Below are 57,671 nucleotides of genomic sequence, written 5' to 3' on the forward strand. Positions count from 1 at the left end.
GGAGCCAATATTGAGGCTGCCGTCGCCGGAGCCGGCCTGCAAACGGCCCACCCCGAAATCGTGGTGCGTGGCCTGAATGCCAAGCTTCAGCGCGTGCCGCTCGTTGGGGGTGTAGTCGAGGTCGGAGCGGAGCGAGTAGTCGCGGATGTTGGAGCCCAGGTTAAAGCTGAACTGGTCGAGCTTATTGGAAACCTGATATTGGTAATCGGTGAACGAGGCCGTGGTATTCAGGTACAGCCGCGGGTTGAACACGTGGTTCCAGCGCGCCGCCGCCACCGAATTGCCCCAGGAAAACCCGAAGTCAAAGCCGCCCTGCGAGTTGAAGCCGAACTTGTCGCGCCCGTAGTAGCCGCTCAGAAACACCTGGTCCTTGGGCCCAAGCGTGTAGTTCGCTTTGGCGTTGAAGTCGTAGAAGTAATAGTCGGGAATGGGGTTGTAGTCGGGGTTGTCTTCGCTCAGGCGGTTTATCTGGCGCGTGAACACATCGAAGTACGTGCGCCGGCCCGAAACCAGAAAGGAGCCCTTGGCCGGCTCCTTGCCCGCGCGCTTGCCCAGCGGCCCTTCCACCGTCAGGCGCGACGAAATCAGGCCTAGGCCGCCGCTGACGCCCAGCTTTTCGCGGTTGCCCTCGCGCATCTTCACGTCAATTACCGACGAAAGCCGGCCACCGTACTGCGCCGGAAAGCCGCCCTTGTACAAATCCACCGACTGCACGGCATCGGGGTTAAACACCGAAAACAGCCCGAACAGGTGACTCGGGTTATACACCAAGGCGTCATCCACCAGCACCAGGTTCTGGTCGGAGGAGCCGCCGCGCACGAACAGGCCGGAGGTACCCTCTCCTCCATTCTGCACGCCGGGCTTTAGTTGCAGAGTTTTGAGGATGTCCACCTCTCCGAACAGGGCGGGCAGCAGCTTGGCCTCGCGGGCCGTGAGGCGCTCCACGCTCATCTGGGGGGTGCGCAGCTTTTCTTCCAGGGTACCGGTGCCCTCAATCACCACTTCGCCCAACTCATTGCCGGCGGAGGCCAGCGGCACACTCAGGCGCTGGTTGCGGGTCAGGTTCACGTCACGGGTTTGCGTGGTGTATCCAATAAAGGAGATGACCAGCTGATGGCGGCCGGCGGGCAGCGTGAGCGAGAAAGCCCCGGCGGCATCGGTGCTGGTGCCCAGCCCCAGGGCCGGCACGGCCACGGTAGCGCCGGGTAGTGGTGCGCCATCGGCTGCGGCCCGAATGGTGCCCGTAAGCGTATGGCGGACCTGCGCCTGCACCGAGTGAGGCAGGCCAGCGCCCAGCGCCCCAAGAAGTAGTAAACCAGTGAACCGGAGCGTCATTCAGAGCGAGTTGCGTGAGCGGTAAAGGTACGTGCCCCGCTCTCAACCGACGGCCCGGCCCGGAAGTTTGCCGCGCCGGCCGCGTTGGCTATCCTTGTACGCCCTGCACTACCTGGCTGATCTGGGCAGCCGAAACCACACCTGCCTGCCGCCACACCGGCTGGCCTTTATGAAACAGAATCAACGTTGGAATACTCTGCACGCGGAACTGCTGAGCGGCAGCCTGGTTACGGTCCACGTCAATCTTGATGACTTTGAGTTTGCCCTGGTGCTGGCTGGCCACCTGCTCCAAAATAGGAGCCATGGTTTTGCAGGGGCCGCACCAGTCGGCATAAAAATCGACGAGAACCGGCATGCCAGGGCTGCTAATGAGTTCGGAAAATGATTTCTTAGGCATGATAACAAGGTAAAAAGCGGCTCGCGCTCCCGATGAAACAGTGAGCTGTATACGTGGGCAATGCGCCGACGGTATGGCAACTTGCTGCGGCCAAAACACAAAAAAGCCCAGTGCTGCAACACTGGGCTTTCGCTTGTGGGTGAGTGTGGGTGAAAAGAGGAGGTTAGTTCTTGCCCACCAAGGTAACATCATTTGCGACTTCAGAAAAGCCAAAGCGCCCGCCAACAACTTTTTTTCCACCAACCTGGCACTCCCAGGTATAGCGGCCGGGCTGGGCTTTGCCTGCTTCGCCCCGCTCAGTTTTGAAGTAGTCAGCTTCGGAGGCTTCGGATGGGAAGACAACATCTATTCCGTTCTGACCTTTGGGGACTTGCTTTGTCAGTGTGTATTCTTTACCGGTATCCTGATTGATAACCAGAAACTTAGCAGTGAAGCCGCCGAGCTGGCCAAACTTGTCCATTACCCCAATCTTGACATAGGCATCCGTAGATACCAGCCAAGTTTGGGCCTGAGCCTGCTTGGGCGAAAAAACTACCAGCGCCAGCAACAGGCCTGCAGTCTGCAGAAGGCGGCGGAGTGAGAGAGCAGGAGTAGAAACGCGCATAGAAGAGTGATAAGAGAGTGAAAAAACTCGTTTTGGGGGAGTTGCAGAGAAGAAGAAAGATGCGGATTTGCTGGTCCGTCACAAGTCCATACAGCTGAGGCGCAATCAAATATAAATGATATCTGTCAGCTCCAACAAAATTTTGGCCTTTATTTTATCAATACAGCAACCGTAGGCCAATTAACTGAATGTTATCAGAAAGTAAAGAGTAGATCAGATAATTGTGCGCAAAAAAATAACTGGGGATACCCGGGCGGAGTGCAACTGTTGCTGGCACGTGCCGTGACTGGCGGAGGAGGTAGCGGGGGCTGCCGGGCAACAGTAGCAGCGCGCCTGAGCAGCAGCCTTGCGTAAACAGTACAGGTAACTACCGGGGCTGCTGCCGGAATGCGGGTAACGGTGCCCGGGCATGTAGCTTTGCATTGCCTTTCTATGCCTCTTTATGCCCGCAAAACACTTCATTCCTTTTCGCCAGCTGCGGCGGCAGCCTGCCATCGTAGTTGACAGTACCAGCCTGGGAGCCAGCCTCACGCTGGCCCACTGGCGCGGGGCTGCCACCCCCGAGCCGTTGCGCGACGACACCAGTGCCGGCTCGGTACTGCGGGCTTTGCACCACCCCGACACGCCCGGCCTGGAAGCCGCTGCCGTGACGGCCAATCATTTTGATATTGATGGTTTTGTGGGCGTATGGGCTTTGCTGAACCCGGAACTGGCCCGGCAGCACGAGCCACTGCTGCGCCTAATAGCCACGCTGGGGGACTTCCGCGAAATTGACTGGCAGAATCCTCTGGCCGACCACGCCCTGCGGGTAGTATGCTGGCTGAATGCCGAGGAAAAAGCCCGATTTTATGAGCCCTTCGGAGCCCCGGCTCGGCGGCGGCGCGAGGAGGAGGCTTCAGTGGAGAAGTTCACCTGGTTTCTGCCGCGCTTCGCGGCAGTGATGACCCAGCCGGAAACAGTTCGCGCCGTCTGGGGGCCGGAATACACGCGGATAAAACAAGGAGTGGCCGTTATGCAGAGTGCAGCTACAACTGTGCGGCAGTACCCGGAGATTGGGTTGACGGTGGTACGCACACCGGGGCCGCTGCCGTATTACGCCTTGTTCAGCCCCAGCATCGGGGCCGATATGGTGTTGAGCCTTTACGACGGCAACCGGTACGAATTCGAGTACAAATACACCACCTGGGTTGACCTGGAAAGCCGCCCTACGCTGCCCCGCCTGGCCCTGGATGCTCTTACAAGACGCCTGAACGAGTTGGAGCTCCCCAGCCGCCGTTGGACTTTTGATGGTATTACGGATACTGGTCCGCTGCTGCGCCTGAGCAGCAAAAGCCTTACCAAAGTGCAGCGCTACGCCGACCCCGACCAACGTCCTATGTATCCTTCTTCTATTTCGGTGGAGCAACTGGAGCAGGAAATAGTGGCGTTTTTTCGGGCGGGTTACGCTGACATCGAGCCCCGGCGTTACTGGAGTTGGGCAGAAATCCGGGAGGCTGGTAAACGTGTTCTACCAACTGAGTAATGTATCAGGCCCCTGATGCTGCCTAGGCAAGCTGATATAGTAGATGCTCTGCTTGCTTAAGCTGTCTTCATATCTCTTCCCCGAAGCCAACCACCCGTAGCGAACTGACGCCCCCGGCTTCTTTGCGCACGTTGATCTGGGTGGTGACGCGCTCTTTCAGGGCCTCGACATGGGAAATGATGCCAATGGTTTTGCCGGTGCCCTGCAGCATTTCCAGGGCCGAGAGGGCAACTTCCAGCGTATCGGGGTCGAGCGTACCGAATCCCTCATCAATGAACAGGGTATCAATCTGGGTGCGGCGGCCGGCCAGCTCCGAGAGGCCCAGGGCCAACGCCAGACTCACCAGAAAACTCTCCCCGCCCGACAGCGAGTTCATGGAGCGGGTAGCCCCGGCCTGATATTCGTCCTGAATCAGCAGGTCGAGGTGCTGCTCGGGGTTGCGCAGAATGCGGTACCGGTCGGTGAAGCGGTGCAGGTGGCGGTTGGCCAGATCCACGAGGCGGGCCAGGGTGAGGCCCTGGGCAAACTCACTGAATTTTTTGCCATCGGCGGAGCCGATAAGTTCGGCCAGCTGCCGCCAGCGCCGGGCTTCCTGCTGCTGCTTTTCCAGCTCCAGCACCAACGCCGCGTGCCGCTGCTGGCCCGCTAGGTGGGTATTTAGGCGCTCCTGCCGCTGCCCCAACTGTTGGTTGAGCGTGGCCACCTGCTGCTGCCCGGTGCTGAGATGGTGGTCGAGGACTTCGAGGGGCTCGGGGGTGAGGGCCCGGGCCTCCTCGTGGGCCAGCTCCTGCCGGGTTTCCTGGTGCGTACGCTCGGCCAGTGCCGTTTCCTGCTCGTGGTGCAGCAACTGCTGCTGGAGTGCGGCGGCTTCCGGCTCGGGCAAAAGCAACGTGGGCAACATGGCTGGGTCAGGGGTGAGGCCGGCATGGCGCAGGTTTTCCGCCAGGGCGGCGTGGCGGGTTTCGTGAGCCATTTGCTGCTGCCTAGCATCCTGTTCGCGCTGTTGGAGCTGGTCGGTAGCTACGGTCAGGGCCGTATCGTGCTGCTGAAATTGCTGGTCGGCCTGTTGCCGGGCCTGATCGGTGCGGCGCATGGCATCCTGCAGCTGCTGCCGCACCTGGGCCACGTCGGATTCGGCCAGTAGCTCCCGGCGTTGCTGCTGCTGGTGCTGAATGGCCTCGTGGTCGGTTTTCAGCTCCGCGAGCCGCTTCGTAAGCCACTGCTGCAACTCGTCGCGGCGTTGAGCGGCGGCTTTGGTCCGCTCTTCGTTCAGGCCCAACTCCCGTTCCAGCTTCTCGGCCTGCTGCTGCCGCTGGCGAAAATCTGCGCCGGCGGCGTCCAGTTCCCGCACCAGCGCCGGTCCGTTTTCGCCCGAAAATTCCAGCCCGAACGATTGCAACAGACTGGTGATGATTTCCCGGATTTTGGGCATCTGCTCCCGAGAGTCCTGGAGGCGCAGAGTGTTGCGCTCCAACTCCGCCCGCAACTGCTGTTGCTGCTGCCGCGCGTTGTGCTGGTCGGCCTCGGCTCTGGTCTGGGTCAGGTGAGCCTGCTGCTGCTGCTGCTCCAGCGTACGAAGCTCCTGCACCAGCGCGCGTATGGTGGCCGGAATGGTCGTTTCTTCTTCCTCGGAAAACCAGCGCAGCACCGGTGTTTCGGTGGGCAGATGTGGCGTAGTATCGGTTTCCAGTAGTCCGCTGATGCTGGCCAGTCGATTAACGCGGCCTTTCAGGGCAACCGTCTGGCGGGTCAGTTCCTGCTCCCGTTCCTGGTCGCGGTGTACCGAGTCGGCACTGATGCCCAGTACGCCGGCCGCGTACGGATGCTCCTGGGCTCCGCACAGCGGACACGGTTCACCGACGGTGAGATGATGCCGCGCCTCTTCGTGGGTGAGAATGAGCTGGTGCGCGTGTGTGAGCCGGCGCGAGTCCTGCAGGGCGGCATCCAGCGCGGCTTCCTCGCGGTGCAGCCGTGCCACATGGTGACTCAACTGCTGCTGCCACTGCCGGCGCGTAGCGGTAGCCGCCGCCAGCTGCCCGGTAATAGCCGCCAGCTGGGCGTGGGTATCGTGCAGTTGTTGGGTGCTGGCCGTTTCTGTAGCGGTAGCCGCTGCCAGCTGCTGCTGGCGGATGGTCAGGCTTTGCTCCAGCTCCGCTACTTCCGTCTGAATGTGCTGCCAGTCCTGGAGGTAGCCTGTGAGTGGGGGCAAGGCCTCGGCAACTCCACCCAGCACGGCCCAGCGCGTGAGCCAGACACGCAGCTCATGCGCCTGCTGCTGCTGAAGCTGCGTCTGGCCGGCGGCTTCGGCGGCCTCCCGGTTCTGCTCCTTCCACTGCGCGTTACGTTCCTGATATTCCTGTTTTCCTGCGTCAAGTCTTTGCTGGGCGGCGGCAATGGCCTGGTCCAGCAGTTCCGCTTCCCGCAGCTTAGGCTCCTGCTGCTGCTGGGCAGCTACGGCCTGCTCATGGGCCAGCCGGGCGGTGGTGCGGGTAGCGTCGGCGGTGGCGCGCTGCGCCGTGAGCTGCGGCAGCTGTTTCTGGAGCCGCGCTACTTCTTGTCGTAGGTGAGCGAACTGCTCCTCGGCCTGACGCAACAGCGCGTATTCGGTGGCAAAGGGAGCCGCCTGCTGATGCAGGGCCAGCCGCTGGCGCAGCGGAATCAGCGGCTCGGCCTGGGCTACCAGCTCCTGCTGCCGTTCCCGGGTAGTCTGTTCCCGCAGCCGCAGCTCCTGCAGGCGCAGCTGCCACTGCCGGGCTTCCCGCCACTGTTCCTGGGCCGCCGTGGCTTGAGCGAGCTGGGTGTTGAGGGTCTGTAGCTCCGCTTCCAGATAGGCGACTTCCTCAGGGGAAAGTAACGTTACGCCCTCCAGGCCCTGGCGCAGCTGCTCTACCAGCTGGGTTTGTTGCTTGGCCTGCTCGAAGGCCGCCCGCGAGATGTCGGAGTATTTGCGGGTGTCGGTAATCTTTTCCAGGAGCTGGGCCCGCTCCCCGGCGGGGGCTTTCAGGAAGCGGGTGAAGTCGCCCTGGGCCAGCAGCACGGAGCGCAGAAACTGCTTGTACTCCAACCCGCTCAGCTCGGCCACTTTCGCGGGAACCTTCGACTTATAGGTTTCGAGGAAGCTCCAGCTTTCGGTGCCATCGGCCGCCACCTGCCGCTCGCTCAGCTCCATTTTAGAGTCCTGAAGCGGGTTTTCTGCCTTGCGGCGGCCCCGGTGCTGCCCCCACTTGCTGCGGAACTGCCGGCCGTTCACCTCAAACTCCACTTCGGCCCAGCTCTCCCCGGTGCCGTGGCTCATCACGTGCTCGGGGCCGCTGGTTTCGTGGCGGGGCACTTGGCCGTAGAGGGCCAGCGTAATGGCGTCGAGAATGGTAGTTTTGCCCGCGCCGGTAGCACCCGTTATGGCAAAGAGCCCGGCATCGGCCAATGGCGAAAGGCTGAAGTCAACGGCATGCTCTCCACGTAAGGAATTGAGGTTGAGAAAACGGACGCGGAGAATTTTCATGCGGACACCAGGGCACCAAAGCGGAAACAAAACGGCCCGGGCCCTGAAAAGTCAGGCGCGGGGCATCTGCAAAGTTAACCACCCCTGCCCGCAATGTTGCGGTATCGGCGACGGTTGTGCGCGCCATCTGCCGCGTGCCGGTGCTTACCGACTCACCAGGTCAAACACCTCCCCATTGGTCAGCTCATACCGGATCAGGCCATCCTGCTTATCCCAGAAAAACGCCTGCAACTGACCGCTACCGTAGATAGTAGCGTTCTGGCCCTGCCGAAAAACGTAGGCGGCCGGGTAGGTTTTGCCGGTGGTGCTGAGGGTGCAGGCCTGCTGCTGCAATTTGGACGTAATCTGACCTTCTTTGGAGGCACTCAGGCATTCCAGGCCGGCCACGCTAAAGGACACATCGGCGGGACGCTCTGGGTTGTTTTTGCGCAGATTCACCACGAAGTCCCGGTTCTTCTCATTGTAAACGGTGCTAGGCCGCAGCACAATCTGGGAGAAAATAGGCTGGTAGCGGCCGGATTCCATCCAGTTACAATCAGTATTGGTGTGCCACTCCTGCGGCTTCAGCACCGTGGCCGTAGCGGTGATGCCCCGGTTGCTGCGGAAAGTAACCTGTTGGCCCTCGGTATAGGAGCCCAGCCATGACCGCTCTTCGGTAAGTAATACTATTTGCTGGCAGGTAATGCAACCGGTAAGTAGTAAAGCAAGGGCAGAAAGCAGCTTTTTCATGCGTAGGGCAGGCTGATGACAAACCCCTATACGCATCACACCCACAGGTGGGCTGACAGGCTGATTGGTAACCAGCCTGTCAGAAAATACCCAGAACCTTTACCTTGCCAACCCTCACATCTTTACCCCCGCGAATGAACCGTCTGCCGCTTGCTACGCTGCTCCTGCTGCTCACCGCAGCCTGCGCGCCGGTGCGCCCCGCTGCTACCGTATCGGTCGTGGCCCCGCCGCCGGTGTCGCCGGAGCTGTACCGCACTATTGCCCGCCTCGACAGTGCCATGTTCGTGGCTTTCAATCAGCACGATGTGGCCACGCTGCAAACGTTCTTCGCCGAAGACCTGGAGTTCTACCACGATAAAGGCGGCCTGGCCAACTTCCAGCAAACCATGCAGGGCTTCCAGCGCCTGTTCGACCAAAACAAAACCACCGGCCTCAACCGCCAGCTCGTGCCCGGTACCCTGGAAGTGTACCCCATCAACAACTACGGGGCCGTGGAAACCTACCAGCACCGCTTCTGCCACGTGGAAAACGGCCGCGACGACTGCGGCACCTTCAAGAACATGATGGTGTGGCGCCTACGCGACGGGCGCTGGCAGGTGACGCGGGTGGTGAGTTATGGGCATTGAGATGATCTGCTCCGCTGTTGCCTAAATCAGGCGATATATTGATAAGCGTGTTAATAGAAAAAGGATGAATAATAAAGCTGGCAATGCGGACTCGTCCGAGTCTTATGTCTACACTATCACTGACTGGTATGATGGAGCAAGAAGAGGTATAGCAGATTTTGAAGGCAAGCCGCATTATTATGAATGTTTGCAGGACTACGACTATGATTATAAGCCTACACCGTATCGACTTAGGCCAATTGATGAAAAAATATTTAGGTTAGAATTAGGGCGTGTTGACAATTAGAGGAGCCAGAGGAAAGTTGCGGCGCATTGAGCAAAGGCAAGGAAAGAGGAAGCGGTTTTATCGTAACGCGTGGCCAAACGGCGGTACTGCTTGAGGCGATTAAAGAAGCGCTCGACCTTGTTGCGGTCCGCGTACAGGTTGCGGTCTAGTGCACGGGCCGTACGCCGGCTGCGTTTGCTGGGCACGATGACCGCCGCTCCCATCCGACTGATTTGGGCAACCAAGGCGTTGGTATCGTACGCTTTATCCGCCAGCACGGCGCCCACCCTCAAGCCGGCCAACAGGTCGGCGGCGATGGTACAATCGGCCTGTTGGCCCGGCGTGAGGGCCAACCGCAACGGGTTGCCCAGCGCGTCTACGACGACGTGGAGCTTGCTGGTAAAGCCGCCGCGGGAACGGCCGAGGGCTTCGGCCGGGGCGCTGCTTTTTTTTGCCCGGCCGCGTGCTGGTGGGCCCGCACGCTGGTCGAGTCGAGCATGGCCCAGTCCAGGTCCGGGTCCTGCACGGCTTCGAACACGCGTTGCCAAACGCCAGTTTGCGCCCAGCGCCGGAAGCGCCGGTACACCGAATTCCACGGCCCGAACCGCTCGGGCAAATCGCGCCACGGTGCTCCGCTGCGGGCAATCCAGAGCACGGCATTGACGAACAGCCGGTTGTCAGCGGCCGAACGGCCCGCGTCCCCGACTTTGCCGGGCAACAACGGCGCTAACCGCGCCCAATCAGCATCTTTGAGTTCGTAACGGCGCATGACCTAAAGGTCGTTGATTGTCCACACACCCTAGAAGATTGGAATATCTGGCTGCGTTACGAGGCGGCTTGGAAAGCTGGTGAAGCAACGCATGAAATGCACCCAGCACTTCCAGAAGATCAGGTAAGACACGAAAAAATTACTCAAATTCTGCTTGAAAAGGGGAGTGAATTTGATACTAATGCTTTAATAGCAATTGGAGCGTTTAAGTATGGAGTTAACACAACCGTTATATGGGCTGTAGTTCCTAGAGAAGACGCTTAACAGTTGATTAGGGGCTAATATCTATCATCGAATTTCTATCTGTCTCCCTACCTTGCCAGCTTCCACGCTCCCAACCGAAGCTGATGAAACTACTGCCGCTTGCCGCGCTGCTCTTAGCGTCCTTCACAACCTTCGCCCAAAAAGCCAAGCCCACCGAAAACCTCGTGCAATACACCAAGCCGCTGGTGGGCACGGCCCGGATGGGGCACACGTATCCGGGGGCCACGGTGCCCTTCGGTATGGTGCAGCTCTCCCCCGATACCGACACGCTGAGTTACGAGCAGAACGGCAAGTACAACCCGCGCGTGTACGAGTACTGCGCCGGCTACCAGTACGCCGACCCTACCATCGTCGGCTTCTCGCACACTCACTTCAGCGGCACCGGCCACTCCGATTTGGGCGACTTTCTGGTGATGCCCACCACCGGCCCGCTCCAACTCAACCCCGGTACCGCCGACCAGCCTGAACGGGGTTTCCGCTCCCGGTTTTCGCACCAGAACGAGGTGGCCGAGCCCGCCTACTACCGCGTCAAGCTCGACGACCACAACATTGTGGCCGAGCTGACGGCCTCCAACCGGGTGGGCATGCACCTGTACACGTTCCCGCAGTCGGAGCAGGCGCACATTATCCTCGACCTCACGGCCGGCATCTACAACTACCCCGACAAGAACGTCTGGACCTTTGTGCGGGTGGAAAACGACTCGCTCGTGACCGGCTACCGCCAAACCCACGGGTGGGCGCGCACTCGCACCGAGTACTTCGCCATGAGCTTCTCGAAGCCGTTCGTGAGCTACGGAAGCCGCAACCTGTCCAAGAAACAAGTGTACCGCGGCTTCTGGGGCCGCTTCGACCAAACCAAGAACTTCCCCGAGCTGGCCGGCGAGCAGCTGCGCTTGTTCTTCGATTTCAAGACCACGGCCGGGGAGCAGGTGAAGGTGAAAATGGCGTTGTCGGGGGTGAGCACCGAGGGGGCGCTGCGCAACATGCGGGCCGAAGTGCCGGGCTGGGACTTCGAGGCGGTGAAGCGGGCCGGGCAGGCGCTGTGGCAGCAGGAGCTAAGCAAAGTGGTTGTTGAGTCGCCGAAGCGGACGGACAAGGAGAACTTCTACACCGCCATGTACCACGCCGCCCTCAGTCCCACCACCTACATGGACGTGGACGGCCAGTACCGCGGCCTCGACCAGAATATTCACAAGGCCGCGGGCTTCACCAACTACACGTCGTTTTCGCTCTGGGACACCTACCGCGCCCTGCACCCGCTCTACAACCTGCTGCAAGCCAAGCGCAACGCCGACATGGTGCAGTCCATGCTGGCCCACTTCGACCAGAGCACGATGCACATGCTGCCCATCTGGAGCCACTACGCCAACGAAAACTGGTGCATGATTGGCTACCACTCGGTGCCCGTAATCGTGGATGCCGTGCTGAAAGGCGTAGTACCCGCCGACCAGGCCCAGCGTGCCCTCAACGCCTGCGTAACCACCGCCCACCAGCAGCGCTACGACGGCATTGGCCTCTACGAGCAGCTCGGCTACGTGCCCGAAGACAAAAGCGGCGCGTCGGTTTCCAAAACGCTGGAATACGCCTACGACGACTGGTGCATTGCGCAACTGGCCCGCAAGCTGGGCAAGACAGACATTGAAGCCGAGTTCAGCAAGCGGGCCCAGAACTGGCAGAACGTGTATGACAGCCGCATCAACTTCATGCGCCCCCGCCTCGCCGATGGCAGCTTCCGCCCGCGCTTCGACGTGCTGAGCACCAACGACCAGGGCTTCATCGAGGGCAACGCCTGGAACTACAGCCTCTACGTGCCCCAGGACCCGGCCGCGCTCATCGCCAAGATGGGCGGCGAGAAGAAGTTTCTGCCCCACCTCGATTCGCTGTTCACCATGCACCTGCCCGACAAGTTCTTCGCCGAAACCGAGGATATCACCCGCGACGGTATCATCGGCAACTACGTGCACGGCAACGAGCCCGCCCACCACGTGGCCTACCTCTACAACTGGACCAGCCAGCCCTACAAAACCCAGGCCCGCGTCCGCATGATTCTGCCCAAAATGTACCGCCCCACCCCCGACGGCCTCGGCGGCAACGACGACTGCGGGCAGATGTCGGCTTGGTACATCTTCTCGGCGCTGGGCTTCTACCCCGTGGCCCCCGGCTCGCCGGAGTACGCCCTCGGCAGCCCCGCCGTGCACGGCGCCACCATCAACCTAGAGAACGGCAACACCTTCCGCATCACCGTCAAAAACCAGAGCGACAAAAACGTCTACGTGAAGGAAGCCCGCCTCAACGGCCAGAAGCTTACGCGGCCGTTTTTGCAGTATGCCGATGTGGTGAAGGGTGGGGAGTTGGTGTTTACGATGGCGGCGCGCCCTTCTTCTTTTAAGTGATTTTGATAATTATATAAAGGCCATGATAACTGACAAAACCAGAATATTAGCAGTGCTGAAAGCTGCTCTTGCTGGTGCCTATTACACAAGATTTACATACTATATAACTGCTTTCGAATGTGAGCTATTCAATGATGAATTGGGCATCAGTGCTCATATAGTGTTTAGCGAGATAGAACTAGCAGACAGGAAAGAATGGAAGAAATGGATAGAAACTTACCCTTTCAATATCGAGAATTACAATGGTCCAGAGGAGCCAACCAGTGTCTTTCTGATGGGATTATTAACTCAAGCGACCATTCAATCAATAGAAGAAGAGAATGAAGGTACTTTGATAATAGGCTTTCGAAACGGTATGCGCGTTAGGCTAATAGGTGAAACTGAAATCGAAGATATATCCTGGAATATTGAATTTAGAAATAGTGAGGATAAGGATATAGGCAACTGCACGTGCTCCTTTAATGAGATGTTTCTGACAATGGGCGAAGAGTTATCAACCAAATTAAGCTTGACTTAACTCCACCATAATCTCTACATCTTCTGCCTTAGAAAAAATACGTTAGCGAAAATGAACGAGCTACAAAACGAAACCCCGAACCAACCATCCACTGCTACCCCCAAGGTGAATGGCATCGGCGGCATATTCTTTTTCTCTGACAATCCGCAGGAGACGAGAAAGTGGTACGCCAACAATCTGGGGCTGGAAGTCAATGACTGGGGCTCGACGTTTGAATCCAGAAACGTGGAGCGGCCCGAGGAAGTAAACTCGCTTCAGTGGAGCCCCTTTCAGAAAGGCAGCGACTATTTTGCGCCTTCGGCCAAGGAGTTTATGATTAACTACCGGGTGCAGAATATTGAAGGCTTGGTGGATAAGCTCAAAGCCAATGGCGTCACGGTTCTGGATGATATTGCGAGCTACGACTACGGTAAGTTCGTGCACATCATGGATGCTGATGGCAACAAGATTGAGCTATGGGAGCCTGCGAGCTAGAATGTAGATAAACAAACAATAGAAACTGCCCGCCCTACGCCAAAACGGGCGCGGGGCGGGCAGCTTGGTACTCCAACGAATACGCTATTCGTTACCAGTGAAGCTGGGGGTGCTGGCGGCTTTGTTCTTGTTGCGGTTGTAGAGGTAGGCTGCGCCGGCGGCCAGCAGAGCTCCGCCCAGCAGTTTGTTGTTGAAGCCACCGAAACGAGGGGCAGTGCCATACGCATCAGAAGAGGAGTTGGTGGCTTTCCGGCCGCCAAACAGGCCCGACAGGAGGCCACCTAGTGTACCGCTCGGGCGGTCAGAACCAAATATGCTCATGATTGACAAGGAAAATGGTGTAGGTGCTGTAACGCAGTTGGAACTTGCATGGTTGGGGTAGAGGTATCTGCGGGCGGCCTCTGCTTCCTTGAACTGCAATAATACGGTCAGGCCTGCGCCAGATACCGCTCCACGGCAGCAATGGTAGCCACCGGAGCATTCAGGTGTGGATAGTGCCCAGTGGTATTCAGAATGTTCAGCGTACTGCCCGCGAGGTGGTCGTGCAGATACTTGCCCACGTATGCGGGAACAATGGAATCATCGGCGCACTGTACTATGAGGGAGGGTACCCGCAGGTGAGGCAGGCAGCTCCGGTAGTCGGACAAGAAAGTGGCGCGGGCAAACTGCCGGGCCACGGCCGGATCGACGCGGGAAAAGATGGCCAGCACCTCATCCACCAGCTCCGGTCGCATGTCGCCGCCCACTAAGTGCGGAACCATCGTATTCGACCACGCCCGGAAGTCGCGGTCCAGGAAACCCAGCAACTCCTCCAGGTCGGTAGCGTCGAATCCCCCCGAATAGTCGCCGTCGTTGACGTAGCACGGGGAAGCGGCCAGCAGCACCAGCCGCTCGAACAGCTCCGGCTCCCGGATGGCGGCCAGCACCCCAATCATCCCGCTGACGGAATGGCCCACGTATACCACCTTTGGTAGCTGCAACGTGCGCAGCAGCGTCAGCAGATCATCGACGTAGCCATCCAGGGTCCGGTAGCGGGTGAAATCGTAGGCGGCAGCATCGGAGTCTCCTGCGCCCACCAAATCGAACAGAACTACCTGATGGCGGGCCGCAAAGGCGGGGGCTACGTATTGCCAGGCGTGCTGATCGGTGCCGAAGCCGTGAGAAAAGACGATGGGGCGCGTGCCGTGCCCATAGGACGAAACACGATGACGACGAACTATATCCATAGTATAGGCTGGGAAAAGAGGAGAAGAACCCACATAGCAATTCTGCGGCCCCTTTTTCGTAATGGGCCATAAGCTCCGTATAAGGCAGAAACTGCACAAGCGCTTCCCAACAAGGTAGATTCGTCTCGTAATGAGACATCCCTTTCCGGCTGTGTAGCCGGGGCCGACGGAGCTAGTTTCCATTGCTTCGTGGTAGTCGTGGCACGTTTTGTTAAAAGCACGCTAGCTTTAGCCCATCATCCGTTCTTTCCACCTGCTCACTCATGAGAATCTCTGTTTTGCTGCCCCTGTTGGCTTTGTCTACTGCGCTTTACGCCCAAACCAAACCCATTAAAGTGGAGGTAAAACAAGCCGGCGGCCGCTACGAGCTGCTGCGCGGCGGACAGCCCTACTTCATCGAGGGCGCAGGCGGCGGGCAGTTTCCGGAGCGCATCAAGGCCTACGGCGGCAACTCTATCCGCACCTGGGGCACCAACGGGGCCGATAAGGTGCTGGCCGACGCCAACCGAAACGGCCTCACCGTGATGCTGGGCCTTGATGTGGCCCGGGAGCGGCACGGCTTCAACTACGACGACCCCGCCGCCGTGGCCGCCCAGTTGCAAAAGGTGCGTGCCGAAGTGCTCAGGTACAAAGACAACCCCGCCGTGCTGTTCTGGGGCATCGGCAACGAGTTGAACCTGGAGTATAAAAACCCCAAAGTGTGGGATGCCGTGGAGCAGATTGCTCGTATGATTCACGAAGTGGACCCCAACCACCCCACCAGCACCGTGCTGGCCGGCCTCAACCAACCGGAAGTCGACTACATCAAGTCCCGCTGCCCCTCGGTGGATATTCTGAGCATCAATACCTATGCCGGGCTGGCAGCCATTCCGCAACAGGTGCGCACCATGGGCTGGACTGGGCCTTATGTGGTGGCCGAATGGGGCCCTACCGGCCACTGGGAAAGTCCCGTGACGCCCTGGAAGGCCTCGGTGGAGGAAACCAGCAGCCAGAAAGCCGCCGTGTACCAGAGCCGCTACGAGGCCTCGGTGGCCAAAGACACCACCCAGTGCCTGGGTACCTACGTGTTTTTGTGGGGCCAGAAGCAGGAGCGCACGCCCACTTGGTACGGCATCTTCACAGAGGATGGCAAGGAGTCGGAAGTGGTGGATGTGATGCAGTACCTCTGGAGCGGCAAATGGCCCGCCAACCGTGCCCCGCATCTGGTTTTGTTCACTCTTGATGGCAAGCAGGCCACCGGCAACGTGTATCTGCAACCCGGCAAAACGTACCCCGTGCAGGCCACCGTCACGGACCCCGACAAAGACCCGCTGACCTACCGCTACGAGCTACTCCCGGAAAGCACCGACCTCAAATCCGGCGGCGACCAGGAAAGCCGCCCTGCCGCCGTTTCGGGCCGGCTGCCGGCCAACGCTAAGGGACAAACCACGCTTACCACTCCTGCCAGGGAAGGGGCCTACCGCCTGTTCATCTACGCCACCGACGGCCACGACAACGTGGCTACGGCCAATATTCCGTTCTACGTGAAGGGGAGATAGAGCTCAGTGCGGCTACAGTCGTTCCAGCAGCTCGTCGAAAGTGCGCAGCAGCTCGGCGCGGCTTTCCTCGGGCTCGGCTTCTAGGCGCTGCTCAAATACTTCGCGCTCCGTGAAATCGTGGAGGCTGCGGGTGAGGGGCTCGTTAGCTTCATTGGTGTCACCGAGGGCGCGGAGCTTCACGAGGCGAAAGTGGCGCCGGGCCAGCACTTCCAGCTGACGGCGGTCCAGCTCCCCGATGACTTTGAGCAGCGCTTCAGCCACTTCCAGCTGGGTAAGCTCGGAGTGAATCTGCACATCGGCCCAGGCAGGTAGGGAGTAGCCGGTATTGTCGTACGTAGTCAGGCCCTGGGTAACCTCTTCCAGGGTGCCATGAAACCGCACCAGCCGGCGCACTGCCGGTACCGGCAGGCTGCGTAGGGCCGTGAGCTTGCCAGCCAGGAAATCCAGCAGCAGCACTTCCTTCGGGTGGTCGATTTCTGAAAACGACAGCGCAATGGGCGAGCCGCTGTAGCGGATATGCTCCCGGGCGCCCACACGCTGGGGCCGGTGTAAATGGCCTAGGGCCACGTAATCGAAGATTTCCGGAAAATGGTCGGCCGTCACCTGGCCCAGGTTACCCACGTGAATGGTACGCTCCGAATCAGAAGGGGTGACGCCGGCGGCGTAGAGGTGGCCGGTAGCCAGCACGGGCAGGCCCAGGTCCTTGAGCTGCCATACCTGCTCTACCTCGGCCACCCGGGCATAGTGGTCGGCAATGCCCTGCTTAATGCGCGCCTCCCGCTCCTCCGCCGATTCGCCGGGCACGGAAAGCCGCACGTCCCGGTCGCGCAGAAACGGAATGGCGCACACCACCAGCCCGGGCTTGCCGTGGACATCATCCAGCACCAGTACCTGTTCCTCGAAGCACTCGGGTACGCAGCCTACCACATGCACCCGCAGGTGGCGCAGGAGCCGGGCCGGGGCATTCAGGGTGGCCGGGGAGTCGTGGTTGCCGCCCACCACCACAATGTCACGGCAGCCCGTTTGGCGCATATTCAGCAGGAAGCTATAGTAAAGTTCCAGGGCCTGATTGGAGGGAGAGCCACTATCGAAAATGTCGCCGGCCACTACCAGCACCTCTACCTGTTGTTCCTGCACCGTCTGTACCAGCCACTCCAGGAAATGGCGGTGCTCCTCGGTGCGCTCATTGCCCTGAATAAACCGCTGGCCCAGGTGCCAGTCGGCGGTGTGTAGTACGCGCATATCTACGAAGATACTGGGTTGGCCTTCAGTTTTGCCGAATAACCGGAACCTAAAACGCGAAGGTTCACGGAGCATTACCTCCGCGAACCTTCGCGTTCAGAATAGTGAAAAACGGGAAGCCGGCTAGTGGACCGGCTGCGGCTGGAATGAGGTGATGGCCTCCCCCAGATCCAGCACCGACACTTCGGGCAAGGCGGCCTGCACGATGCTGCTGCCGGCTGCCGAGCGGTAGCCGCCCGCGCAATGAATGAGAATGGGCTTATCGGTCGGGATTTCGTGGGCCCGTTCGCGCAGCTCGGGCAGCGGAATCAGCAACGCACCCTCAAAAACCGGCTGCTGGGCCTCCGTACGGTTGCGAATATCCACGATGGTAAAGTCGTGTGGCTGCTGGCGTACTTGGTCTACGTCTACAGCAGGAGACATGGCAGTCAGCTCCCGAGGCGTAAGCAATGCGCCTTTAATAGTGCCTTCGTAGCCTATTTTGGCCGTCTTACGGATGACGATATCCAGGGCAATCTGCGAATCGGCAATCAGGTAGAATGGCTCGTCAGGGCCTACTACCGAGCCCAGCCAGGTTTCAAACTTGCCGCCATCCATCAGGTTGATGGCGCCGGGCAGGTGGCCGGCCCGGAACTCGGCCGCCGGCCGCGTATCAATAATCACGACGCCAAGCTCCAGCGGAGTGCCCGGCTGCAGGCGCGGCACCGCCCGCACGCTGTCCTCGAAAGGCAACGCGCCCTGTTTGTTCAGCACCACATCGTGCCCGAAATACTTGGGCATAAAGGGCTGGTCTTCCAGCAGCACCCGGATAAACTCGTCCTCCGACATAGGCTGGAGGGCGTAGTTGGTTTTTACTTCTTTGCCAATAGTGCTATCCAAGTCGAGAGAAGTGGTTTTGCCGCAGAGGGAGCCGGGGCCGTGGGCCGGATACACTTTGGTAGTAGCGGGCAGCGTCATCAGCTTCTGGCGGGTGCTCTGGTACAGTTGGGCGGCCAGTCCCTCGCGGCTGTGTCCACCCACCAGGTCCGATTCGCGCAGGTCAGGGCGGCCTACATCACCCACAAACAGCGTGTCGCCGGTAAATACAGCGCGCGTCTGGCCCAGCTCATCCAGCAACAAAATGCTGATGGAGTCAGGAGAGTGACCAGGCGTGTTGAGAGCGTGCAGCTCCACGGTACCCAGCACAATGCGCTGGTCGTCGTCGAAGGTCTGGTGGGGGTAGCTGGCTTTCACCAACTTGCTTACATAAATGACAGCACCGGTTTCCTGCGCAATTTCCAGGTGGCTGCTGACAAAATCGGCGTGCGGGTGGGTTTCAATAACGGCTACGATTTTGGCGTCGTGCTCGTCGGCGAAATCGTAGTACTGCTGCGGGTCGCGGGCCGGGTCGATGATGGCCACCTGCCGGCCGCTGCGGATGGCATAGCTCGCGTGGGCCAGGCCTTTGTCGTAAAACTGCTGAATCTGTACCGAACCGGTACTACTGGGCAGAGGACTCATGGGGTGTTAGATGTGGTGGATGCCTTTCGGCCGGATCAGGCCAGAGCACGAAGGCATATGGTCAAATATAGGCACCGGGGCCGCCTTATGTTACACACATACCGGATAAAGTAGTGTGCATGACTGGTAATATATTGATTTAAAGTTCTTTGCTGACTTGGAGGGCTGCGTGTGGGTTTACGAAGTCAGCTCGTCATGCCCTTGCGTGCGACAGGTTTTTTGCTGTCGTGAAAAGCCAACTAAAAAAGCCCCGGCCACAACTGGCCGGGGCTTTCCAGATAGCAGAAAGAGAAAGGCTAACTTTTGGCCTTCAGCTTACTGCCACGCTTGTTCTGGTGCTTATCCATTCGATTCTCACGCAGTTGCACGTATTGGGTATACTGGTCGGCAGTCAGTACCTCCTTCAATTGCGCATCCGTCTTTTCCTGGGCGGATTTCAACTCCTGACCCATACCCTGGCGGGTATCAGCAGTGGCGTATCTGCTCCGGAGATTTTGCATTTCCTGGGCTTGAGCTAGAGCAATGGCCCGCACTTTGGGTGTCTGCTCGGCTGAGAGGCTGAGCTGCTTGGTAAGGCGCTGAGTCAGGAAATCGGCCCGTTGCTCGGGCGTCATGTTGGGGCGGTTCTGGGCAGCGCCGTCGGGGCGGGCCATAGGTGTGGCGGCAGTCTGCGCCGAAACGGAGCCGGCAGTCAGGATAACGGCGGTTAAGAGGGCAAGCATCTTTTTCATGGAGAAGGAGTCTGTGTGACAGGGTATGGCCGGTTAGAAGGCCGGATGGAGGCCAAGTTTAATGTTCGGCCCCAAAAACCACCGGCCCACTTCCAGGCAGGCCCTTTCAATCAGTAGAAACGCCTATATTCGGGCCACGGAGCGGCTTGCAGGCTGCTTTTTTTGCCAAATTCACAATCCTCGTCTCACCTTTTTCTCTTTCCTCTCAACAACCTGTATGGCAAATATTTTCGCCAAAAAACCGCTGGCTCAACTGCTGGGCGAAGCTAACTCATCCGGGCACGGCGCGCTAAAGCGCACTCTAGGCGCGGGCAACCTTGTTGCGCTGGGCGTGGGAGCTATTATTGGGGCAGGCCTGTTTGTGCGCACGGCCAACGCTGCCGCACAGGCTTCCGGACCTGGTGTAACGCTGGCTTTCATCCTGGCTGCTTTCGGCTGTGTATTCGCGGGGCTATGCTACGCCGAGTTTGCTGCCATGATTCCCATTGCCGGCTCGGCTTATACCTACGCCTACACTACCATGGGTGAGTTTGTGGCCTGGACTATCGGCTGGGCGCTGATTATGGAGTATGCCTTGGGGGCCGCTACCGTAAGTATTGCCTGGAGCGAGTACCTGAATAAGCTGTTGGAAGTTTTTCACACCAGTATACCATACCATTTAACTCACTCTCCCTTTGAGCATGCCTTGGTTAATGGCGTAGACACGCGCGGCCTTATTAACCTGCCTGCCTTGTTCATCATCGTGATGCTGAGTCTGCTGCTGGTGAAAGGAACACAGGAATCGGCTATGTTCAACGCCGTTATTGTGGTATTGAAAACGGCCATCGTGGTGATTTTCATTGCTGTGGGCTGGCAGTTCATCAACCCCGAAAACCACACGCCTTATCTGATTCCGGCCGATGCGGTAGTGAAAAACGCCGCTGGTGAGGTAGTTCGTACGTATGAAGGGTGGAACAAACACGGTTGGGGAGGTATTCTGGGCGGGGCGGGTATCGTTTTCTTCGCCTTCATTGGTTTTGATGCCGTAAGTACCGCTGCACAGGAAGCCAAAAACCCTAAGCGCGACATGCCTATCGGTATCCTGGGCTCGTTGGCCCTTTGCACAGTCCTTTATATTCTGTTCGGTCACGTACTCACAGGTGTTGCTAACTGGCGCGAGTTTGCCGATCCGGCTATCGGCGGCGAGGCTTCGGTTGCTTACGCTATTAAGGCGCATATGACCGGCTACGGCTGGCTGGCTACGGCCGTCACCGTCGGTATCCTGCTTGGTTTCACCTCAGTAATTTTGGTAATGCTCATGGGGCAGAGCCGGGTGTTCTTTTCCATGGCCAAGGATGGTTTGATGCCCAGAGCCTTCTCTGAGCTACATCCTAAATTCAACACGCCCTACAAATCGAACTTGATGCTGATGGTGTTCGTGGGCCTGTTTGCTGCCTTCGTACCGGGCTCGGTAGCTGGCGACCTTACCTCGTTTGGTACTTTGCTGGCATTCGTGTTGGTAAGCATTGGTGTGTGGGTGATGCGCAAATCCGACCCCGCTCAGCACCGCCCGTTCCGTTCGCCATTGTCTTCGCCCTCCTTTCCGCTGGTTCCCTTCATGGGGGCTGGGGTATGTCTGGCACTGATTGTAGGTCTCGATATCAAAACGCTGGTACTGGCCATCGGCTGGATGCTGCTGGGGTTCATTGTGTACTTTATTTACGGCAAGAGAAACTCCAAGCTCCAGCAGGGCATTGTGGTGGTTCCTACCGAAATGGAGGAACAGGCGTTCATCGAGCCTGACCCCAAGAACGCGTAACGAGCCTAGCTTGTCAACTGAAAGCCCCGCCGGAATAGCTCCGGCGGGGCTTTTTTGTGGGCAGCACGGTGGCGTTTAACCGGCCTTTACTTCGCTTTGCAACTTGAGCACCCGGGCCCCGTCGGCCTGCACAATGAGGTAGGCCGGGTTATCGGGCGTGCCGTGGCGGGTGATTTCGGCACCCTGCAGCTGGCGCGTCACGCTCGTTTTGTGGGTTTCTTCAATTTTGCCGGTCGCCGTGCCCGTGCCGTATTTCCAGGTGACTTTGGTGCCTTTACGCATCATAAAACAAGTAAACGGGTGGGTAGAATACAGGCTTTACTGCTGCCAGGAGGGGGAAGTTGTGAGAAGTATAGAAACCTGATAGCTTACAGGCTGAACCATACGGGCCGGCACTGCCGGTCGCTCTCCGCCGTGCCAATCTCTCGACTCCTGCTCCTGATGCTTTGCTGCGGAGTGGTGCTTTCCGCCCGGGCCCTGCCGGCCGGTTCCCGTGCCGATAGTCTGCAACGGCTGCTCAGTGCTTCCCGTCCCGATACCAGCCGGGTGCAGTTGCTTATTGAAATGGCTTGGGAGCGAACGGACGACAACCCGCTGGTAGGGGTGGAATATGGTCAGCGGGGGCTGCGGCTGGCCCGGCGGCTGCAGTATCCGGTGGGGGAGTGCCGCGCGCTGCTGATGCTGGGCTGGGCTTTTATGCGTACGGGCAACTATACTACAGCTATTCAGACGCAGGTGCAGGCGCGGCGGCTGGCAGAGAGCATCGGCTACGCGGGCGGCATTATCCACGCCGATAATGCGCTGGGGTACGCACACCTGGAACAGGGCAGTCAACGGTTGTCATTGCGCTATTTTCGGAGGGCCATTGCGCTGGCGGAAAAGCAGCACAACGTGGTGTTACTGACGCCCATCCTCGGCAACATCGGGCGGGCGCATCTGGAGCTGGGCCAGCCCGATTCAGCCTGGTACTTTACTTGGCGGGGGTATCAGCTGGACCTGCAACAGCACGATATGCACAGCGAAATTGGCGACCTGTCTATTCTCGGGGACATTGCCGCCCGCCGGCAGCAGCCCAATCAGGCGCAGTATTTTTATCAGCAGACGATTGTGCGGGCAGTAGGCATGCCGGTATCATACGCCACCAGCCGGGCGTATCTGGGACTGGCCCGGCTGGCCCGGGCGCAGCAGCAGCCAGCCGTCGCGCTGCGGTACGCGCAGCAGGCCTTGGCTGCAGGGCAGGCCGGCAGCTACGCTAAAGGCGTATTCGAAGCCAGCGACTATCTGGCCGATCTGTACGCAACGCAGGGCAACAGTACCGACGCCTACCGCTTCCTGCGCGCCGCCGCCGCAACCCGGGATAGTCTGTTCAGTCGGGCGCGGATGAGCCAGGTGCAGGCCCTAAGCTTCAGTGAAGAGCTGCATCAGCAGGAACTGGCCGAACAGGGCGAACGAGCCGCCGCTCAGCGACGACAGAACATGCTGCTGCTGGCACTGGCCGGGCTTGTTGGAACCGCCGGATTTGGCTACTTGCTGATTAGCCGCCGCCATCTGCGCCGGGAGGTAGAGTTTGTGCAGGAACGCCAGCGCCTGGAGCGCCGCTATTCCGAAGATATTCTGGATGCTGAGCAGAAGGAGCGGCGCCGGGTGGGAGCCGACCTGCACGATAGTGTCGGCCAGTTGCTGAGTGCCGCCAAAATGACTCTTTCAGCCCTGCAGCACCAGTTGCGGCTCACGGAAATTGCGCACAAGGATTTGTTTGCGAATACGCTGGAGATGCTGGATGAGGCTGTGCGGGAAGTGCGCAGCATCTCCCACAAACTGGTGCCCAATGCCCTCACGCGTCATGGGCTGGCAAAAGCCGTGGGTAGTCTGCTGGGACGGCTCACATTGGCTCCTTCTTGCCTACAGGCGCGGCTGGAAGTAGCGGGTTTGGAAGAACAACGGTTGGATTCAACGCTGGAAAATATCCTGTTTCGGATGGTGCAGGAACTGGTGCACAATGTTACCAAGCACGCGCAGGCCTCAGAGATAACCGTGCAGCTGCTGGCCACTCCGCAACAGGTCCGAATTGTGGTAGCCGATAATGGCCAGGGCTTCCGGCAGCAGCAGTCTCCGGTAGCTGCAGGTATTGGTCTGCGCAATGTAGAAAGCCGGGTGGCTTATCTGAACGGGCAACTGCAGATTACCTCCGCCCCCGGCCAGGGAACCAGCGTTGTGCTGGATATCCCGTTACGGCCGGTTCCGATGCCGGCGGCAGCAAGTAGCCGGGCGTAGATACGGCCTCCTTTGCTCAAGAGCGGGAGGTGGCAGATTATTGGGTGGCCCATCCCGGCAGGGCCGCTGCCTATGCCTATTTATCTATATTTACTATCGAAGATAATTGTAGTATCTTCCAAATTGCCCCAGCCTGAAAACCGGACTTGGGGTGCCTGTTTCATTGTTAACTGAGAACTATGTCTGAAGTGCTATCCAGTCAGGAAATCATTCCGTTGCTACTGGTAGACGATCATCCGGTGATAGTGGAGGGACTGAAAACCATGCTCCGGCCCGAAACGGATTTGCGTGTGGTAGCCCAAGCCTATAGCGGAGCCGATGCGTTACGCTTACTGCCAGCGCATCCGGAAATCCGGGTAGCCGTCCTCGACCTGAATATGCCCGAAATGACGGGCGTTGAGCTGGCGCGCGCCATTCGCACCACTTGGCCTACCATTCGGGTTCTGATTTTGAGCATGTTCCATGATCATGCCACTGTGGCCGAAGTGCTGGAAGCCGGCGGCTCCGGTTACGTCCTGAAAACAGCCACCCGGGCAGAGTTAAGTACCGCTATCCGCCAGGTAGCGGCCGGCCAGAACTATTTCAGCCAGGACGTAGCCGCCACCCTGTTGCAGAATCTCCAGATTCCGAGTGCCTTGCAAGCGAAACGCACTGCTGAGCTGACCGGGCGGGAACAGGAAATTCTGCAGCTCATTGCCCGCGAATATTCCAACCAGGATATTGCGGCGGCCCTTTTCATCAGTGAGCGAACCGTCGAGACGCATCGGCGTAACCTGTTCACGAAAACCAGCTCTAAATCAGTGGTAGGACTGATTCAATACGCTCTTCGTCACAAGCTGATCCAATAGAAAGTATAGTACCGCCGGTAGTGGCAAGTACCCGGAAATAGTACAGTGAAATTTGCGCTCAGACAATCAGGGTGTTACGTAGTTGTGGCTGGTTAGCCTGTAGCAGAAGAGTCGGGATAAGAGCAGGGGAGAAAAGAACCGTAAAAGGTGGGAGAAGAATGCAGAAAGGCTCTTTCAGCCGGCAGGGCCCTTTGCGCCTATATAGCAGCGCTTTGCCCTGCCTCCTCCGTACTGGTACGGATATAAAAATAAGGGCTGCCACTGATTTACATTATAACAATAAAAAATATACCTTAGCATCGTTCAATCAAATGATAATATCTTTATATTAGATGCTGTCATTTGCGTTCAATGCGTCATCCCAACCTGTTGTTTTTCCTCTTCTAACCCACCTGCGCCCGTGTCTAAACGTCTAACCTCTAACGGAAAAGAGACTATGCCTTCAAAAATTCTCTCCTTCATCTGCCACGTTCCCGGTATGGCTCCCGGTCTGTTTCCATCGGTGCCCACCACTACCAGCACGCACCGGGCCGCTGAGCGCAAGGCGGAAGCCAAGCATGCTGCTGCGGGTGGTCATTTTACGGCCATTTATGAGAATGACCGGTTTGTGCGCTTCAAGTACATCAACAATAACTAGACTGGCTTCGGGGTATTCCCTGGCGAATCGGTAGGCGGCCGGTAACGCGTGGGACGTATTCCAGCAGCTTGCGTACCAAAAGGCGCTGTGCTTTCGTTCGGGAAGCCAGCGCCTTTTGCGTGGCCGCCGGAGCCGGGCCCGGCAATTCGCCTAACTTGCGCCCCGGTCCATCCGTTTTGCGTGCATGATTGATTCGCTGGTTCGCGCTGTGGCGCCGCTCTTAGCTTTAGTAGTTCTTCTGACTCCGGTTGCCAGCCGGGCCCAAACAGCCTTCACCCCCGATGAAAACGCCTGGTATGGCGTAGTAGCTCGCAGTAGTGGCCGCTCCCTCGACGTTACCAATGCTTCAGCAGAGGCTGGTACGGCCACTGTGCAATGGGAATTCACGCACGCCAACAGCCAGCAGTGGCGCTTCGTGCCCGCCGCCAAGGGCAGCGACTTTTACCGCGTTGAGGCCCGCCACAGCGGCAAGTGCCTTACCCTGGAAAAGCCCGACGAAAATGCTCCGCTGGTGCAGCGCCCCTGGACGGGTAGCTTTTACCAGCAATGGAAACTCGTGCCCTCGGGGCCGCTGGGTAGCTTTGTGCTGGTGAGTCGGGGCAACGATAAATGCGCTGCCCTGGCTGCCGCCGATAAGTTCAACGGTACTCCCGTGGTGGGCCAGCGGGTACAGAACCGTGCCACTCAGCAGTGGAAACTGTTCAAACTGCATCTCAATGTAGATTCTAGCCAGCCGGGTTTTGGGATGCCTGAAGCCTTGCTGAGCCTGAACACGCCTACTGGGAACGAGCTACAGCCGGTACTAACCGCCGACGGTAATACGCTCTACTTTAGCCGGACACGGTACAGCGGCAACAAGGAAGGCGTCACCGAATCGGGTGATATTTGGGTGAGTACTTCGGCTAACAACGGCCGCACCTGGAACCCCGCTACTCGCCTCGATGCCCTCAACACTACTCAGAATAATGGGGTAATGGCGGTTATTAACGAGGGCCGCACGCTGCTGGTGCGCGGCGCGTATGAGCGGGACGGCTCTTTCCGGGATGAAGGAATAAGCAAAGTGGACCGTGACGCGACGGGCAAAAATGGGAAGCCGCTGGCAGTGGAAATAGCCAACTATTACTCGGCCGGCCCGGCTACCTCGTTCTTTATGTCGCCCGATGCGCAGATTCTGCTTATGAGCCTAGAGCGCGGCGACTCGCAGGGGGCCAATGACCTGTATGTCAGCCGGCCCACTCCCGACGGTCTCTGGACCGAGCCTTTCAACCTGGGAGCAATAGTTAATTCGCCTGGCTTTGAGTTTGCACCCTGGCTGGCGGCTGATGGCAAAACCCTGTACTTCAGCTCGTATGGGCATGCCGGCTACGGCAGTGCCGATATTTTTGTAACCACGCGGCTGGACGAAACCTGGACCCGCTGGACGGAACCGCGCAACCTGGGCGCACCGCTCAACGGACCCGGCTTCGATGCCTACCTCAGCCTGACGGCCGATGGCAAGCAGGCCTATTATGCTTCATCACGCACTGCCAATGGCCCTGCCGACCTGTTCCGCACGGCTACCGGGGTAGTACCGGTGGCTGATACTACCGCCCAGCCGGCAGAGCCGGTACGGCCGGCTGTAGCTGCCCGGATGCTGCTAACCGGCCGTACGCTGGATGCCAAAACCCGACAGCCGCTGGCTACGGAAGTGAAGGTAAATCGGCTGGATGCGGACCTGGTATTCAATGCTACTACCCGGACAGATGTTGCTGCCGGTAGCTATCAGTTTACGTTGCCACCCGGCCGTTATCGGGTGCAGGCCACCCGCGTAGGATTCCTCACCGCTACCGATACCGTCACTATGACCGGTTCCCGCGCGCTGGAGTTGGCGCTGGTACCGGCAGCCGTGGGTTCAAGCCTGGAGTTGCCTACACTCATCTTTGCGCAGGGAAAATACACGCTGCTTCCCGCTTCCTACACCGAGTTGAACCGCTTGGCCCGCACCTTGCAGGATAACCCCGCTGTGAACATCCGCCTGGAAGGCCACACCGATAACCAGGGACGCGCTGACCTGAACGTGAAGCTGTCGGAGGAGCGGGTAGCCGAAGTGCGGCGCTACCTCGTGACGCGGGGCGTGGCCGAGAAGCGTATCAGCACCGTTGGCTACGGTGGCAGCAAGCCCCGGGCCTCCAACGAGAAAGAGGAAACCCGTAAGCTGAACCGCCGCGTAGAATTCACTATTGTAAAATAGCGGCCGGCGGCGGTTACGCCTTTTCGAACCCTTCAATTTTGCGCGGTATGCACGCTTTGATTCGCCGGGAAGTGGCGTTACCCGATTTGCCCTCGGCTTCCGGAGCAGAAATAGTGGGCGAGACGGCCTACATCATCGGCGACGACTCTCCTTTTTTGTACCAGCTCAATGCTGCCACGCTGGCCGCCGGGCAGCGCACCATGCTGTTTGAAACGGCTCATTTCAGCAGCGGCCGCATTCCGAAGGAGCTGAAGCTGGATCTGGAGTGTCTCACGGCCCTTGCTACGCCTGCCGGCGAAACCAGCCTGCTGGTACTGGGCTCGGGCGCTACGGCCGCCCGCGAACAAGGCTATTGGGTGCCGCTGACCGGGGCGGGGGGGAGCCGGGTGGAAACCGTGTATCCGCTCAGTCTGAGTGGCCTGTACGCGGTGCTGCGGCCGTTGCTGCCGGCCGGTATCGTGCTGAATCTGGAAGCCGCCGCCGCTACGCCCACGGAGCTTCTGCTGTTCCAACGGACGGTGGGGGCCGCCAGTGGCAACCTATTGTTCCGGCTACCGTTGGCAACCACGCTGGCCTATCTGCAGCATCGCACTACCCAGGTGCCAGCCGTGCAGCGGCAGTTTTTTGAGTTGCCGGTTATCGATGGGAAGCCCGCTGGTTTTTCCGGCGCAACGTGGTTTGCCGGGCGGTTATTCGTGACAGCTTCAGTGGAAGATACCCAGGATGCTGTGCTGGATGGGGTGGTGTTAGGTTCATTTGTAGGAGTGCTGGAACTGGGAGCGGCCGGGCAGCAGCAGGTATTGCCCGCAACCCTGGCCCGGTTGGTCTGGTCTGATGGCCGCCCGTACCGGGGCAAGGTGGAAAGCGTAGCGGTGTTCCGGACGCTTGCGGCCAGCCGCTACGAGCTGCTGCTGGTGACAGATGACGATGCCGGGGGCTCTACCGCCGTAACAGTGGAACTGATCTTGTGATAAGCAGGTAAGCGGCTGACAGGAAATAGTTTGTGCGGCAGCTTTCAGGGGAATTAAACAGAAGAGGATACTGTTTTCTAGCATCGGCTTTTCGGAATGGAAAGCACCGTTTTTACGCTACCAGACTACTCGTTATGATTCTGTTTGCCACCCGCTTTTTGTACCCCGTCAGTGCCGTGAAGCTACAGGAGCAGCAGGGCATCCTGCCTGCCGAGTTTCTGCAGACTATCCAGCAGCTGCAACCCTTCCTGGAGAAGGAAAAAGCCTACGGAGAGGTCTGTTCTACCACTGTTACCTCGCCCCGGGGCCGGCTGCTAACCGTTGCCTACCGCAAAACCTATTCGACGGAGCAAGGCTTCGTGGTCGAAATCCTAGATGCGCAGGTAGTACGTCGGCTGGCGCAGGCAGCTTAATCTGCTAACATGCATATGGCACCCGGTAGATGACCGAAGGTCAGGCAAATACCGGGTGCTGACGCGCGTGGTCAGCTGCCACGTCGCCAGATGAAACCATCCAGTACATAGTGGGTAGCCTGCGGAAGAGCCAGCAGAGGCACCAACAGCGCAAGGGCCCAGGAATCGGATATGGCAGGCAGGTGCTGGAACCAGCCGAATACGGCAGCGTGCTCCCGCCATATCAGCCCGTCCCAGATACCTTCTTCCAGCAGAGCCAGTCCAAACAGCACTCCTAGAAACAACGCCACGCCGTTCCGGCCCTGCCACCAGGCGCGCCGTGGGTTGCTGGAGGTGGGCTGACTGGTAGTCCAGATAAGGGCCAAGTATGGAATGCCGTGAGCTACCACGTTGAGCAGGGTAAAAGCTAGGTCGCCGTTGAACAGTATGATGCCCACATACCAGGAGGCTGCGGTACCTAGCAGTAACAGGTTACGCGGCCAGTTGAAATAGGCAGTGTAGTGCCACAGGCTGCCTTCTTTCACCAGATATACCCCCAAAAGACCCGCATACAGTCCCGTAAGTACGGTTCGGCCGCCGGGCCAGTCGTGCTGAACGAAGTCGCCTTCCACAAACCAGTTGAAGTTGCGGGGTCGCGAAAGGTGCCACCAAAGCAGCGGATAGATGGTAGCCGCGTAAATCAGGAGGGTATCCAGCTGCCGGCTGAAGCGCGAGGTTGTTTCGTGGCGGCTGTAGAGGCGCAGGAAACCGTATTGCTGGCGGATAAAGTGGAACACGGCCGCGTAGGCCAGCACCCGCCAGAACCACAGGCTGCCGCCCAGCCCATGCAGCGCCACCCCGGCCGCGTAGCAGCCCAGCGGTACTGCCCATAATACCGTGCGAAACTGCCGGCGGCGGCGGACATCGAAATAGGTGCGAAATAAGGTGCTGTATACGTGCGCAACATCAATGAGCACTACCAGTGCCACCCAGGCCCATACCGGCATCCGGGTTGAAGTGCGGAAAGCCTGGGGCAGGGCCGCTACCACCAGCAGGGCCAGAAATGGCGGCCCTAAAATCCAGAGCCCGTCAAATCCTGCCGACCGGATCCAGGGCTGACGGGAGTTGACAAGCGGCGGAGCAGCAGACGTGGGCATACGGTGAGAGGCAAGCAGCGTGACTACACCCGAAAGTAGCAGTTTCGGGCGGGCTAACGCGTACGCGGCGGTTGAGCAGGCGGCAGGTAGTCAACCGGTAGAAACTCGCCCATTTTCTCAAAACCCCAGTAGCCTTCGGTATACAAAGCCAGCGGGTTGGTGGGCTGGCCGTTGGGTTGCAGTGGCACCTGCGGCTGTTGCAGGTGCAATACCGATACCTGTTTATCGAGGCCCGCAGGCAATGCCTGGCCGGGAGTGGCATTGCGGGCCGTAAAGGCTACGTACGCTGGGTCGGCGGGTTCCTGATCATAGTATACCAGCAACAGGTCGGGGAATTGCAGCAGCACTTCCGGTGCGCCGGGCGGTCGGCGGCTGAAGTCGGGAGTAGCCAACGGAGCGGAAAACAGGTACTCCAGTTGGCGCGGCACGCGTACCAGACGGGCCACTGAATCGTCGAAACGGCCCGGATTGAGAGTCCGGAGGGAAAGGGCTTGGGCCCGCATAAGTACCAGCAGACTATCGGCGCGGGCGCGGGCAGGGTTTGGCACGCGCCGCAACCGCTGCACCCGGAAGCCGGCTTCGGCTACTCGGTTGTCATACACGCTGCGCAGAAAGTGAGGTAACGAGCCTTTGTATGCCTGACTGCGGTTGGCTGCCCAGCGTTGCTGCTGCCGGCCGGAGCGGGCTTTCAGCGGCTCAAAAACCGGCGAGCCATAAAAGGACATCCAGCCTTCGGCGAAATTCAGCCGAAAATCCAGCCCATAGTAGCGGATGCGGTAGCCCAGGGCCTGATTTTCCACCGTCAGGAAATCGGCACACGTAGCCGTCAGCTCGTTCTTTTCCACGTCGTATTCTACGCGTACAGCCTCGGGGTTGCGAATGCGGCATTGCTGGGAGAAGGTAGTGCTGCCCAGAAATGTGCTGGCAAATTTCTGGTAATCCTCGGGCTTATTGGGGTGGGGGCGTACCACCACTTCGCCCAGCGCATTGGCACTCGGCGGCAGCCGGAACGTGAGTTGCTGCGGCTCATTGGCCAAGGTGATAACCTGCCGACGCAGCTCATAGCCTAGATAAGAGGCCACCACTTCATAAGTGCCGGCTGGTACCCGTGCAAAGGAAAATTGTCCGGCAGCGTCGGTAGTGACTCCCAGCGTGGTATTAGCCAGGAACACGGTGCCAAAGGGCAGCGGCTGCCGCGTTACGGAGTCGAGGACGATGCCACTAAGGGCACTTTGCGCCTGTACCTGCGGAGTAGCCAGCAGCAATAACAGCCCCGCGAATAGCCAGTAGCGGGCCTTCCGCGCCAAGGCAATACCTGTTTTACACAGAACTGTAAGTGGAATTACGAACATTTCGTAATAATACGAAATGTTCGTAATTGGGCAAGATAGTCTGCCATTTAGTCTTGTTCGGCCGCTAACAACTCCTGGGCAGCGCGCACACCTTGGTAAAATCCTTCCTCAAATATAGAGAGGCCGCTTAGATCGGTATGGGCGAAGAATAGTTTGTTTTGCCAGGGTCGGGCAGCAGCGGCTCGGGCTGCACCCCACACAAAGCCGGGCGTAGGGGCTATCATACCGTGGCCCCACACCCAGACATCGGCACGCTGCACCAGTGGTGTAATGCCAGGATGAGCAGTTTCCAGCTCAGCCAACGTGCGACGGACCCACTCATCGTAGCTGGTTTGGTAGGCCTGGCGGCGGGTGGCGGTGGGGTCAGCGGCGGGTAGGGGCAGATAATAGGTAATGACTTGCGGCCCGCCAGCTGATTGGCTCAGGCTTTGATGCCACGCACTCACATAGCCTACTGACTCCGTCCCGTACAGCACATTATCCCAGCTGAGCGGCTGGCCGGGACCTTGTGGTAAGCCGGCTACCGTGAGGTTCACCACGGCCCATGGGGCGCGGTGGCACGGTAGCGGCCGCTGGGCCGCCGGGGGCAAACTGGTTATCAGTCGCTCAGTAATGAACAAAGGCGTGGCCATAATAACGCGGCGGGCCGCTACGCGCGTCGTCTGGCGGGTTGTCACGTCGAAGCAGTCTACTGCCAAGCCGGTCGGCGTGTCGTGCAGGGCGTAGGCCACGGTATTGGGGCGAATGGGAGCAGAAGCCTGCCGCCGCAGTTGTTCCACCAGAAAGCCGTTGCCTTCGGGCCAGGTTAATACGTCGGAGGCCGTGGCGTTATGGGCCTGGCCCTTGCGTGATGCAAAGTAGTGCAGACCCGCCCACGCCGATACCTGAGCCGCCGAGGCTCCGTAATCGTCACGGCAGCTATAGTCCAGATACCAGCGAAGGTGAGGACTGGTGAAACGGTGGGCATCGAGCCAGGCGGCAAACGTCTGCACGTCCAGCTTCCGAAACTGCTCATCCTGGGAAGACTCCTGCACCGGAATCCGGAAGGCGTCGCGGCCGTCCTGACCCCGGGCTTGGCGCAGGTCTTCAATTAGTTGAAAAAACCGGGCAATCTGCTCCTTCTCAGCCGGGGGCACCCCCAACTCCGGTACCAACCCGGTTTGCCAGTGCCCGTGCAGAAACAGCCGCTCTTCGGGGTCGTGGCACAGGTGGTAGTCGTTGTAGATGGGCAGTCCGGAGGCGGCATCGAAGCCGGTAATTATGCTTGCTTCCTGCAGGAACCGGAGCAGCGCGTGGTTGCGCACGTCGGGGATGGGCAGGTAGTGAGCCCCCCAGGGATAAGCGGATACCTCGTTGCGGCCGGCCCGGGAGTTGCCGCCGGGCTGCTCATCCAGCTCCACCAGCAGCACCTGCTCTGGTTTCATGCCCTGGCGCTCCAATTCGCGTCGGGCCGTGAGGCCCGCTACACCGCCGCCTATAATCACTACCTCTACTGTTTCGGTGCGGGTAGGAGCGGGCAGCCGGGCCGGGGCGCGTAGCAGATGGCCGGTGGCGTGGTTGGCCCCATGCATACTCCCGCGGATGTGGCTGCGCCCGGTACCCGGCGCGCACGACTCCAGCCCTGCCAGCGGTGCCAGTAATAGCCCTGCACTGCCTAGGGCAGTTTTCTGCAGGAAATGGCGGCGGCTGGACATTGCGTTAGTGGGCTGTGGTTTTTCGTTTGTGTTGATGAGAAGTCTTCTGGGTTTGTCTATTCGCTGCAGCAGGTTGCGGAGCCCGATAGACTATCGACTGCTCACAAAAAAACGAATAACCGAAAGCGGGAAAATCAGTGCACGTACGGCCCCCAGTCGTCCTCGAAGTAACGAACCAGGGCTTGGTTGTTGAGTTGGTTGATGTCGGTGGGAATTTCGCTCATGTCAGGCGGGAAGAAACGCATGTCGCGGATGGTGGCGGGGGTCACGTAGCGCAGGCCGGCGGGCAGGGGGCCGGCATCGGGCCGCCAGTGGGCATTGCGGCCGGCCAGCACAAAGCCCCACTCCCCGAACGAGGGCACGTAACAATGGTAGGGCAGGGTAGTGAAGCCGGCGGCCTGCAGGGTGTGGGCCACGCACCAGAACGAGCGGCGTGCCACGTAGGGTGAGGTACTTTGCACCACCACCCAGCCGCCCGGAGCCAGCCGCTGCTCCAAAGCCCGGTAAAACGCCGCCGAGTAGAGCTTGCCGATGGAGTAGTTGCCCGGGTCGGGGAAGTCCACCACGATGCAGTCGTAGCGGCTGGTATCCTGACGCACCCACTGGTAGGCGTCGCCGTTGATAACCTGGACTTTGGGGTGGAGCAAAGCGCGGTGGTTGAGGGCCAGCAGCATCTCGTTGCGCTGAAACAGCCGCGTCATGCCCGCATCAAGGTCCACCAGCCGGATGCGCTGGAGCTGCGGGTACTTCAGCAACTCGCGCACCGCTAGGCCGTCGCCGCCGCCCAGCACCAGCACCTGCCGGGCCCGGGGCAGGGCCTGCATGGCCGGGTGCACCAGGGCCTCGTGGTAGCGGTACTCATCGAGGGAGCTGAACTGCAGGTTGCCGTTGAGAAACAGCCGCAGCTCCCGCTGATTTTTGGTGAGCACCAGCCGCTGGTAGGTGGTGCTCTTGGAGTAAATCACTTGGTCCTGAAACGCCATGCCCTCGGTGTAGGTCTGGATGCGCTCAGCGTAGCCGAAGCCCACGCCCAGGGCCAGCAAAGACGCCACCAGTGCCCCGGTGAGGCCGCGCCGGAAGGGCCTGGTTTCGGGGAAGCGGTACAGGGCCACGCCGGCCACCACCACGTTCAGCGCCCCGCACAGCAACGACGTACGAATCAGGCCCAGTTGCGGCACCAGCACCAGCGGGAATACCAGGGAGGCCAGCAGCGCCCCGATGTAGTCGAAGGTGAACACGCGGGAAACCAAGTCTTTAAACTCGAAGCGGTTTTCCAGAATCCGCATCAATAGTGGAATTTCCAGCCCCACCAGCACGCCTGTAAGACCCACTAGTGCGTACAGAATCAGCCGGAACGACACCACGTATTCGAACAGCACGAACAGCAGCGGGGCCGAGAAGCCGCCCACCAGCCCCACCAGAATTTCGAGCCGGATAAACCACCGCAGCAGGGAACCGCCCAGGTAGCGCGACAGCCAGGAACCGATGCCCATCGAGAACAGATACGCCCCGATAATGGTGGAAAACTGCATCACCGAGTCGCCGAGCAGATAGGATGCTAGGGTGCCCGCAATCAGCTCGTAGATCAGTCCGCAGGTGGCAATGACAAACACGGAGCCCAGCAGCAGCGCCGAGCGGTAATCCGTCGGGGCGGTGGCCAGCCCGGGAGCTGGCCGCCGCTTCCGGCGCACGGGTACTCTATCCATGAATGGCGGAACTGATAATCAGGGCTACGGCAATCATAAACGCCGCCGCCATAATGGCCAAAGCCGTGTTGTGCTCCTCGATAATCTCCTTCCAGAGCATGCGGGGTGTCAGCTTCTCAATCACCACGAAGCTGATAACCAAAATGATGATGCCCAGCACCGAGTAGATGACGGAGGAAGCAATGAGCTTGAAGTTGAGGTATTCCATATGGGAAGGAGCTAGAAGGGAGGAGGTAAGGAGCTAGGAGTTTTTGGTGGTCAATTGAACGTCATTCCGAGCGGAGCGAGGAATCTCGCGTGCTGACGATTAGTTACCAGCGTAACGTCAGCACGCGACCTGCTTCGGCTTCGCTTCTGCATGACGTTCAACTGGCAACCGACAACTGGCAACTCATAACTCACTTGTGAAAATACGTGGCGCGTCCGCCGGAGCCGTGGGAGCCGCCGGTGCCGTTGAGGTTGGGTTCCTGTTCGTTGTCGTCGCCGAGCAGACGGACACCCGAAAGGCCGGCCCACACGAAACCACCGTAGGTGAGGGCCGCAAACAGGGCGTAAAATCGGATTTTCCAGAGGGAGCGAAGCCAGGTCATAGCAGGTGGCGGGAAATCAGGAGTCGGAGGAAGCGTAGGGACTGAAGTCGCTGTTCTCCCAGCGGCTGCTTTCGTGGAAGGCCCGGCGAGCGTAGAGGATGCCCGGATACAACAACAGTAACACCAGGGCCAGCCCGGCGTTGGTACCGGCTGTAGCGTGGGCTTCCACGGTGGCCCGAAACTGAATGGGAGCAGGGCTGGTGGGCTCGGTGATAGGGTAGAAATTGAGATGGTACGGCCCGGCCGGCACGCTACTCAGCAGCTTCTCGGTGTCGCGGGTGCCTTCGCTCCAGCTTTCCCCCTCCTCCACGCCGGCGTAGTATTCCATGCTGCCGGTGGCGGCAAACTGCTGGCCGGTCTGCTCATTCACCAGCGAGAAAGGCAATTCCACCCAATTATTATTCACATCGGCCCACAGCTTCACGGTAAGGGCCCCGGTGCCGGGCACCGTGAACGAGGGCGACACCAGCACGGTGCGCTCAGCCGGCGTGGCCAGCAGCGGGTTGCCCAACGAATCGGTAACGGGCTGTACAGGCGTAGGCTCGCTCACAAACTCCTTATTGAATACCGGCTCGTTGCCCCAAAGCATCAGGTAGATGTGCGTTGCCACTACCAGCAAAGCCATCAGAAGTGAAAGAGTGCTGAGCTGGGACCAATAGGCTTGGCCCGGGGCGGGCTGGGCGGCCCCCACACCGGTGCGGTACGGCAGCTGCTCCGGGGGCATCCCAAAAGCCTCGGCTACTTCCCTCGGCTCCAGGTGGCGGGCCTTGAACCAATGATTGTGCTTCTTGTTCTGCCGCTCCCGGACCAGCATCAGGGGCGGACTGATGTACTCGGAAATCGTCAGGCTTTCGTCGGCCAGCACGTTCCAGTCGAACTCTCCGGCGGCATACAGAATGTGGGGCGAGTAACGGTTGTAGAGGCGGAAATCGGTTTCTGGTACTTCCACCATGCCGCCTATGCTCACGCGGTACTGCTCCTCAGTTGGTTCAAGCAGCAACCAATGGCCCTGAAATACGGCCAGCTGCCGATAAGTGCCGGTTGCTTCCTCGCGTAGCTGAAATTCTTCCCAGCGGTACGACGCATTTTTGACCTCGCAACGCCACATGTAGCCCGTTACGCGGTAGGTGTTACCCTCCAGCTGGCCGGTGCTGCCCAGTGCCAGCGCGGGTTTCTGGCGTGGTACATCCTTAAACTTGCGCAGCTTCTTGGGCGCGCCGGTTTCGGGGTATTCAAAAAACGTGTTGCACTTCCGGCATCCGAAGAAGGCGCTGTGCACGGCATCGTAGTACGGCACCTCGTGGCCGCAGTCGGGGCATTTCACGGCCGCCGGGGCCACGCTTGGGGGCGCACTCATCGGCGGACTTCGGTTTTGCTCTGCTCCGTTGCCTCGAAGAAAGCCAGCGTGGCGGCGTATAGCTCCCGGGCGCGGTCGGCGTTGTCGCGCCGGAAGTTGGAAAGAAACACGTCGAAGGTGGCCAGCCCATGCTCGGGCCAGGTATGAATGCTTAAGTGCGACTCGGTAAGGGCCACTACGGCCGTAAAGCCGCCGGCCGGAAAGGCGTGGTAGGCTGCACCCACTGCCGTCAGGCCCTGGGCCGCTACCTGGGCTTCAAAAAAGGCCTGGCAGGCCGGCATATCCAGCAGTTGGGGTGCCGGGGCAGTAAACGTGGCCAGAATATGCAGGCCCGGAGCGTACGTAGTCATCGGCAGCAATACCATAACGGCCCCCGATTACCGGGCGGCCTTATCGGCAATACTACGCAGGCCCGGGCCGGTATCAAAACCCACGGCCCGCAACGGAAGCTACGGGGCGCGGGGCTGGGGGGAAGAGGAGGTGGCTTAGTTACGGGCCGCCTGCTTGATTTCCGGCGCGGTTGTCGGATGGGTGCTGGGCTTGACAGTAGGAGCCAAGGACTGAATCCAGTTCCGGATGGCATCCTGCGCTGCTGAGGCGAATACGGGGGATGGTTGGCCGTTAATCAGGGGCCATTCCGTCATTGGGGCCTGAAACAGGTGATTAATCCCATCAAGGCGGCGTACCTGCACCTGTTTGTTGCCTTTAAGTCCTTTTTCGAGTACGCTCAGGTTGGCTGAAGCATTTACCAGCAAGTCTTCGTTCCCGTGCAGCAGCAGCACCGGGCATTGCACCGTTTCCAGCTCCCGCTGCGGATAAAAGCGCAGGTAAGAACGCACCCAGGGGCTGGTAAGCTGGGCTGCTCCGGCTACGTAAGAAGAGTCAGGAAGGCCAGGGGTGGCGGCTTGCAGCAGCTTGGCTACTTCGGCCTGCGCCGCTCGGTCATCGGGGTTCTGGCGTACTATTTCCAGCAGTGGACGTTGCTCTTTGCTGAGAGCGTCCAGCCGTTTTTTCTCCTCCGCCTTCTGGCGCAGATACTGCTGATCGAGGTAAATCTGAATCTGGGCGGCATTGGAACCGCCGGCGCGCATTTTCTCTACCTGCTCCTGTGTAGTAGCTCCGTGGCGCTGATTCTGCCTGATTACACCGTTGAGCAGCGTATCGGCCACAGCGCTGGCGCGGCCCAGGCCGGGCTGCATACTCAGGATATCCGCTCCGGGCAGCCCGGCGGCGGCCAGCGTCACCACGAAAGCCGGCGGCTGGGGCCGGGCGGCCGCCAGCAAGGCTACGTTGCCGCCTTCGCCGTGACCGACAAGGCCCACGAGCTGGATATCAATGAGCGGTTGATTCCGTAGGAACTCCAGGGCCGCCTGCGCATCGCGCACCCGGTCATCGGGACTGGCCAAGGCATCTTTTCCGCCCGACTGCCCCATGCCCCGGTCGTGGCAGCGCAGTACCGCAATGCCCCGGCGGGTCAGGTGGTCGGCCAAGCCACCCAGCAGCTTGTAAGTACCATACTGGCCATCCTGGTTTTGCGGACCCCAGTCAGAAAGCAGCACTACGGCCGGGAAAGGGCCCGAACCGGCCGGAATCGTGAGCGTACCCTGGAGCGTGAGCTTGTCAAGCGGATTCTGAACACTAACCTCCTGCACCCGGTAGGGCGGCGGGAAGCGGAAGCTTTTGGGCGCGCTGGGCGGCGGCGGCACAAATTCCAGCGTGAGCGGCGCACTGAAGCCGGGCTGGCTCCAGGTGCCTTCCAGCCGTTTGCTGTCAGTTGAGCGCACACCTTTAAACCGGCAGCCCACTTCCTCCGCTACAAACGTAATGGTATCGCCGTGCTGCGCCACGGCCGTCGGAATGCGGTTGATCCGTTGGGGTACCACGTTCAGCACGGCAAAGCGGTTGCCATTGGCCAGCTCCGTCACCAGAATCTGAATGGGCAGGCTGCCTCCCGGCACGGTAAGCGGGCCTTTCCATTCGCCTTCCAGCGAGTATTTATTGATGGCCTGAGCTTGGCTCAGGCTTGGCAGCATCAGTAACACCAGCAGCAGTGCCGCCTGAGAGTATTTTCTACAAGTAGTACTAACTCGATCCGAAAGCATACGGCGGAGAAACTGGTGAAACGGGTGCAGACGAAGTGTAAGCGCTAGGCGTAATGCAGGCGAACTTAAGGAAGCAGCACGCGGGAAATGACGTGAACCGTGCCGTTGGTGCATTGCACATCAGGAATAACCATGCTGGCGTCGGCCGTGTTGCTTTTGCCTTTCACCGTCAGTACGCCATCGGTAAAGGCTCCCAGCGTAATTGGGGAACCGCTCAGAGGTGTGATGGTGCTGTTTTCGGGCAGCTCCGGCGTGAATTTGCCGCCGGGTACTACGTGGTTCAGGAGCACGGCCGTAACCGTAGCTTTGGGCAGCCGCCGGATATCGGCCGGCACATTCAGCGGAACGCCCAGCAAGGTGCCCAACTCGCGGAAGGCTTGGTCGGTGGGAGCAAATACAGTAAGCTGCGGGCTGCCCGGCGAAGCCGATAAAGCCCCGGCCAGATCGGCATACAGTACGGCCTCTACCAGAAAGCTCAGTTCGGGTTTGGTAAATACCTGCGCGTCCTTCAGTGCAATGGCTGATTGCACGATGTCGAGGCCTGTAGCCAGCAGCACTTTGTCCACTACGTGCACAGTTCCGTTGGCGGCCGGCACATCGGTAGCCAGAATACGGGAGCCGTTCACGTACCGCACCCCGGCGCGGTCAATGATCCGCCGTGTTACTCCCAGAGCGGAGGCCGAGGTAGAATTCGTGGTGAGGCTGCTGCCGGGCAGGTTGCCATTGGCTACGTGGTACAGCAGGGTGTTGGTCAGGAAAGAAGTTTGCAGTCCGGTCAGGTCAGGTGCCGCGCGAAATCCCAGCCGGGCAAACGCCGCATTATTGGGCGCAAAAACGGTGTAGTTACCACTGGCGTCATTAGGATTTTTATTAGACAATATTCCGGCTACTCCTCCGCGTACTGCTGCGTCTTCTAATAACTGGAAGTCGTCATTAGCCACGGCAATGCCGGCAATAGAGGCATCCGCATCCTGGTCGGTAGAGCAGCCGGTCAGCAGCAGCACGCTAACTGCGAGTAGTTGTAATGTGCTTTGTAATAGGTTTTTCATGGTTATTTTCGCTTTCGTGAACACTTTTTCAGCTACTTTTGCTGAACGGCTCGGGTACTAACGAGAACAAAAGTTCATCGGATTTATCTAATTCGCAAACCGATTTAATATTTGTTTCCGTAGGTCTGACCCGTGCGGCAGGAAAGTATATTCCTGTTTTGGGAATAGTATGATAATTGTGCTTTTCTCATTCGCGTTAACATGTCATAAATCCCGGGCTAACCTCTTTTAATTCGATGAACAACTCCTACTTCTCGCCCATCGTGGCAATTTTATTGCTGAGTGGCGTAGCCACGCAGGCCCAAAGCCTGAGCAGCGGCTTCATGTCGGGCCGCAAGCATGGCTCTGTTTCCGTGTCCGGCACGCAGGAGTGGTACCAGCAGGTGTACCTAGTGCCGGAGAAAATTAATGATGTGCCCATCTTTCGGCGCATTCAGGTGAAGTCGGTGAGCCTGTATGCCAACTATGGCATTACCGATAAAATTGAGGCTGTGGTGAGCCTACCGTACGTGCGGTCGGAAGGGCAGGCCTCTGCGCAAATCCTGCAAAACTCGCCCTACACCAACGTGCGCGAGGGGTTGCAGGACGTTTCGGGTCTACTCAAATTCAAAGGCTACTCTACCGAAGTGGGCAGTAGCATTCTGAGCCTGTTGGGTGTGGTGAGCATGAGTACGCCCCTGAGCAACTACAAATCGGAGCAGGGGCTGGAGTATATTATTGCCATCGGGAACAAGGCCACCAAGGTTTCCACTGCCGGTATTGCGCATCTGCAAACGGCCTCGGGCGTGTTTGTTACGGGCCAGGCCGGGTACAGCCTACGCTCCGGCCGGGTGCCCAATGCCTTTATAGCTGAAACAAAAGTGGGCTACGCCGGCCCCCGCATTTACGTGGATGGTTGGGCCGCCTTTCAGAAATCGTCGAGCAGCGGCACCGACATTCTGCAGCCGGGCTTTGATGGCGACTTCACGGCTACCCGCGTAGACTTTGCCCGAGTGGGCGTGAGTGCTTTCCGGCCGCTGGCCCAGGGCTTCGGGCTGGTGTTGGGGGCAAGTACCTACGTTTCGGGACGCAACGTGGGTAAATCGACGGGCGTAACCGGTGGTCTGGCATACAATTTTTAGTGCCTGCTTCTCAGTCGTAGTGCCCGAAGGCTCCGTCAGCAACTGACGGAGCCTTTTTTCGGTACTGGTGGGGTAGGACCGCAAATCCGGGGCAGGGGCTACCTTCGTGCCGCATTCCCTCCATTTCCCACCGACTCCTTAATAGATAGTATGAGCATTTCCCGACTGGAACACGATTTTCTGGGTGAGCGAGAAATTCCCGCCGACGCGTATTATGGTATCCAGACGCTGCGCGCGCTGGAAAATTTCTACATCACGGGTATTCCGCTGAAGGTAGAGCCGTTGTTTGTGCAGGCGCTGGCGTTGGTGAAGAAAGCCGCTGCCCTGGCCAACCGCGACCTGGGCGTGCTCCAGCCCGCCATTGCCGACGCCATTGCCCAGGCCTGCGACCGGGTAGCGGCCGGGGAGTTCGACGGGCAGTTTCTCACCGATATGATTCAGGGTGGGGCCGGCACGTCGGTGAACATGAACGCCAACGAGGTCATTGCCAACGTGGCCCTCGAAATCATGGGCTACCGGAAGGGCCAGTACGAGTTCTGTCACCCCAATAACCACGTCAACTGCTCGCAAAGCACCAACGATGCCTATCCAACGGCCTTCCGGATTGCGCTCAGCAACAAGCTGGTGGGCTACAGCCGGGTACTGGGCGAGCTGGCGGATGCCTTTGCTGCCAAGGGTGACGAATTCCGGAACGTGCTGAAAATGGGTCGTACCCAGTTGCAGGATGCTGTGCCTATGAGCATGGGCGACGAGTTCCGGGCCTTTGCCACCAATCTGCGCGAAGAGCTGCTGCGTATTGAGGACAGCCGCCGCCTCATCAGTGAAATCAACATGGGCGCCACGGCCATCGGGACCGGGGTAAACGCGCCTCAGGGCTACGCCGACCTCGTAACCAAATACCTGCGCGACGTTACCGGCCTCGACCTGAGCCTGGCTGGCGACCTGATTGAGGCCACCTACGATACGGGCGCCTACGTGCAGCTCTCAGGCGTGTTGAAGCGTACGGCCGTAAAGCTCTCCAAAATCTGCAACGATTTGCGCCTGCTGTCTTCCGGCCCGCGCTGCGGCATCAACGAAATCAACCTGCCGCCCTTGCAACCTGGCTCCAGCATCATGCCCGGCAAGGTAAATCCCGTAGTGCCCGAGGTGGTAAACCAGACGGCCTTCTACGTCATTGGTGCCGACCTGACGGTGACCATGGCTGCCGAAGGCGGACAGCTCCAGCTGAACGTGATGGAGCCGGTCATCAGCTTCGCGCTGTTTACTAGCATCAGCTATATGACCAACGCCTGCCGAACCCTGCGTGAGAAGTGCGTAGTAGGTATTACGGCCAACAAGGAGCACGCCGAAAATCTGGTGCGCAACAGCATTGGTATTGTTACGCAGCTAAATCCGGTGCTGGGCTATGAAACCTCGGCCGAAGTGGCTAAGGAAGCCCTGAAAACCGGCAAGTCAGTCCACGATATTGCCGTAACTGAGCGGCAGCTGCTGTCGCAGGCCAAGTGGGATGAAATCTTCACCTTTGAGAATCTGATCCGACCCAGCTTCGTCCAATAGATAGAGCACAATAATAAAAAAAGGGCCCTGCTCAGTTGAGCAGGGCCCTTTATGTACCCGGAGCCGGGGTCGAACCGGCACATCTTTCGATATCGGTGTTTGAGACCGACGCGTCTACCGATTCCGCCATCCGGGCATTTCTCGCCGTGCCTGTCGGTAGGTCAGGAACGGGTGGCAAACTTAGCCAGACTTTCGCGAATGCGCAAGAGGTAGCGCTTCTTCAAATAATATGTCTGCACCTGTTTTAAGGCCTGGGGACGGGTTTCGGCGGGCAATCCTTCGTAGCCTGCCAGTACTGGCTCAATGCCGGCTTCCAGCGTGGTGGTCAGGGAGTTGACGTCGGCTTCCACACGGCCGACAGCGGCCGGGTCGGGCTCAAATTCCAGCTCCATTAATTGCTCGTTGAGGTCCATAACTTCCATCAAAAAATCGGCGGGAAGCTCTTGTTTTCCTTCTTCCAGCAGCCCATGACGGCCCAATATGTAGGCCATACGCTGGTCTTCGCCGGAGAGTGTGCGGTAAGCATTGGTATTGAGGGTAGCCAGTTGCAGAATTTCCTGTTGCCGTTCGGGGCTCTCGGTGGCGTGAAAATCGGGGTGGTACTCACGACTCAGCGCGTAGTACTGCCGCTTGAGGGCGGCGGTATCGGGCCGGAAGGATTCCGGCAGCTGGTAGAACTCGAAGTAGTCAGGTGTGGTCATCGGCAAGGGGAAATGAGCGTAAGAAGGCCATGGTACGGGGTTAGATCTGGCCCGGGGCCGGCGGCAACACAGCGGGCCGGACTGAAAATGCCACCGGCGGGGCCGCAAACAGAACCTTAGTAGCCGGCCACACTTGGCCAAACAATGCGGACCGGCGGTAAGCGTTCAGGGCATCGGCCGAGTCCCAGTGGCTGTGCGTACAGTACACGTGGGGCTGGTCGGCGTCCTGCCACAGCTCCAGAAACCGGCAGCCGGGCATTGCGCGAATCTGGTCCTCAGACTCCTGAAAAAGCCGTAAAAATTCCGCTACCCGCGCTGGCTCCAGCGTCAGGCGTACAATCCGAATCAGCATCCTTTGGTTTTTGGGTGTTCGTTTTTGGCTGTTGGGTGCTTCCGGCTGAGGTACGGTTTGGGGGTATTTCGAGAATGGATAATAGCCAGAAACCACTAATCACCCCACAAATCGGATATCTACCTGGGAATCGAAATGCAGGCCTAGCAACTCGGACGCATTGCCCTGGTTGATACCAATGCACAGGCGGTCCTGGCTGTTGAAGATGCATACAGCCTCGCCGGGCGCGGCGGCCTGGAAGTGCGCCACTATTTCCCGCACCGTTTCGCGGGCAAAATGGATGGTGAACGGCCGGGTACGGCCCACTACTTCCACGGCCGTGCGGCTGATATCAGTGATGAGGTTACCGTAGTGGTCTACATGCACGACATGGCCGGTGATGCGGTCATCCTGCAGACGCATTTGCCGGTTCAGGAGCTGGTAAGTTTCGGTGGTGGCGGGGCCCAGTTCAGCCAGCGAGCGGCCCTGGGCCAAATGCACGGCGGCCGGGGCCAGCAGGTCGCGGGTGGGAGAGGAGGAAGGCCCGTTACCCGCGCTCAGCACCACCAGTTCATCGGGCTGCCCGTCACAGAGCAGGGGCAAAAGGCCGTTATCGGCCGACACGAAGTAGTGCCCCTGAAAACGGGCGGCATGCCACGCCGCGCGCGGCGAGCCTAAGTCGTTGACGCCGACCAGATGAACCGTGCCAGCCGGAAAATCCTGGTACACGGCGCCCAGCACATGCACGGCGTGCGCAATGTTGAAGGGCTCGATGCCGTGCGTAATATCTAGTACCGGCACTTGGGGAGCCAGCTGCAGAATACGGGCCTTCACGGCCGCTACGTAATGGTCGCGGTAGCCAAAATCGGACAGAAACGTAATCAGGCCCATGACCGGAAATTGGGAGTTATTCGTACTATTGCCAAGCCCCATTCGGGGGCGGCAAAAGTAGGCGTTTTGCCGCGAACCGGCAGCGGCAACGATAAGCTGATTTTTGTTGTTACTGTTAGCAGAGGCCTGCACTGGACCTGTTCAGTGCTAGTTTTCCTTCTCCTTTCGCTCTTAAATTCCCTCAGTTTGGTCGAAAAAATCATCACACTGGAAAATGTGTCCTTGGTTGAATTCCTGGGACCCGATAACCAAAATATCCGCCAGCTGGCGGCTGCCTTCCCGGGCAGTAAAATCGTTTCCCGCGGCAACGAAATCAAGATTCAGGGCCAGACGGCCGTTATCAGCCGCATCAACGAAATCCTGTCGGCACTGCTGGAGCACTACCATCAGTACGGGCAAATCACCGATAAGACCGTAAGTCAGTACCTGTCCTCGGCCGAAGAAGAACACGATGAGGCGCGCATGGCTGCCTCGCCCGACGTAATTCTGTTTGGCGCCAAAGGAGGCGTCATCAAAGCTAAAACGGCTAATCAGCAACGGCTGGTAGATGCCGTGTTGCGCCACGACCTGGTATTTGCGCTGGGGCCGGCCGGTACGGGCAAAACCTATATCTCGGTGGCGCTGGCCGTGCGGGCGCTCAAGAATAAAGAGGTTAAGAAAATCATCATTTCGCGCCCCGTGGTGGAAGCCGGCGAAAGCCTGGGCTTCCTGCCCGGTGACATGAAGGAGAAGGTAGACCCGTATCTGCGCCCGATTTACGATGCGCTGGAGGACATGCTGCCGCCCGAAAAGCTCAAGCTCTACCTCGAAAACAAAACCATCGAAATTGCGCCCTTGGCGTACATGCGCGGCCGGACGCTCAACAATGCCTTCGTGCTGCTGGATGAGGCCCAGAACACCACGCCCAGTCAGCTAAAGATGTTTCTGACCCGTATGGGACCGTACGCCAAGGTGATGGTAAACGGCGACCGAAGCCAGATTGACCTGCCCACCAAGCAGAAATCCGGCCTGATTCAGGCCTTGGATATTCTGCGCGACGTGAAGGAAATCGGGTTCGTGGAAATGTCGGTCGAAGACGTGGTGCGGCACCGGCTGGTGAAGCAGATTGTGCTGGCCTACGACAAGTTCGACGTGGCCGCGCAGCAGGAGGAAGCCAATCAGGCCAACCGGCCCGTGCGTGCTGCCCAGCCCTACCGCCGTCCCGGTGGTCCCGGCTCGGCCGACCTCGACCCGGCCAAACACCCTGATGCTCGCCGCGAGAATGACGGTACGCAGGTGCTGCCCGTCAACCACGAACAGTAGCCAGAGGTGCAGAAAAGAAAGCGGCTGCCTGCACAGGCAGCCGCTTTCTTTTCTGGATTTACCAGCAACATGCAAAAGAGTCTTCTACCAGACTAGTGAATTTCGCCATTGCCGGAGCAGCCGGCATATGTATGAACACATGGAAGTAACCCGCATTACTACGGAGGAGGACCTGACTAATGCCCTGGCTATTCGCCGGACGGTATTCGTGCTGGGCCAGAACGTACCGGCCGACCTCGAAAACGATGCGCATGACCGCACCGACGCCACGCACTACTTGGCCCGGGCCGCCGATGGTCAGCCTTGCGGGGCTGCTCGCTGGCGCGTTACGGAAAATGGGGTGAAACTGGAGCGCTTCGCGGTGCTGGCCGGGTACCGCAACCAGCAAGTGGGGGCTGCGTTACTGGCCGCCGTACTCCGCGACGTACAGGCGGCTCATCCTGCCGCCGAAGTATACCTGAACGCGCAATTGCCCGCCGTGCGTTTTTACGAGCGGCATGCCTTCCGGAAAGCCGGTGCAGCCTTCTGGGAAGCTGGTATTGAACACTATAAAATGGTCTGGCAGCGCTTGTAGCGGTTGCGCAACAGCGGCATGTCGGTGGCGCATAAGCCGGTTCTGTTTTCCTATTATGGGGAGCAGAACCGGCTTTTGCGGTTTGACTTATTTTCTCCATTTTGACTGGGTAATATCTCGCGGTGCCGGCTGCACTATGCGTTGGCCTTATCCTTATCAAGATGGTTATCAAATGGGCTCCGAATGCCTTCATCCGGCTGGTACTACCGCTGATGGCCGGTATCCTGACCTACCTATATATCGGTAGCCAGCTCCCCGATTTTCGGCTGCTGCTAGTAGGCCTGGTATTACTTTTTCTGTTGGTGCAGTTCTGGGCCGCTCGGCGGACTAGCCCGGGTGCTACCGATGCGGCCGGGCTGCTGGCAATGCTGGTGCTATATGCCGCCGGCCTCACCTTCACCCAGCAAGGCACCGAAAGCCGTGCGCCGGACCACCTATACCGTTTTGGTAACCGCGTGGAGTTTTACCGGGCCGTGGTGGACGATTACACTGTGGTTCGGCCCGCTACCTACGCTACCACCGTACGCGTTTCGGCGGTGCGGGTGGCAGGGCAGTGGGGGCCGGCACGAGGCGGTATCCGGGTGTCCATCCCGCGCGACGACAGTACGGCTGCTCCGCAGTACGGCGACGTATGGCTGGTTCGTGGGGCGCCCGCACCTAGCAAGGCTCCGCTGAACCCCGGGGAGTTCGACTACCGCCGCTATCTTGCGTACCACCAGGTCTATCATCAGCAGTTCATCCACCCTGACCAATATCAACGAATAGCCATTGCGCCGCCCAGCCAGTTGCGGGCCATGGCCATGCGCGCCGCCCGGGTGCTCGATGGGGTGTTCCGGCAGTATGTGCACGCCAAGCGGGAGTATGCGCTGGCTTCGGCGTTGGTACTGGGCATTAAGGATGAAGTAGATCAGGAAACCAAGCAGGCCTACGCCAACACCGGTACCACGCACATTATGGCGGTTTCGGGGCTTCAGGTGGGGCTGTTGTTCGGGGCTGTGACGTGGCTGCTAAGCCTGTTGCCGGGGCGGCGCGAACGGGTGTTCCGGCTGCTCACAGCGCTACTGGGCCTGACCGTTATCTGGAGCTACGCGTTTCTCACAGGGCTGTCGGCTTCGGTTCTGCGGGCGGCCGTCATGTTTTCCTTTATCATCATCGCACGGGCTACGGGGCGGCAGACATCTATGTACAACCTGCTGGCCGTGGCAGCTTTTTTCCTGCTCTGCTACGACCCGTATCTGCTGTGCGATGTTGGTTTTCAGCTGTCTTTCCTGGCTGTACTAAGCATCGTGTACCTGCAGCCGCGCATTGCGGGCTGGTTTGAGCCGGAGGAGTATTTCCTGGATAGGCAGCGACCCTGGCAGTCGAAGGCAGTGCAGAAAAGCTGGAAATGGTTGGGGAAAGGCGTCAACTATATCTGGCAGGCTATGGCCCTATCGTTAGCGGCACAGGTAGCCACATTTCCGCTGGGACTGTTTTATTTCCATCAGTTTCCACTCAGTTTCCTGCTCTCCAATCTGGTGGCAGTGCCCATTTCCAGTGGCGCGGTATATGTGGGTCTGCTTTTGCTGGTGCTGAAAGGTGCGGTGGCACTGGTGGGCCTTGCCTCGCCGGGCATAGCGCAGGTACTCAACTACGGCCCGAAAGGTGTGGCGTGGTTGTTTGAACGAATGGTTTGGGCCTTCAACGAGTACATATTCTGGATTGGGCGCTCCATGCCCGGCGCGCTGGTGTCGGGCATTCACGTAACCACGCCTCAAGTCTGGCTCATTGGTGGCGTACTGCTGGCGGTGCTGGTTTTTATAGCCCTGAAAAAACTGCCCTGGCTGGCCGTCGCCTGTGCGTTGCTGGGCTTGTTTGCCGGCAGTCGGGTATGGGCTGCGCATCAACTGGCCCCCGATGAACAGCTGGTTATCTACAGCATTCCGCGTCGATCCGTAGTTGGTTTCTGGCACGGTGCTGCGGCCGAAATAGTAACCGTTGATTCGTTGCCGCTCTCTGAAACCGAACGCACCTACCGCATCGTACCGGGCATCATTCAGCGCGATGCCCGCCGGGTTATGTATCGGCAGGGCTGGCAGCGTAGTCAGGTGCCGACTGCTGTGGCGGAGCCGGGCCTGACGCTGGTCGTGTGGCGCGGCCGGCCAGTGGCCTTTATCAACGACCGGTTGAGCGGGGCCACGCAGCCGGCGTCCGGCCTGACAGCCATCGTGCTACGCCGCAACGCCCGCGTGCAGCCAACGGAACTTGCAGCGCTGTTCGGGACGGCCGCGCCCATAGTATTTGATTCTTCCTGCAAGAGCTGGTATGTGCTCCGGCAGGATTCTTTGCTGCGGGCCGCCGGCTTCCAGACCCACGATGTGACGTTACACGGGGCGTTTATCGTGCGGGCCGGGCAGTAGAAAGGCAGAGGCAGGCAGTTGGCCGAAACCGTAGAGGGGTTAGGAGGAGTATATCGTATACTTAGTAGCATCAATTTTGCTACGTTTGGTTTTCGCGCCCTCTTTTTCTCAGTAGCCTGCTACCTGCTCGCCGGGCAATGGGCCTACTGAATTGTTCCACCGCTCTGCAACACCCTGGTTATGGAAGACATGCCCACTCAGGAACTGGAAGACCTTCGCTTCATCCGCTACGATGCGCAGGACTCTATCGGCTACATCACCCTCAACCGCCCCGACAAGCGCAATGCCCTCAACGCCGAAGTGGTAACGGAGCTGAAACAAGCCTTCGAATTTGCCGAAAATGACGAAGCCTGCAAAGTAATCGTACTGCGCGCCGAGGGGGACGTGTTCTGCTCCGGGGCCGACCTAGGCTACATTCAGGAGTTACAAAGCTTCGGCTATACCGATAACCTGGCCGACTCAACGCACCTCATGCAGCTGTTCCACCAGATTTATACCCTCAAAAAGGTGGTTATCGGGCAGGTGCAGGGCCATGCGCTGGCTGGCGGCTGCGGGCTGGCCACCATCTGTGACTTTGCCTTTGCGGTACCAGAGGCCAAATTTGGGTACACTGAAGTGAAAATCGGGTTTCTGCCCGCCATTGTCAGCGTATTTCTGGTGCGCAAAATTGGGGAGGCTCGCACCAAGCAGCTGCTGCTGACCGGCGACGTCATATCGGCGCAGGCCGCTCAGGATTTCGGGCTGGTGAACTTCTTGGTGCCCCGGCAGGAGTTAGCCGATAATGTGTATCGGTTCGCCCGCCGCCTCTGCGTGGAAAATTCGGCCCAGAGTATGGAAATAACCAAAGAAATGCTGGCCCGCATCCCGGAAATGCCACTCGAGGAAAGTCTCCGCTACGCGGCCCGTATGAACGCCGAGGCCCGGGGTTCTGATGATTGCCGCCGTGGTATTGCCGCGTTTCTCAGCAAAGAAAAAATTGCCTGGGAAAACTAACTGGCTTCATCTTCGCTTGTTCTTTTTTAAAAGCCTCCGCGCGGCACGCCGGGGGCTTTTTTTGTGCGAGGCTCCATAATTTTTTTAACTTTCTCGCTTTCGAGCTTTTCCAAACATCTGTGTTTTTCCTTGGTTTAGGTTCTATGACGACGCTGGCAGCCGTAGCCGTTACAACGGCTACTTTCTTCGGGATGGAGTTTGTGGCGTGGTTCATGCACCGCTTTGTGCTGCATGGGCCGCTCTGGTTTCTGCACCGCTCGCACCACGTGCGGCACCCGCACCGCTTCGAGCGTAACGACTTCTTCTTCCTGTTTTATGGTTCTCTGTCGATGCTGCTCATTATCTATGGCGCCCCGGCAAAGGATGTTCGTTTCTGGATGGGCGTCGGTATTGCGGCGTACGGTACGCTGTACTTTTTTGTGCACGACGTGCTAATTCACGGCCGGCTGCGGTTCTGGCGCAAGTCGCGCAGCATGTATTTGCGTGCCCTTAACATGGCGCACAAAATGCACCACAAAACTACGGGCCGCGACGGCAGTGAAGAGTTTGGCCTTTTGTGGGTATCCCCCAAGTATTTTGCGCTGGCCCAGCGCAAACCTGCCCCTACGCGGGTGCTGCGGCAGCGCACCACTACCTCAGCATAAATTTTAGTTAGCCGAGAGGCGTATTGTACCGTGGGCCATTTTTCCATTAGCGACCTGGAGCAGCTTTCGGGCATTAAGGCGCATACCATCCGCATCTGGGAGCAGCGTTACGGCATTTTGCGACCGGTGCGCACCGCCACCAATATCCGCACCTACTGCGACGATGATCTGCGCCGACTGCTAAACGTAGCAACGCTGTGCGGGCGCGGCTACCGTATTTCGCAGGTCGCCAAACTCTCGGAGCAGGAACTCTCGAGAGCCGTTATTTCCTGCGACGACGACGCACATTCTCAGAATTATTGCCACCAGGTGAATGCCCTGCTGGCTGCTATGCTGGCAATGGATGAGTGCAAGCTCACGCAGGTGCTTGCCCACGTAACGGCCCAATACGGGTTTGAGCAGGCTATTCTGCGGGTCGCGTATCCCTTTCTGCAGCGAATAGGTGTGATGTGGCAGGCCGGCGCAGTGAATCCGGCGCAGGAACACTTGGTAACCAATCTGCTGCGGCAGAAGATGATGGCGGCCACCGATGCGTTGCCGCCGGTGCAACCGGCCATGGCGCGGCGCTGGGTACTGTTTCTGCCTGAAAGGGAAATGCACGAACTAGCGCTGCTGTTTATGAACTACGCCCTGCGAGCCCGTGGACACCATGTGTTATACCTGGGGCAAAACCTGCCGATTACGGAATTGAAGCCCGTTTGCGCGGCGTATCAGCCCCACGCTGCCCTCACCGTCATGACGGCCGTGCCCGAGCGGCACGAAGTACCTGGGTTCGTGCAGGAGCTTAGCCAGCTGTGCCCCGATATTGACCTGTATTTGTATGGCCCGCTGGCGCAGTTGGACTTTGTGTTGCCGGCCAATACGGCCCGGTTGGGATTGATAACAGATTTTCTTGCCCTTGCCGATGCAACTGCCCTATCGGCTGCGGCGGTTACGTAGCGCAAAGATAACACAACGATAACCCTTCTCGCTTCAACAAGCCCTCTGCCGGGCCGTACGGACAACATCCGGATGGCCCGGCTTTTCGTTGATACCGGCACGATGACGCTAGAGGAAAAATGGGGTGAAGTACTGAGCTTACGGATAGTGAATCACTGTAGAGGAAATGGGTAGTGCGCTCAGAGAAGCTGAAGCATAAGAAATGCTAGGATTTGGAAAAATAAATCCATCTATGTACGTACAACTTTCGAATTGCCCCGTATATTTGTTTAACCTTTTGCCACGAAAAGCTAAACAGTATGACCTCTTTGGAATTCACCGACCAAGTACAAAGGATTTCTTACTCGCTGAAGCCCGTGGCGATGAACCTGACCCGCGACGCAGACGATGCCAAGGACCTGGTGCAGGAAACCTTGCTTAAAGCCATGCTGAACAAGGACAAGTTCAAGGCGGGCACCAATTTGAAGGCCTGGTTGTACACCATCATGCGCAACACCTTCATCAACAACTACAACAAAATCACCAAGCGCAATAGCAATATTGACAGCACGGAGTACTTTCAGTACTTCAATACTGATGAAAATTACATTACGCACAACGGTGCAACGTCTGACTTCGTAGTAACAGATATTAACGCGGCCATTGCCGGCCTTTCCGCCGACTACCGGACGCCGTTCATGATGTACTACATCGGTTACAAGTACTTGGAAATTGCGGAAAAGCTGCAAATTCCGATTGGAACCGTGAAAAACCGTATCCACATCGCCCGCAAGGAACTCAAGCAGGCGCTGAAGACATACGCCCCCGGCGTGTAGGGAATAGGGAGAGAGTACAGACCCGCCCCGGGCGTATAGCGGGCCGCGGACAACGTTCACCTTCGGGCGACGTCGTTCGCGGCCCGTCTGCTTGTGCAGGGCCCGTAATTTTACCCGTGCCCTATCCCGTTGGGGAGCTCCTGCTAAAACCTTCGCCGGGTGTGGCGGTATGAGGTAGGTAGCTGGACCGCTACAAGGCCAACTGCGCGCCTAAATGTTCATCTTTACCTCTTCGCATCCGCGAAATTCGCCTAATCCGTTTAATCCGTGATTAAACACGTCATTGTTATTGGGGCCGGTTTTGCGGGCCTTTCGGCCGCTACTTCGCTGGCCCAGCGCGGCTACCGCGTTACCATTCTGGAAAAGAACGAAGGCCCGGGTGGTCGAGCCCGGGTGTTCCGCCAGCAGGGCTTCACCTTTGATATGGGCCCCAGCTGGTATTGGATGCCGGATATCTTTGAGCAGTATTTTGCCCGCTTTGGCAGGAAGGTATCCGACTACTACGACCTCGTGCGGCTGGATCCTTCGTACCAGGTGATTTTTAAAGGGCCGGAGGCGGTGGATATTCCGGCCGCCATGGAGGAGTTGCGCCAGCTGTTCGAACGGTACGAGCCCGGCAGTGGCGCACGGCTGGATGAGTTTCTGCGGCAAGCGGCCTATAAATACAAAGTAGGAATCGGCAAATTCGTGCACATGCCCGGCCGCTCCCTGCTGGAGTTCATGGATCCGCGTCTGGTAGTGGATGCCGTGCGGCTCGATTTGCTGCAGAGTATGCATCAGCACGTGCGCAAATTCTTCAAGGACCCGCGGCTGCTGGAACTGGTGGAATTTCCGATTCTGTTTCTTGGCGCTACCTCGGAAAATACGCCGGCTCTATACTCGCTCATGAACTACGCCGACCTGGCCCTGGGCACTTGGTACCCGATGGGCGGCATGCACAAAATTGTGGAAGGCATGGTGCAACTGGCCCAGGAGCGCGGCGTAACGCTGGAATACAACGTGCCCGTGCAGCAGATTGTGGTAGAGAATGGCCAGGCTACCGGTGTGCAAACCGCCAGCGGCTTCCGGCCCGCCGATGTTGTCGTGGCCGGTGCCGATTACCACCACGCCGAGCAAGACCTGCTGGCTCCGGAGTGGCGGCAGTACGATGAGAAGTACTGGGACAAGCGCACCATGGCTCCGTCATCGTTGCTGTTTTACGTGGGCGTGAACAAGCGCCTGCCCAAGCTACGGCACCACAACCTGTTCTTCGATGAGGATTTCAGCCTGCACGCTCAGGAAATATACGAGGACCCGAAGTGGCCCAGCCGCCCGCTGTTCTACGTTTCAGCTCCTTCCCAGACCGACCCCAGCGTGGCGCCGGAAGGCTGCGAAAACCTGTTCCTGCTGATTCCGGTAGCTCCTGACCTGGCAGATCCGGAGGAAACGAGGGAGCGGTACTACCACCTGATTATGGAGCGGCTAGAGCGGCACTGCGGTACCAGCATCCGCGACGCGGTGGTATACAAGCGCAGCTATGCCCACCGGGACTTTGTGCAGGATTACCACAGCTATAAGGGCAATGCCTACGGTTTGGCCAATACCTTGCGCCAGACAGCAATTCTCAAGCCTTCCCTCAAAAGCAAAAAGGTGAGCAATCTGTATTTTACAGGGCAGCTTACGGTGCCCGGCCCCGGCGTCCCGCCCTCCCTTATCTCGGGGCAGGTTGTGGCGAAGGAAATAGAAAAGGAGCACCCGGGGGCACTGCAAACGGAGCGCAGCAGTTCTTCCTCGGCCCTGCACGACCCGGCCCTGAGCAAAAAAAACGTTTAATTACTGAGCCCGCCACTGAAACCAGCGTGCTTAGGGTTGCTTAGTGCAGATAGCGGAAAGATTGCTCTGCTCGCAATGACAAAAACAATGGACCACGTTCAACTTTTTACCGATACTAGCCGGGCCTGTGCCAAGTTGATTACGCAGCGGTATAGCACCTCCTTCACGCTGGGCATCCGTACGCTTGACCAACGGTTTCATCTGCCGGTGTACGCGGTGTATGGCTTTGTGCGGTGGGCCGATGAAATTGTGGATACGTTTCATGCCCACGACAAAGCCGCGCTGTTTGCCGATTTCAAGCGCCAGACCTACGAGGCACTGGAAATCGGGCTCAGCCTGAATCCGGTGCTGCACGCGTTTCAGGACGTGGTGCGACAGTACGGCATCGACCGGGAGTTCATCGATGCTTTTCTGTTCAGCATGGAAATGGACCTCGATGACCGAAGCTATAACCAGTCCTTGTATGAAAAATACATTTACGGCTCGGCTGAGGTAGTAGGGTTGATGTGTCTGCGCATTTTTTGTGAGGGCGACACCGCGCAGTTTGACCACTTGCGGGAGCCTGCCCGGCGGCTAGGCTCTGCCTTTCAGAAAATCAATTTTCTGCGCGACATTCGCTCCGATTATGAGGAGCGGGGCCGCGTGTACTTCCCCGGCGTACAGTACGAGCAGTTTACCGATGAGGTGAAGCGTACTATTGAGGCCGATATCCGGGCAGATTTTGAGGCGGGTTACGCGGGCATTGTGCAGCTACCCCGGGCGGCGCGACTTGGCGTGTACTTGGCTTACGTGTATTACCTGAAGCTTTTTCACAAGATTCGGCAGCTGCCGGCCCGGCGCATTCTGGGTGAAAGAGTACGGGTGCCCAACAACACCAAGCTGCTGCTGCTGATGGGGTCCTATTTCCGCTACCGGCTGGTACGGTTATAGTATAAGGAGAAGCCTGACTGCACTTTTCGGGTAGTCGTGTAGTTTTGTGGCCGCTGAAGGTCGTAAAATATGTCCGGTCCTGGCTCCCTCCACCGTGAACGTTTCTCTGTGCTGCGCTACCTGTTTCTACCACTCATCCTGATTCTTTCCACTTTCGTGTCTACTGAAGCCAACCCCTATTCCCTGCCGCACCTGCGCCGCCAGTACCAGCAAGCCGCTGCCGATAAAGAAGCCGGCGAAAAATTCCACAAGCTCATGGCCGCCTACGATAAGCAGGATGCCGTGGTGCTGGCCTATAAAGCTGCTGCCGAGGCTATCCGGGCCCGCGACGCTTCTATGTTCAACAAGCTCACCTATGTGCAGCAGGCCAGCAAGTTGTTCGATCAGGCCGTAAAGCTCGACGATGACAACGCCGAAGTTCGGTTCCTGCGTCTGAGCGTGGAAAGCAATCTGCCCAGCTTTCTGGGCCTGAGCGCGCACGTAGAGGAAGACCGTCAGTTTCTGGTTAATACCCTTCTCAAGCATCCCAAATCGGGCCTTGATGCGGAGTCATTTGGGTTGGTGCGCGACTTCCTAGTGCAGCGCGGGCATGTCTCGGATACCGATGCGGAAAAGCTGACGCAGTTGTAATACTTGATTGGGGCTATCTGCCTCACTCGGCAAAGGCCCTGCTCCCGCTTCGGGGAAGGCAGGGCCTTTGGTATATCTACGCGGGGCCTTTGTGCGTTCTAGGCGTATCTCCCGGCCATTAGTACTCCTTGCATGACTAGTTTTTCGCTCCATTTTTCGGTAAAATCTGCGCTTGTACTGCCCTTGGCTTTCGCAGTGGGCGCTGCTGCGCAGGCCCAGCAAACGGTGCTGAAAGGAAAAGTAGTGGATGACCAGAACCGCCCGGTACCATACGCCAACGTGGGGCCGCCTGGCACCGAGCCCGGCACCGCCACCAACGAGGCCGGCGAGTTTACACTGCGTGTGAATAAGCTGCCTCAGAAGCTTGCTTTCGTGTGTCTGGGCTATGTCCCCGTCACGCTGGAAGTAGCTTCGGCCGCTGCCCCTGTGCGGGTAACGCTCAGGCCCAGTGCCGTGGCCCTGCCCGAAGTGCGGGTTCGCAACCCCGAGCAAGTAGCGGCGGCCTTGGTGCAAAGAGCTTATGCCAAGCTCGCCCGGCATCAGCGGGAAGAGGAGTTTGGGAAGGCATTCTACCGCCAGAAGAAGCAGCATAACAGCCAATACACCGAGTTCGTAGATGCTTTTTATAACGTGCGTTTTTCGCCCCGGGAAGTAAGTGGCTGGCAACTGGAACAGGCCCGCTACGGGGCGGTGCAGGAAGATACCGGCGTGGACCTGAGTAACTTCTCGGCGGCTGTACGCCTGATTCCGGTCTTCGATTCCAGGCCCAGCCGCCGAAAACTCTCCGTCCCGCTCAGCCCGGGCAGCACCCGGCAATTCACGTTTCGGCTACGGGAAGTTCTGGAAAATAAGGGCCAGGAAACCGCCGTCATTGAGTACGGGCCGCGCCCTAATATCGACCGGTTCGTGCCCGAGGGTACCCTGTATATCGACTACAATACGGCCACACTACGGCGGGTAGAAGCCCGCATTCCGATTGAGCATCTTATGTCGATGCAGTTGCGGGAAGGCACCACGGTGGCTTCCCAAACGATGCGCATGGTATCTGATTTCAGTCCTTATCGTGACTCCCTAAGCCGGTTACAGGCCGTGCGTGCCGAGCAGCAGATTGTGCTGCGCTACCAGGGCCGCCCCGATACCACAACCATCGAAGGCAACCTGTTCTTCTACCGCTACACCGCTAAGCCGGCCGGCAAAGGCTATAAAGCCACGGGGGCGAACTACAACGATCTTAAACAGGTGCAGAAGCAGCGGTATGATGCCGCCTTCTGGCGCGACCAGGAAATTCTGCGGGCTTCGCCGGTGGAGGAGAAGGTAATCCGGGACCTAGAGAAACAAAAAGCCTTCGGGGCATTTTAACTGCGGCCAAATGCTAAACTACAACGGCATTTCCTGGTTTGTGTTCTATCTTCCGGCAAGCGCAACCTTCCGGGGGCTCCCGCAGTTATTCCGTCAGCTATGCCGTACCACCTGAGCGTCCGTATCGACCCCAATTCCGGCTTTTGCTTCGGCGTCATCTATGCCATTCAAATGGCCGAAGATCTACTTGATGAGCAAGGCTACCTCTATTGCCTGGGCGACATTGTGCATAATGATGAAGAAGTAGAGCGGCTGGAACGCCGGGGCCTGCGCATCATTGATTATGAGCAGCTGGCTGAGTTGCGGGAAGAAGCTGTGCTCATTCGGGCTCACGGCGAACCGCCCAGCACCTACCAGATGGCCCTGCACAACAACCTCACCCTTATTGACGCCTCCTGCCCGGTGGTACTTAAGCTGCAGAACCGCATCAAAGCCAGCTTCGACCGTAAGGACAAGATCTTCATCTACGGCAAACATGGTCATGCTGAAGTCCGCGGCCTGCTAGGCCAGACCAGCGGGGAAGCGGTAGTGTTTGAGAGCTTGGAAGAGCTACTGGGGCATGAACTGCCCCAGAACATCACCCTCTACAGCCAGACGACCAAAAGTACCGATTCCTTTTACCGCATCAAGGGCGAACTGGAACAGCGGGGCTACCAGGTGAGTGCCAATGACACCATTTGCCGCCAAGTAAGCAACCGGGACAAGGATCTGCGCCGGTTTGCGGCCCAGTTCGATAAGGTCGTGTTTGTGTCAGGAACCAAAAGCTCCAATGGCAAGGTGCTGTATCAGGTCTGCAAGGATACGAACCCGGCCACGCACTTCATTTCCAAGGTAGATGAGCTGTGCGCGACGTGGTTTCAGCCGGGGCAGTCGGTGGGCATC

52 protein-coding genes and 1 tRNA gene (2 of these 53 only partly in view) are annotated in these 57,671 nt (G+C 58.7%); 27 read left to right on the top strand and 26 right to left on the bottom strand.

Features of this window, described 5'->3' with window-relative positions; translation table 11 throughout:
• The 3 genes from HSW_RS06870 to HSW_RS06880 form a co-directional block, all read right to left on the bottom strand.
• Positions 1-1,335, bottom strand: the 5' portion of a protein-coding gene (locus HSW_RS06870; RefSeq protein WP_044001346.1) for a TonB-dependent receptor. 1,032 nt of this gene lie to the left of the window's left edge; 1,335 of the gene's 2,367 nt are visible here — the first part of the coding sequence; it begins with the start codon at positions 1,333-1,335; its stop codon lies off the left edge, out of view.
• Positions 1,336-1,423: 88 nt separating this feature from the next.
• The gene (gene trxA, locus HSW_RS06875) at positions 1,424-1,732 is read right to left on the bottom strand and encodes a thioredoxin (RefSeq protein WP_044001347.1); all 309 of its coding nucleotides are present in this window, start codon (positions 1,730-1,732) and stop codon (positions 1,424-1,426) included.
• A gap of 163 nt (positions 1,733-1,895) precedes the next feature.
• A complete protein-coding gene (locus HSW_RS06880; protein WP_044001348.1) occupies positions 1,896-2,336 on the bottom strand; it encodes a hypothetical protein in 441 nt (146 codons plus the stop codon).
• 442 nt (positions 2,337-2,778) lie between these two features.
• Here HSW_RS06880 and HSW_RS06885 point away from each other — a divergent pair, with 442 nt between their 5' ends.
• Positions 2,779-3,858 carry a DUF6687 family protein gene (locus HSW_RS06885; RefSeq protein WP_044001349.1) on the top strand — a complete coding sequence of 360 codons (1,080 nt, stop codon included), beginning with the start codon at positions 2,779-2,781 and terminating at the stop codon, positions 3,856-3,858.
• Between the two features lie 67 nt (positions 3,859-3,925).
• Here HSW_RS06885 and HSW_RS06890 read toward each other — a convergent pair whose 3' ends face one another.
• Both HSW_RS06890 and HSW_RS06895 read right to left on the bottom strand, forming a co-directional pair.
• Positions 3,926-7,360: an AAA family ATPase gene (locus HSW_RS06890; protein WP_044001350.1), complete on the bottom strand. Its 3,435-nt coding sequence runs from the start codon at positions 7,358-7,360 to the stop codon at positions 3,926-3,928.
• 144 nt (positions 7,361-7,504) lie between these two features.
• Positions 7,505-8,089: a hypothetical protein gene (locus HSW_RS06895; RefSeq protein WP_044001351.1), complete on the bottom strand. Its 585-nt coding sequence runs from the start codon at positions 8,087-8,089 to the stop codon at positions 7,505-7,507.
• Between the two features lie 134 nt (positions 8,090-8,223).
• On the opposite strand from HSW_RS06895, the gene HSW_RS06900 reads away from it, so the two are divergent.
• Positions 8,224-8,715 (top strand): nuclear transport factor 2 family protein, encoded by a 492-nt coding sequence (locus HSW_RS06900; RefSeq protein WP_081768290.1) that lies wholly within the window; start codon positions 8,224-8,226, stop codon positions 8,713-8,715.
• A 282-nt stretch (positions 8,716-8,997) separates the two neighbouring features.
• Here HSW_RS06900 and HSW_RS06905 read toward each other — a convergent pair.
• A protein-coding gene (locus HSW_RS06905) for an IS5 family transposase (protein ID WP_394332386.1) occupies positions 8,998-9,749 on the bottom strand; the annotation gives its coding sequence in 2 pieces (ribosomal slippage) (positions 8,998-9,416 and positions 9,416-9,749; 753 coding nt in all).
• A gap of 347 nt (positions 9,750-10,096) precedes the next feature.
• On the opposite strand from HSW_RS06905, the gene HSW_RS06915 reads away from it, so the two are divergent.
• From HSW_RS06915 to HSW_RS06925, 3 genes are read left to right on the top strand one after another with little or no spacing between them, the layout of a single operon-like run.
• Positions 10,097-12,406, top strand: a complete 2,310-nt coding sequence (locus HSW_RS06915; protein ID WP_044001353.1) for a GH92 family glycosyl hydrolase — start codon at positions 10,097-10,099, stop codon at positions 12,404-12,406.
• Positions 12,407-12,428: 22 nt separating this feature from the next.
• Entirely contained in the window at positions 12,429-12,923 is a 495-nt protein-coding gene (locus HSW_RS06920; RefSeq protein ID WP_044001354.1) for a hypothetical protein, read from the top strand.
• Positions 12,924-12,974: 51 nt separating this feature from the next.
• Complete coding sequence (locus HSW_RS06925) at positions 12,975-13,397, top strand: VOC family protein (protein ID WP_044001355.1); 423 nt, start codon at positions 12,975-12,977, stop codon at positions 13,395-13,397.
• A gap of 84 nt (positions 13,398-13,481) precedes the next feature.
• Here HSW_RS06925 and HSW_RS06930 read toward each other — a convergent pair whose 3' ends face one another.
• Complete coding sequence (locus HSW_RS06930; protein ID WP_044001356.1) at positions 13,482-13,718, bottom strand: hypothetical protein; 237 nt, start codon at positions 13,716-13,718, stop codon at positions 13,482-13,484.
• 107 nt (positions 13,719-13,825) lie between these two features.
• The gene (locus HSW_RS06935; RefSeq protein WP_044001357.1) at positions 13,826-14,623 is read right to left on the bottom strand and encodes an alpha/beta fold hydrolase; all 798 of its coding nucleotides are present in this window, start codon (positions 14,621-14,623) and stop codon (positions 13,826-13,828) included.
• A gap of 263 nt (positions 14,624-14,886) precedes the next feature.
• On the opposite strand from HSW_RS06935, the gene HSW_RS06940 reads away from it, so the two are divergent.
• On the top strand, positions 14,887-16,161 hold the full coding sequence (locus HSW_RS06940) for a glycoside hydrolase family 2 TIM barrel-domain containing protein (RefSeq protein ID WP_052346200.1): 1,275 nt from the start codon (positions 14,887-14,889) through the stop codon (positions 16,159-16,161).
• Between the two features lie 12 nt (positions 16,162-16,173).
• On the opposite strand, the gene sbcD is transcribed toward HSW_RS06940, so the two are convergent.
• The 3 genes from sbcD to HSW_RS06955 all read right to left on the bottom strand — a co-directional run bounded on the left by sbcD (position 16,174) and on the right by HSW_RS06955 (position 19,625).
• Positions 16,174-17,403, bottom strand: coding sequence for an exonuclease subunit SbcD (sbcD, locus tag HSW_RS06945; RefSeq protein WP_044001359.1), 1,230 nt, complete (start codon positions 17,401-17,403; stop codon positions 16,174-16,176).
• Between the two features lie 123 nt (positions 17,404-17,526).
• Complete coding sequence (locus tag HSW_RS06950; RefSeq protein ID WP_044001360.1) at positions 17,527-18,903, bottom strand: MBL fold metallo-hydrolase; 1,377 nt, start codon at positions 18,901-18,903, stop codon at positions 17,527-17,529.
• A 296-nt stretch (positions 18,904-19,199) separates the two neighbouring features.
• A complete protein-coding gene (locus HSW_RS06955) occupies positions 19,200-19,625 on the bottom strand; it encodes a hypothetical protein (RefSeq protein ID WP_155832862.1) in 426 nt (141 codons plus the stop codon).
• A gap of 226 nt (positions 19,626-19,851) precedes the next feature.
• On the opposite strand from HSW_RS06955, the gene HSW_RS06960 reads away from it, so the two are divergent.
• Positions 19,852-21,432 (top strand): amino acid permease, encoded by a 1,581-nt coding sequence (locus HSW_RS06960; protein ID WP_052346201.1) that lies wholly within the window; start codon positions 19,852-19,854, stop codon positions 21,430-21,432.
• A 75-nt stretch (positions 21,433-21,507) separates the two neighbouring features.
• On the opposite strand, the gene HSW_RS06965 is transcribed toward HSW_RS06960, so the two are convergent.
• A complete protein-coding gene (locus tag HSW_RS06965) occupies positions 21,508-21,717 on the bottom strand; it encodes a hypervirulence associated TUDOR domain-containing protein (protein ID WP_044001362.1) in 210 nt (69 codons plus the stop codon).
• A 171-nt stretch (positions 21,718-21,888) separates the two neighbouring features.
• Here HSW_RS06965 and HSW_RS06970 point away from each other — a divergent pair, with 171 nt between their 5' ends.
• From HSW_RS06970 to HSW_RS06990, 6 genes are all read left to right on the top strand, one after another.
• Complete coding sequence (locus HSW_RS06970) at positions 21,889-23,706, top strand: sensor histidine kinase (protein ID WP_044001363.1); 1,818 nt, start codon at positions 21,889-21,891, stop codon at positions 23,704-23,706.
• Between the two features lie 179 nt (positions 23,707-23,885).
• Positions 23,886-24,554: a response regulator transcription factor gene (locus HSW_RS06975; protein WP_044001364.1), complete on the top strand. Its 669-nt coding sequence runs from the start codon at positions 23,886-23,888 to the stop codon at positions 24,552-24,554.
• A gap of 436 nt (positions 24,555-24,990) precedes the next feature.
• Positions 24,991-25,191 (top strand): hypothetical protein, encoded by a 201-nt coding sequence (locus HSW_RS24135; RefSeq protein WP_155832863.1) that lies wholly within the window; start codon positions 24,991-24,993, stop codon positions 25,189-25,191.
• A gap of 184 nt (positions 25,192-25,375) precedes the next feature.
• Complete coding sequence (locus HSW_RS06980) at positions 25,376-27,421, top strand: RICIN domain-containing protein (RefSeq protein ID WP_052346202.1); 2,046 nt, start codon at positions 25,376-25,378, stop codon at positions 27,419-27,421.
• A 47-nt stretch (positions 27,422-27,468) separates the two neighbouring features.
• On the top strand, positions 27,469-28,392 hold the full coding sequence (locus HSW_RS06985) for a DUF6929 family protein (protein ID WP_044001365.1): 924 nt from the start codon (positions 27,469-27,471) through the stop codon (positions 28,390-28,392).
• A gap of 134 nt (positions 28,393-28,526) precedes the next feature.
• A complete protein-coding gene (locus HSW_RS06990) occupies positions 28,527-28,805 on the top strand; it encodes a hypothetical protein (protein WP_044001366.1) in 279 nt (92 codons plus the stop codon).
• A gap of 71 nt (positions 28,806-28,876) precedes the next feature.
• Here HSW_RS06990 and HSW_RS06995 read toward each other — a convergent pair whose 3' ends face one another.
• From HSW_RS06995 to HSW_RS07040, 10 genes are all read right to left on the bottom strand, one after another.
• Positions 28,877-29,941 (bottom strand): hypothetical protein, encoded by a 1,065-nt coding sequence (locus tag HSW_RS06995; protein ID WP_052346203.1) that lies wholly within the window; start codon positions 29,939-29,941, stop codon positions 28,877-28,879.
• 53 nt (positions 29,942-29,994) lie between these two features.
• A complete protein-coding gene (locus HSW_RS07000) occupies positions 29,995-31,293 on the bottom strand; it encodes a carboxypeptidase-like regulatory domain-containing protein (protein ID WP_044001367.1) in 1,299 nt (432 codons plus the stop codon).
• A gap of 47 nt (positions 31,294-31,340) precedes the next feature.
• Entirely contained in the window at positions 31,341-32,987 is a 1,647-nt protein-coding gene (locus HSW_RS07005) for an NAD(P)-binding protein (RefSeq protein WP_044001368.1), read from the bottom strand.
• 134 nt (positions 32,988-33,121) lie between these two features.
• Positions 33,122-34,693 carry a polyamine aminopropyltransferase gene (locus HSW_RS07010; protein WP_081768292.1) on the bottom strand — a complete coding sequence of 524 codons (1,572 nt, stop codon included), beginning with the start codon at positions 34,691-34,693 and terminating at the stop codon, positions 33,122-33,124.
• A complete protein-coding gene (locus tag HSW_RS07015; RefSeq protein ID WP_044001369.1) occupies positions 34,686-34,901 on the bottom strand; it encodes a DUF350 domain-containing protein in 216 nt (71 codons plus the stop codon). The genes HSW_RS07010 and HSW_RS07015 overlap by 8 nt, the downstream gene beginning before the upstream one ends.
• Positions 34,902-35,091: 190 nt before the next feature.
• On the bottom strand, positions 35,092-35,283 hold the full coding sequence (locus tag HSW_RS07020) for a hypothetical protein (RefSeq protein WP_044001370.1): 192 nt from the start codon (positions 35,281-35,283) through the stop codon (positions 35,092-35,094).
• Between the two features lie 16 nt (positions 35,284-35,299).
• Complete coding sequence (locus HSW_RS07025) at positions 35,300-36,640, bottom strand: DUF4178 domain-containing protein (RefSeq protein WP_044001371.1); 1,341 nt, start codon at positions 36,638-36,640, stop codon at positions 35,300-35,302.
• A complete protein-coding gene (locus tag HSW_RS07030; RefSeq protein WP_052346790.1) occupies positions 36,637-36,990 on the bottom strand; it encodes an S-adenosylmethionine decarboxylase family protein in 354 nt (117 codons plus the stop codon). Before HSW_RS07030 ends, HSW_RS07025 begins: the two co-directional genes overlap by 4 nt.
• 135 nt (positions 36,991-37,125) lie before the next feature.
• On the bottom strand, positions 37,126-38,673 hold the full coding sequence (locus HSW_RS07035; RefSeq protein ID WP_044001373.1) for an alpha/beta hydrolase family protein: 1,548 nt from the start codon (positions 38,671-38,673) through the stop codon (positions 37,126-37,128).
• 134 nt (positions 38,674-38,807) lie between these two features.
• A complete protein-coding gene (locus tag HSW_RS07040) occupies positions 38,808-39,791 on the bottom strand; it encodes a fasciclin domain-containing protein (RefSeq protein ID WP_044001374.1) in 984 nt (327 codons plus the stop codon).
• 236 nt (positions 39,792-40,027) lie between these two features.
• Between HSW_RS07040 and HSW_RS07045 the strand changes: the two genes are divergently transcribed.
• Positions 40,028-40,912: a hypothetical protein gene (locus tag HSW_RS07045; protein ID WP_044001375.1), complete on the top strand. Its 885-nt coding sequence runs from the start codon at positions 40,028-40,030 to the stop codon at positions 40,910-40,912.
• A 150-nt stretch (positions 40,913-41,062) separates the two neighbouring features.
• Positions 41,063-42,469 (top strand): aspartate ammonia-lyase, encoded by a 1,407-nt coding sequence (gene aspA / locus HSW_RS07050; protein ID WP_044001376.1) that lies wholly within the window; start codon positions 41,063-41,065, stop codon positions 42,467-42,469.
• A gap of 54 nt (positions 42,470-42,523) precedes the next feature.
• Here aspA and HSW_RS07055 read toward each other — a convergent pair.
• The 4 genes from HSW_RS07055 to HSW_RS07070 form a co-directional block, all read right to left on the bottom strand.
• Positions 42,524-42,605 (bottom strand) — tRNA-Leu (locus tag HSW_RS07055).
• Between the two features lie 25 nt (positions 42,606-42,630).
• Positions 42,631-43,170, bottom strand: a complete 540-nt coding sequence (locus HSW_RS07060) for an iron-sulfur cluster co-chaperone HscB C-terminal domain-containing protein (protein WP_044001377.1) — start codon at positions 43,168-43,170, stop codon at positions 42,631-42,633.
• Between the two features lie 40 nt (positions 43,171-43,210).
• Positions 43,211-43,522 carry a putative quinol monooxygenase gene (locus tag HSW_RS07065; protein WP_044001378.1) on the bottom strand — a complete coding sequence of 104 codons (312 nt, stop codon included), beginning with the start codon at positions 43,520-43,522 and terminating at the stop codon, positions 43,211-43,213.
• 99 nt (positions 43,523-43,621) lie between these two features.
• Entirely contained in the window at positions 43,622-44,392 is a 771-nt protein-coding gene (locus tag HSW_RS07070) for an SAM hydrolase/SAM-dependent halogenase family protein (protein ID WP_044001379.1), read from the bottom strand.
• 186 nt (positions 44,393-44,578) lie between these two features.
• Here HSW_RS07070 and HSW_RS07075 point away from each other — a divergent pair, with 186 nt between their 5' ends.
• The 12 genes from HSW_RS07075 to HSW_RS07130 all read left to right on the top strand — a co-directional run.
• Entirely contained in the window at positions 44,579-45,694 is a 1,116-nt protein-coding gene (locus HSW_RS07075; RefSeq protein WP_081768294.1) for a PhoH family protein, read from the top strand.
• A gap of 139 nt (positions 45,695-45,833) precedes the next feature.
• Positions 45,834-46,268, top strand: a complete 435-nt coding sequence (locus tag HSW_RS07080) for a GNAT family N-acetyltransferase (protein WP_044004239.1) — start codon at positions 45,834-45,836, stop codon at positions 46,266-46,268.
• 161 nt (positions 46,269-46,429) lie between these two features.
• A complete protein-coding gene (locus HSW_RS07085) occupies positions 46,430-48,667 on the top strand; it encodes a ComEC/Rec2 family competence protein (RefSeq protein ID WP_044001380.1) in 2,238 nt (745 codons plus the stop codon).
• 180 nt (positions 48,668-48,847) lie between these two features.
• Positions 48,848-49,660, top strand: a complete 813-nt coding sequence (locus tag HSW_RS07090) for an enoyl-CoA hydratase/isomerase family protein (protein WP_081768295.1) — start codon at positions 48,848-48,850, stop codon at positions 49,658-49,660.
• A gap of 143 nt (positions 49,661-49,803) precedes the next feature.
• Positions 49,804-50,304, top strand: a complete 501-nt coding sequence (locus tag HSW_RS07095) for a sterol desaturase family protein (RefSeq protein ID WP_044001381.1) — start codon at positions 49,804-49,806, stop codon at positions 50,302-50,304.
• A 30-nt stretch (positions 50,305-50,334) separates the two neighbouring features.
• Positions 50,335-51,243 carry a MerR family transcriptional regulator gene (locus tag HSW_RS07100; RefSeq protein ID WP_052346204.1) on the top strand — a complete coding sequence of 303 codons (909 nt, stop codon included), beginning with the start codon at positions 50,335-50,337 and terminating at the stop codon, positions 51,241-51,243.
• 299 nt (positions 51,244-51,542) lie between these two features.
• The gene (locus HSW_RS07105) at positions 51,543-52,058 is read left to right on the top strand and encodes an RNA polymerase sigma factor (RefSeq protein WP_044001382.1); all 516 of its coding nucleotides are present in this window, start codon (positions 51,543-51,545) and stop codon (positions 52,056-52,058) included.
• A 267-nt stretch (positions 52,059-52,325) separates the two neighbouring features.
• A complete protein-coding gene (locus HSW_RS07110; protein ID WP_231501364.1) occupies positions 52,326-53,870 on the top strand; it encodes a phytoene desaturase family protein in 1,545 nt (514 codons plus the stop codon).
• 75 nt (positions 53,871-53,945) lie between these two features.
• Positions 53,946-54,800, top strand: coding sequence for a phytoene/squalene synthase family protein (locus HSW_RS07115; protein ID WP_231501365.1), 855 nt, complete (start codon positions 53,946-53,948; stop codon positions 54,798-54,800).
• 156 nt (positions 54,801-54,956) lie between these two features.
• Positions 54,957-55,430: a hypothetical protein gene (locus HSW_RS07120; RefSeq protein ID WP_197031957.1), complete on the top strand. Its 474-nt coding sequence runs from the start codon at positions 54,957-54,959 to the stop codon at positions 55,428-55,430.
• Between the two features lie 183 nt (positions 55,431-55,613).
• Positions 55,614-56,789: a carboxypeptidase-like regulatory domain-containing protein gene (locus HSW_RS07125; protein WP_044001385.1), complete on the top strand. Its 1,176-nt coding sequence runs from the start codon at positions 55,614-55,616 to the stop codon at positions 56,787-56,789.
• A gap of 99 nt (positions 56,790-56,888) precedes the next feature.
• Positions 56,889-57,671: the 5' portion of a 4-hydroxy-3-methylbut-2-enyl diphosphate reductase gene (locus HSW_RS07130; RefSeq protein WP_044001386.1), read on the top strand. 66 nt of this gene lie beyond the right edge of the window; the window shows 783 of its 849 coding nt (coding positions 1-783); the start codon lies at positions 56,889-56,891; its stop codon lies beyond the right edge, outside the window.

Source organism: Hymenobacter swuensis DY53 (assembly GCF_000576555.1).
Taxonomy (GTDB): domain Bacteria; phylum Bacteroidota; class Bacteroidia; order Cytophagales; family Hymenobacteraceae; genus Hymenobacter; species Hymenobacter swuensis.

Coding starts and splice junctions, on each gene's coding strand:
- HSW_RS06955 (WP_155832862.1), bottom strand. CDS start 19,625: ATGCTTGCCCTCTTAACCGCCGTTATCCTGACTGCCGGCTCCGTTTCG.
- HSW_RS07040 (WP_044001374.1), bottom strand. CDS start 39,791: ATGAAAAACCTATTACAAAGCACATTACAACTACTCGCAGTTAGCGTG.
- HSW_RS06965 (WP_044001362.1), bottom strand. CDS start 21,717: ATGATGCGTAAAGGCACCAAAGTCACCTGGAAATACGGCACGGGCACG.
- sbcD (WP_044001359.1), bottom strand. CDS start 17,403: ATGCGCGTACTACACACCGCCGACTGGCACCTGGGCCAGCGGTTTATT.
- HSW_RS06940 (WP_052346200.1), top strand. CDS start 14,887: ATGAGAATCTCTGTTTTGCTGCCCCTGTTGGCTTTGTCTACTGCGCTT.
- HSW_RS07095 (WP_044001381.1), top strand. CDS start 49,804: ATGACGACGCTGGCAGCCGTAGCCGTTACAACGGCTACTTTCTTCGGG.
- HSW_RS07035 (WP_044001373.1), bottom strand. CDS start 38,673: ATGCTGCCAAGCCTGAGCCAAGCTCAGGCCATCAATAAATACTCGCTG.
- HSW_RS06985 (WP_044001365.1), top strand. CDS start 27,469: ATGCACGCTTTGATTCGCCGGGAAGTGGCGTTACCCGATTTGCCCTCG.
- HSW_RS06885 (WP_044001349.1), top strand. CDS start 2,779: ATGCCCGCAAAACACTTCATTCCTTTTCGCCAGCTGCGGCGGCAGCCT.
- HSW_RS07070 (WP_044001379.1), bottom strand. CDS start 44,392: ATGGGCCTGATTACGTTTCTGTCCGATTTTGGCTACCGCGACCATTAC.
- HSW_RS06895 (WP_044001351.1), bottom strand. CDS start 8,089: ATGAAAAAGCTGCTTTCTGCCCTTGCTTTACTACTTACCGGTTGCATT.
- aspA (WP_044001376.1), top strand. CDS start 41,063: ATGAGCATTTCCCGACTGGAACACGATTTTCTGGGTGAGCGAGAAATT.
- trxA (WP_044001347.1), bottom strand. CDS start 1,732: ATGCCTAAGAAATCATTTTCCGAACTCATTAGCAGCCCTGGCATGCCG.
- HSW_RS07005 (WP_044001368.1), bottom strand. CDS start 32,987: ATGTCCAGCCGCCGCCATTTCCTGCAGAAAACTGCCCTAGGCAGTGCA.
- HSW_RS07010 (WP_081768292.1), bottom strand. CDS start 34,693: ATGGATAGAGTACCCGTGCGCCGGAAGCGGCGGCCAGCTCCCGGGCTG.
- HSW_RS07065 (WP_044001378.1), bottom strand. CDS start 43,522: ATGCTGATTCGGATTGTACGCCTGACGCTGGAGCCAGCGCGGGTAGCG.
- HSW_RS07090 (WP_081768295.1), top strand. CDS start 48,848: ATGGAAGACATGCCCACTCAGGAACTGGAAGACCTTCGCTTCATCCGC.
- HSW_RS06890 (WP_044001350.1), bottom strand. CDS start 7,360: ATGAAAATTCTCCGCGTCCGTTTTCTCAACCTCAATTCCTTACGTGGA.
- HSW_RS06960 (WP_052346201.1), top strand. CDS start 19,852: ATGGCAAATATTTTCGCCAAAAAACCGCTGGCTCAACTGCTGGGCGAA.
- HSW_RS06930 (WP_044001356.1), bottom strand. CDS start 13,718: ATGAGCATATTTGGTTCTGACCGCCCGAGCGGTACACTAGGTGGCCTC.
- HSW_RS07115 (WP_231501365.1), top strand. CDS start 53,946: ATGACAAAAACAATGGACCACGTTCAACTTTTTACCGATACTAGCCGG.
- HSW_RS07105 (WP_044001382.1), top strand. CDS start 51,543: ATGACCTCTTTGGAATTCACCGACCAAGTACAAAGGATTTCTTACTCG.
- HSW_RS07015 (WP_044001369.1), bottom strand. CDS start 34,901: ATGGAATACCTCAACTTCAAGCTCATTGCTTCCTCCGTCATCTACTCG.
- HSW_RS07020 (WP_044001370.1), bottom strand. CDS start 35,283: ATGACCTGGCTTCGCTCCCTCTGGAAAATCCGATTTTACGCCCTGTTT.
- HSW_RS07025 (WP_044001371.1), bottom strand. CDS start 36,640: ATGAGTGCGCCCCCAAGCGTGGCCCCGGCGGCCGTGAAATGCCCCGAC.
- HSW_RS07060 (WP_044001377.1), bottom strand. CDS start 43,170: ATGACCACACCTGACTACTTCGAGTTCTACCAGCTGCCGGAATCCTTC.
- HSW_RS07085 (WP_044001380.1), top strand. CDS start 46,430: ATGGTTATCAAATGGGCTCCGAATGCCTTCATCCGGCTGGTACTACCG.
- HSW_RS06925 (WP_044001355.1), top strand. CDS start 12,975: ATGAACGAGCTACAAAACGAAACCCCGAACCAACCATCCACTGCTACC.
- HSW_RS06915 (WP_044001353.1), top strand. CDS start 10,097: ATGAAACTACTGCCGCTTGCCGCGCTGCTCTTAGCGTCCTTCACAACC.
- HSW_RS06995 (WP_052346203.1), bottom strand. CDS start 29,941: ATGCCCACGTCTGCTGCTCCGCCGCTTGTCAACTCCCGTCAGCCCTGG.
- HSW_RS06975 (WP_044001364.1), top strand. CDS start 23,886: ATGTCTGAAGTGCTATCCAGTCAGGAAATCATTCCGTTGCTACTGGTA.
- HSW_RS07000 (WP_044001367.1), bottom strand. CDS start 31,293: ATGTTCGTAATTCCACTTACAGTTCTGTGTAAAACAGGTATTGCCTTG.
- HSW_RS06900 (WP_081768290.1), top strand. CDS start 8,224: ATGAACCGTCTGCCGCTTGCTACGCTGCTCCTGCTGCTCACCGCAGCC.
- HSW_RS07045 (WP_044001375.1), top strand. CDS start 40,028: ATGAACAACTCCTACTTCTCGCCCATCGTGGCAATTTTATTGCTGAGT.
- HSW_RS06980 (WP_052346202.1), top strand. CDS start 25,376: ATGATTGATTCGCTGGTTCGCGCTGTGGCGCCGCTCTTAGCTTTAGTA.
- HSW_RS07030 (WP_052346790.1), bottom strand. CDS start 36,990: ATGACTACGTACGCTCCGGGCCTGCATATTCTGGCCACGTTTACTGCC.
- HSW_RS06950 (WP_044001360.1), bottom strand. CDS start 18,903: ATGAGTCCTCTGCCCAGTAGTACCGGTTCGGTACAGATTCAGCAGTTT.
- HSW_RS06990 (WP_044001366.1), top strand. CDS start 28,527: ATGATTCTGTTTGCCACCCGCTTTTTGTACCCCGTCAGTGCCGTGAAG.
- HSW_RS07080 (WP_044004239.1), top strand. CDS start 45,834: ATGGAAGTAACCCGCATTACTACGGAGGAGGACCTGACTAATGCCCTG.
- HSW_RS06920 (WP_044001354.1), top strand. CDS start 12,429: ATGATAACTGACAAAACCAGAATATTAGCAGTGCTGAAAGCTGCTCTT.
- HSW_RS06935 (WP_044001357.1), bottom strand. CDS start 14,623: ATGGATATAGTTCGTCGTCATCGTGTTTCGTCCTATGGGCACGGCACG.
- HSW_RS06880 (WP_044001348.1), bottom strand. CDS start 2,336: ATGCGCGTTTCTACTCCTGCTCTCTCACTCCGCCGCCTTCTGCAGACT.
- HSW_RS24135 (WP_155832863.1), top strand. CDS start 24,991: ATGCCTTCAAAAATTCTCTCCTTCATCTGCCACGTTCCCGGTATGGCT.